The organism is Vibrio plantisponsor (assembly GCF_013041605.1).
Taxonomy (GTDB): domain Bacteria; phylum Pseudomonadota; class Gammaproteobacteria; order Enterobacterales; family Vibrionaceae; genus Vibrio; species Vibrio plantisponsor.
The window spans coordinates 1-57,671 of the sequence record NZ_JABEQC010000008.1; the positions used below are offsets into that span (position 1 = coordinate 1).

Consider the following 57,671-nt stretch of genomic DNA (forward strand, 5'->3'; position numbering starts at 1 on the left):
TGTTAGGCCTGCCGCCAGCGTTCAATCTGAGCCATGATCAAACTCTTCAATTTAAGATTTTGTCGGCTCAATGAATACTGAATACATTCTTTTGCTTAATAAAAAGCTAAGTAATGTTGAATTGACTGTGCTGAATCTTACGATTCAATTGGTCACTCAGTTCATTGAAACCTAAGTTGCTTTGTTACGAGAACAAAGACTTAACTTTGATTTTCATCAACGAGTGCCCACACAGATTGATAGGTTTAAATTGTTAAAGAGCTTGGTTTTGCGAGACATTCCTCTCAAAACGGACGGTCATTTTAGCGAGTAAACATTCAGAGTCAACCACTTTTTTAGTTAATTTTCTTTAACTTAAGAAATTTAACTTTCCGTCATATTTCCCAACATTCTTTTATTAAGAATTGCTGGTCAACGGAGGCGCATTATAGGGAGGAAAAATGAGTTGGCAAGGAGAAATCAGCCTAAAAACCAAGTTTTCAGACTGATTGATTAAGAAAGAAACAAATCGTGTTTTATCTAAGCAAATTTGCCATAAAACAGCTTATAGAGACTCTAACTTTTGCACTCGTTGATTCAAGTTGGCGATAGAGTGACGTACTTCTTCAACTAAAGTGAGGTATTTCGTTTCGTCGCTATGGCGGTATGCAATCTTACCGTTGACGAAACTCGCTTTAATATAAGAAGGCTCTCCGGCCATTATCGGAGACATTGATAAATCATGGCAGCCAGACAAACGCGGCTGGTTAATATCGTATAATACAATATCAGCGGCATACCCAACATCTATGGTTCCCACACCTTCTAAGCCCAGAATATCTGCTCCGCCTTTACTTGCCCAAGTAAGCACTTGTTCTAAGGTTGTGGCTTTAGGGCCATTTTGCGCTCGATGTATCAACCAAGTAAGGTTTAGCTCTTGCAGCATAGAACCGGATTCAGCCGATGCAGAGCCATCAACACCAATCGAAATAGGCATTCCAGCTTTTTCCATTGCTATAACAGGGGCAATCCCACTACCTAATCGACAATTAGATGTAGGGCAATGAGCAATGCCTGTCTTTGTTTCTGCAAGTAGCTTGATATCTTGCTCTGTCGCTTTAACCAAATGTGCAAACCAAACATCTTCGCCTAGCCAATCACAGCTTTGTGCGAACTCTACAATGCCCATACCGTATTTCGCCAATGATTGCTCATTATCGAAATCCACTTCTAACATATGTGAATGCATACGTAGCTTTTGACTTCTTGCATATTCAGACAATAAACGAAGATCACTTGGAGTCGAAGAGTGAGCAATCGTTGTTGGAGCGACCACCAGCTTACGCATGGCAAATTCACCTTCTTGGTGATAGCGACTACGAGTAGATTCCAAGCGGTTTATCATCAACTCAGCGGATTCAGGCTCAACGCCAGCTTTCGCTAATCCTTTATGTGTTCCCTTAACTGTCGCACCACCACGACATAAAACCAGTCGAATTCCCATTTCATCTGCGGCTTGCCAAACCGCCTCTTCTAATTCCATCGATGAATTAGCGTGGTAAAGATAATGGTGATCCGCACAAGTTGTTGCGCCAGACCGCAGCAGCTCATAGAAACCAAGCTTCGCGGCTGAATACATGATCTCTGGCGTAATTTGAGGCCAGTAGCGGTAAGGAACATTTGCAAGCCAGTCTCCCAGCCCATCATTAATACCTGCAGGTATCCCTTTCAAGATTGACTGAGCAATATGATGATGAGTATTCACAAAACCCGGATAGATAACACAATCACTGGCATCAATAATTTCTTCACCCTGCTCTGGCAACAGGTTCTGCCCTAACTCGGCGATGATACCGTTATGAATTCGTATATCTTTACAGTCTTGTTTAGGAGAAAAGACACTGCTGGCATTTTTAATTAAGTAGTTCATCAAAACTTCCTTTTATACAAGCCTAGTGTGTTACATAGGCTTATTCGCTTTTGAGCAATGTCCCAGAGTTCGCTTACTCCTAACCGCATCTACTCATTTAACATATACAAAACATTATCTGTTCTGAACATTCAATCTTACTGTATACAATGCAAATTACAGACCACCGCTCTCTCCTTAGTGGTTACATTTCCAGCTCAGAAAATATGCACCAAGATTGAGCCTTGCGACACTGAAATGCATTACAAAGGTGCAATTGCATACAATATTTGTCCAATATCTTATTTGCATTGTATACAACCCTATCTGACGACATTTCCTCTGCAACGCCCATCCGTTAACGGTTAGTTAACGTACAGTTAATTAACTCCTATTTGTTTTTCAATTTTTGGCACAACGATTGCTCTGTGAACAATGGAAGTGTGAGTAGAAGCGGTTAGATACCAATGACGGTATCGGGACATTGCTCATAGTTAGCTAAAGGATGCAGTCAACACTTGCTGCACTTTAGAGTGAAAAGGAAGACACGGAGTAACTATGAAAACTATTTCTAAATTCAACAAACTAAGCCTTACGCTATCTTTGCTACTTACATCAGCAAGTAGCTTTGCTGCAGACAAAGTCACGTTTCAGCTTGACTGGCTTCCAGGCGGGGATAAGGCACCAGTCTATGTTGGCGTTCAACAAGGATTTTTCGCCGAACAAGACTTAGACGTAACCATTCTGGGAGGTAAAGGCTCTACAGATGCGATTACAAAGATTGCAACAGGCACGGCTGATATCGGTTCCGCAGATATTGTTGCTCTGTTAGTAGCGAAAGCGAATGACAACGTTCCAGTTAAAGCCATCTACTCTCTATTTAGCAAAGCACCTTACGCATTCTACGTACTGGATGATTCAGGTATCAATTCAGTGAAAGATGTCTCAGGCAAAACCATCGCGACTTCGCCATTTACTTCAGCGAACGTTTTCCTTCCTCTGATGCTAAAGAAAAACGGCATAGAAGAAGAGAGTGTCAAAGTGTTAAAAGCGGATCCGGGCGCACTCAACCCCATGCTGATCACTGGTCAATCTGACGTGATGATTTCTTGGATGACAGACCGTGTTAAAAACGAACAGCAAGCCGCGGAAGCAGGAAAAAAGCTGACGGTATTGCCTTGGTATGACGCAGGTCTAGAGTTCTACTCTTCTTCTATTATTGCCAGCGACAAGTTTATGTCTGAAAACCCAGATGTGGTGAAACGCTTTGTAAAAGCTTACGCCAAAGCGGTGGAATACACTTGGGCACATCCTGAAGAAAGTGGCGCTGACGTAACGAAAATGGTTCCAGAAGTGGACTCAAAACAAGCGGCTGACACCATTAAGTCGATTCATGGTCTTGTCATGAATGAAGTATCTCAACGTGACGGCGTTGGTCAGTTCACGCCATCTCGTCTAAGCGAAACATGGAAATGGACAGCAGAAGCTCAAGGTCTAGATCTCAGCAAACTTGACCCAGAAACAGCGGTTGATCGTCAGTTTTACGAGGGAGTGAACTAATGCAACCATTTGTTTCGTTCAAGCGTATAGGTCATACCTATAACTCTGACAAACATTCGGTTACGGTTCTCAACGATGTCGACTTCAATGTTGAAAAACATGAGTTCGTCGCCATCGTTGGTCCTTCAGGTTGCGGCAAGTCTACCTTGCTGCGCCTACTGTCAGGGTTAATCATTCCAACACAGGGTGAAATTTCTGTTTTTGGACACCCAGTAACTGGACCACGTGAAGACATCGGTATTGTGTTCCAAAAACCAACGTTACTGCCATGGAAAAACATCCTAGATAACATTCTGTTTCCGCTTAAGCATAAGTTTAATTATGTCAGCCAGAAAGACCGTCAAAATGCACAAGAGCTATTGAACACGGTTGGGCTAGCAGGTTTTGAAAACAGTATGCCCGACCAACTTTCTGGTGGTATGCAACAGCGTGTGGGTATCGCACGTGCATTACTGCTCAATCCAGACATATTGATCATGGATGAACCTTTCTCTGCTCTGGATGCGTTAACGCGCGAGGAGATGGGCTTTGAACTGCAAAAAATCTGGATGGAGAAACCAAAGACGGTTCTGTTCATCACTCACTCGATTTCAGAAGCAGTATTGCTCGCGGATAAAGTATTGGTTATGGGACCTCGCCCAAGTACGGTGTTGGAAGAGATCAAAATCGATCTACCTCGGCCACGCAATATCCATACGTTGCAAGACGCTAAATTTGGTACTTACACCAACAAAATTCGCGAGTATTTCTATCGTACAGAAAAGTGCAACGTAGCAAGCAGTGAAGGAACGAATAGTCAGGATAAAGACAACGTTGAGCCGATTCGTCGCACAGTGGCTTAATTGGTTTAAACGAATTTGTCTCTTGTTAAAGGATTAACTATGAAACGCTATTTTTCTCAATGGTCACAAAACTGGCTGCCACTAATTGCAATATTAGCGATCATTCCTATTTGGGAAGCCATCTGTAAAATATTCTCAATACCAACGTTTATCTTGCCAGCGCCTAGCGATATCGCTATCGCTTTCACTCAGGTATCAATGGAACGTTGGCTCGATAACTTATGGGCAACTCTGCGCATTGCGTTGCTTGGCTTTGTCATCTCGTTTTTGATTAGCATCCCTCTCGCTATCATGATGGTGAATTCTAAGTTCCTTACCCGTGCGTTGTTTCCAATTCTGGTTGTGATTCAATCCACACCAGTGGTTGCCATCGCGCCACTACTGATTGTGATTTTGGGAACGGGCGATGCGCCTCGTCTGACGATTACTTGCTTAATTACCTTCTTCCCATTAGTGGTTTCAGCCACTACAGGTATGTTGGCTACGCCACCTGAACTGATTGAACTGTCACGTTCACTGAGTGTAAAAAACAGCAAAACCATCTGGCAGATTCGCCTGCCTTACGCCATTCCACATATTTTCAGTGGCGTGAAAGTTGCCATCACTTTAGCGGTCATAGGCTCGGTTATTGCTGAGTTCGTCGCGGCTGAAAAAGGTCTTGGTTACTTGGTTCAGTTCTCAACCTCATATTTCAAAATCCCACAAGCTTTTGCAGCACTGGTGTTCCTGTCTCTAGTCAGTATGTTGCTGTTTAAAGCAGTTAGCTGGGTGCAAAAAGGTTACTTCTCTTGGAGCCTGACTGAAGAAGAAAAGCAGCGATAACACAAGGAAAGATCATGCTTAATCAAGAAACAGATTTTAAATTGTTGCGCTACAGCTTCTCTTTGGCAGAGGAAGCAAAAACGAGGGGCATTCACCCTTTTTCAGCGGTACTGGTCGATGAACACGGTGAAATTTTACTGGAAGAGATCAACGGTTACTTACCCGATTTAGATATGACGGGTCATGCTGAGCGAGTGATCATGACCCGTGCCAGCAAACTGTACCGCCCAGATTTTCTTAACCGCTGCACTCTATACGTGTCGGCAGAGCCATGCGCGATGTGCGCGGGTGCTATTTATTGGGCTGGTGTTGGACGCGTAGTCTACGGTCTGAGCGAAGCCAAACTTAAAGAGTTAACCGGCAATCATCCCGAGAACCCAACCTTGGCACTTCCATGCCGTGTGGTTTTTGAATCAGGTCAGCGCGAAGTAGAAGTCATCGGTCCGCTACTTGAAGAAGAGGCAGAACAAGTCCAGCACGGAGTTTGGTAGACATTTCATTTTATATTTGCTCAATCTATTTAATGCCACAGCTAGGCGACAAGTGAATGAACACAGTCAACAACGCTGCAGCGTTAAAAGGAAGAGTAGAAAGACGGAGTAGAAGCGGTCTGTAATACCAAGAATAAGGTTCTTGGCTTATTGCTGGACATTGCTCCAATAACAAGCGAATGCTTAATTGGAGAAAACAATGACTCAATCATATCTTTTAGACGAACTTAACTTTGAAACAACCATTGGTGGCAAAGGGGTAGAAACCACAGACACCGTGATCCCTCTAATCAACCTGCATGACTTTGATCTGCGTCGTGAAGAGATCACCGAACAGCTTTGGAAAGCTGCAACTGAAGTTGGTTTTTTCCAACTGGTTGATCACGGTATCGCTTTAGCTGATATCGAAAAATCCTTTAAGTTAAGCGAACAGTTCTTTGCACTTCCTATGGAAGCAAAACAGCAGTTTCCTTTAAAAGAAGGGTTAAATGCGGGCTGGGAATTTAAACAGCAAGTTCGCCCGTCAACGGGTACAGCCGATCAAAAAGAGTCTTACCAAATCACTCTTCCTCATATGAGTGACCTATGGCCAAGCAATGAATTAGTGGAAGATTTTGAATCACACCTGCTTTCATTTGAGCATCAAGCTTGGCAACTGGGTATGAAGATCCTCTCTTGCTTTGCCGACAAATTAGGCTTTGAACGTGACTTTTTCACTAAAGCGCATCAAAGAGAGTCTGAAAATTACCTTAGCACTTTGCGTATGCTTCACTACTTGCCAATGAAAGAAGTTCCGCAAACCGGTACTTTCTGGCGTGCGGGTGCACATACCGACTTTGACTGCTTAACCATGGTATTCCAACAAGAAAACCAAGGTGGATTACAAGCAGCTGCAGGTAAAGATGCGAAAGAGAATCTGGTGTGGAGTACTGTTGAACCTAAAGCGGGAGTGATTACGTGCAACATTGGAGACATGTTGATGCGTTGGAGTGATGATTTGCTCAAATCAACTCTGCACCGCGTACGCATGCCAACTGCGGAAGAGAATCAAGATTCACGCTACAGCATGGCGTTTTTCTGCCAAGCAAACCGTAACCAAATCATTCAAGGGCCAAAGAAAGTTTACGAGCCAATTACCGCACAGGAATACTTGAAGATGCGTATCAACGCTAATTTTGCGTCGTAAGCTGTTCAATGAAAAAGAAAAGGCCATGCAAACGCATGGCCTTTTTTTAATGATAACGTCATTACTGGCTGGCGATGATATTGCCATCTCGAACACCAAGTTGGATCGGTTTGCCCGGTAAGAATTTTCCAGACAGAATCGATTTGGCTAACGGGTTCTCAATATTCTGTTGAATCGCGCGTTTCAATGGACGAGCACCGTAAACAGGATCAAAGCCCACTTGAGCAATCAGCTCCAATGCTTCTTCGTTAACAGCTAACTCGTAGTCTTTTTCAGCTAAGCGCTTATGTAAACGTTCCAACTGAATAGAAGCAATAGATTTAATATGTTCTCTGCCAAGCGGATGGAACACTACCGATTCATCAACACGGTTTAAGAACTCAGGACGGAAATGTTTGGTCACAGTTTCCATCACTCGCTCTTTGATACCTTGGTAATCCAGCTTCGCAAAGTTCTCTTGAATGCTTGAAGAACCTAGGTTTGACGTCATGATCACCACAGTATTGCGGAAATCAACCGTACGGCCTTGACCATCGGTTAGACGACCATCATCAAGCACTTGCAACAAGATGTTGAACACATCTGGATGCGCCTTTTCCACTTCGTCCAGCAAAATCACTGAGTAAGGTTTACGACGAACCGCTTCGGTTAAATAACCGCCCTCTTCATACCCCACATAACCCGGAGGCGCACCGACCAATCGAGCCACAGAGTGTTTCTCCATAAACTCAGACATATCGATACGAACCATGGCATCTTCACTATCAAACATGAAGTGAGCCAATGTTTTACAAAGCTCCGTTTTACCGACACCAGTTGGACCTAAGAATAGGAACGAACCAATCGGTTTATTAGGGTCAGACAATCCGGCACGGCTACGACGAATCGCATTCGCGACCACTTCAACCGCTTCAACTTGCCCAATGACACGTTTATGCAAAACATCTTCCATGCGAAGCAGCTTCTCTTTTTCTGCCTCAAGCATTTTAGACACAGGAATGCCCGTTTGTTTGGACAGCACTTCTGCAATCTCAGTGTCTGTGACTTTATTGCGTAACAGAGTCATCTCTTGCATTTCAGCTTGAGCCGCAAGATCGAGCTGTTTTTCCAACTCTGGAATTCGACCATATTGAAGTTCAGACATACGGCTTAAATCGCCGGCACGTCTCGCCACTTCCAAATCCATACGCGCTTGGTCAAGTTCGGTTTTTATGTGCTGCGTGCCTGACAATGCTGCTTTTTCTGTTTTCCAGACTTCTTCCAGCTCGGCGTACTCACGCTCTTTAAGACCCAACTCTTCGTTAAGAATACTTAGGCGTTTTTCACTGGCTTCATCGGTCTCATTGGACAGCGCTTGCTGTTCAATTTTCAACTGAATAATACGACGTTCCAGTTTATCCAAAGCCTCTGGTTTAGAGTCGATCTGGATACGAATGCTGGATGCTGCTTCGTCAATCAGGTCAATCGCTTTGTCAGGCAACTGACGATCTGACACATAGCGATGAGACAGCGTCGCCGCCGAAACAATCGCAGGGTCAGTGATCTCTACATGGTGGTGAAGTTCATAACGCTCTTTCAAACCACGTAAAATTGCGATGGTGTCTTCAACACTTGGCTCATCCACCAGCACTTTTTGGAAACGGCGCTCAAGAGCCGGATCTTTTTCAATGTACTGACGATATTCATCAAGCGTGGTCGCACCGACACAGTGAAGTTCACCACGAGCCAATGCAGGTTTGAGCATGTTACCAGCATCCATTGAGCCTTCACCTTTACCTGCACCCACCATGGTATGCAGCTCATCGATGAACAGAATGATGTTGCCTTCTTCTTTGGCTAGCTCATTCAACACCGATTTCAATCGCTCTTCGAACTCACCACGATATTTAGCACCTGCAACTAGTGCGCCCATATCAAGAGAGAGGACGCGTCGTCCACGTAGACCTTCTGGCACTTCGTTATTGATAATGCGCTGTGCCAAACCTTCAACAATTGCCGTTTTACCAACGCCCGGTTCACCGATGATCACAGGGTTATTTTTGGTACGACGTTGTAACACTTGAATGGTTCGGCGGATCTCATCGTCACGACCAATCACAGGGTCGAGTTTGCCCTGCTCTGCTCGTTCGGTCAGATCAATTGTGAATTTTTCCAGAGCCTGACGTAGCTCTTCCGCATTCGGGTCATTCACTTTCTGCCCACCACGGATCTTTTCAATCGCATCTGAGATTTTTTTCTCGGTTAAACCAAACTCTTTTAGGATCTGACCTAGCGGGCCACGATCTTCAATCGCCGCGAGAAGATAAATCTCAGAAGATATATAAGAGTCTTGGCGTTTTTGAGCGACTTTGTCACACAGATTGAACAAGGTGCCTAAACCGCTAGAAAGCTGTACATCACCACCGATCCCGCTCACTTTTGGCAAACGATCTAACGTTTCACCCAACTTAGAGCGAAGCTGCATGACATCGACGTCAAGCATAGTTAGCAATGGACGAATTGGACTGCCATTTTGATCAAGCAGCGCAACCATGAGATGCACGGGTTCGATGTACTGATGATCTCGCCCTAGTGCGAGAGACTGCGCGTCGGAAATCGCTATTTGGAATTTGCTGGTAAATCTGTCGAGACGCATAACAACCTTCCTAACCTCAACTGAGATGAACTAATAACTTATACCCAAGTGAGCTCAATATACTTAGCGCAGAGCTTCATCAACGAATTCAGTTCAAGAAAAATAACTGAAAAAATGGCTAGCCCTTTCGAAGTTATTTGACGCTGAAATTAATTCGTTGATGAGCTCCCAAAGGGCGAGTTTTATTTGCTCTTATACTGCGTTGCCTCTTCTCTACATAGTTCACTATGTATTCGAATCAGCGCCTTGCCTAAGAGGAAATAAATTCTCGCTGAGCAAGCATATTCAGCTTACTTGGGTATACAGAAAGATGGTTACATACGCACCACTTTTCAAGGTGGGAGTGGAAACTTTTTAGAGAATCCTAATTTTCATTGATCCAGATAAAGGTTGCTTGCCTTCCTGTTACACCATCGCGGCGATAGGAATAAAAACGCTGAGGATCTTGGTAAGTGCATAACCCGCTATCAAAAACCTGATCAATACCGAGTTTAGCCATGCGTAAACGAGTAAGCGTTGCCATGTTTGCCCACCACTTACCGTTTTGTTTACCCGGCACAAATGCTTCTTCTGCTTTTGAGTCGTAGTCTAAAAATGCCTGTAGAACATCTTCGCCCACTTCAAACGCTTGCGGACCAATAGCTGGACCGAGCCATAACATCACATCATTAGAAAAATGCGTTAGTGCGTTTTCAACAATACCACCAGCAAGACCACGCCATCCGGCATGAACAGCAGCCACTTGAGTTCCCTGAGTATTAGTGATCAAAACCGGTAAACAATCCGCGGTCATCGCAGAACAAACCACATTCGGTGATGAGGTAATCACACCATCGGCATCAAGAACATCATTGGTTGGCTGAGCAACCTCCAACACCACGGTTGAATGGGTCTGATTTAACCATACAGGCGCTGTCGGCATCTGGGTTTGCTGCTGCAATAGTTCTCTATTGCGCTGCACAAGAATAGGATCATCCCCGACATGCATACCTAAATTAAGCCCTTCGTAAGGCGATTTCGAACAACCGCCAATACGTGTTGAAGCCAGAGCTTTAACTTGTTTAGGTGCATTCCAGTTAGGCGTGATCCAATTCATCTTATAACCCGCTGATTAATATTCTTCCGTTTTGTTCTGCTGCGCATCTGCACGTAGCGCTTCAGTCATGATAACCATGTCTTCTGGCACTGGTGCGTGAAATTCCATTTCTTCACCTGTCGCTGGGTGTTTAAATCTCAACATAACAGCGTGTAGCGCTTGGCGATCAAAGTTACGAATCATATCCGTTAACTCTTGAGACGCGCCTTTTGGAATACGTGCACGACCACCGTAGGCAGTATCACCTAGTAGAGGGTGCTGCAGGTACGACATGTGAACACGGATCTGGTGTGTACGACCGGTTTCAAGACGCAGACGAATACGCGTATGTTCACGGAAATGTTCCGCTACACGGTAGTGCGTAACCGCTGGTTTACCCATTGGCGACACAGCCATCAAAGTACGTTTAGTTGAATGACGACCAATAGGTTTGTCGATCATGCCACCAGCCGTCATTTTACCGATCGCGATAGCTTCGTATTCACGGGTAATGTTACGTTTTTGCAGTTCACGTACTAATCGTGTTTGTACAGGAACGTTCTTCGCTACCACCATCAAACCTGTCGTGTCTTTATCCAGACGGTGCACAATACCTGCTCGTGGTACTTCTGCAATTGGCGGATAGTGGAACAACAATGCATTCAGCACTGTGCCATCAGGCGTACCTGCACCAGGGTGAACAACAAAGTCACGAGGTTTGTTGATAACGATAATATCGTCATCTTCGTAAACGATATCCAATGGGATGTCTTGTGCTTCCCAACGAACTTCATCTTCGAGTTCAGCTTGAACAGTGATCTCTTCGCCGCCCATCACTTTCGTGCGCGGTTTAGTGACAACTTGTCCATCTACTGTTATTTTGCCGTCAAGTAACCACTCTTTCAGACGTGAACGAGAAAAATCGGCGAACAATTCAGCCACGGCTTGATCTAAACGTTGACCAAGCTGGCTATCTTTTACTGTTTGAGTTAATTCAATCTGCTGAGCCATATCGAACTTTTTTAAAAACCGTGAGACTAATACTCACTAGTATGGATAAAATAATGTCCGTCATTGTATCTGTTACGAAAGAGAAAGTAACCAAACGATTTGAGGAGCCCTGTTGTTCAAGCTAAAACAAGAAACTATTTTTCTGGTTTAAATATTTTTCTGGCTTAAAACAGTTGCTCCAGCTTTAAGATGCTTTATTTTCAAGGAACCCACTCCTGACATGAAATACCAAACTTTATCAGGCTTGCTTGCACTATCACTACTATTCGGTTGTTCAAGCAAAGATAACATCGTACCTGACGTACCACCTTCTGAGCTCTACACTGAAGCTCAATCATCATTACAAAGTGGTAACTGGTTAACTGCCATAGAAAAACTTGAAGCTTTGGATTCACGTTATCCATTTGGTGCTTACTCTGAACAGGTTCAACTTGACCTGATTTATGCTTATTACAAAAATGACGATCTTGCTCTTGGCTTAGCAACCATTGAACGCTTTAGCCGCCTAAACCCAACTCATGAAAAAATGGACTGGGTGCTGTACATGCGTGGCTTAACGCATATGGCTCAAGATCGTAACTTTATGCACGATTTGTTTAATATTGATCGTAGTGATCGAGATCCAGAGCCAGTAAAAGCCGCTTTTGCTGACTTTAAGAAACTGCTGCAACGCTATCCGGATAGTCCATACGCAGAAGATTCACAACGCAGAATGTTTGCGCTTAAGAACCGCCTTGCTGAGTACGACCTAGCGACCGCAGATTTTTACTTACGCAGAGAAGCGTGGATTGCAGCAATTAAGCGTTGTCAGGAGCTGCAAAAAACTTATCCAGATACCGAAGCGGCGAGAAAATCACTCACGATCCAACTTGCTGCCTATAAAGAACTGGGCTTAGAAGATTCTATTGCCCGTACTGAAAAGCTCATTCAGCTAAACCCTGAAAACTAATCAGTCGTTTCTTCAAATAACGCCTTTCAATGAGCCACTGTGTTTACAGTGGCTTTTTTATTTCTATTTGCTGATTTCTCCTTTTGTTCATAAGCTTATCTTTATTCAAGCCGATAGAAATGAATGCAAAGGAGCCGCATTTTGCGTTGGTTACAGCGAGGTTTTATAAGCCTGTTTGTTTTGCTTCTCAGCCTACCCGCAAGCAGCATTGAACTATCACCATTAAGTGATAAGCCTTATCAAGGTGACTGGCCGATTCTTAAAGAGAAAGGTGTCATCCGTGTTGTCGTGTCTGCCGACTTAGGATTTTATTACGTGGAAGCTGGTCGTCCGAAAGGTATCGGTGCAGAACTCTTGTATCACTTTGAAAAGAGCCTCAAAAAACAAGCGCCTTATGTACACATTCAAATCATCCCAGTGCTCAGGGACGATCTTATTCCTTCCGTCCAATCCGGTTTAGCGGATTTAGCCGTCGCAAACCTGACGATCACTCCTGCTCGTCTAAAAGAGATTGATTTCAGCAATCCTCTGACAAAAGAGATCCAAGAGCTGATTGTCACCAACAAGAGTTATCCGGACATCACCAATTTAACCCAACTGACCGGCAAAGAAATTTGGGTCAGAGCTAGTTCCAGTTATATGGAGAGCTTAGAAAAAATAAACAACTCTTTGATTTTGCAAAGCTTGAAGCCAATAAAAATTCATTTCGTTGAAGAAGCCCTGCAAGACTACGAACTATTGGAAATGGTTAATTCCGGACATATCCCTGCGACCGTGCTCGATAGCCACAAAGCAGAAATGTGGCTGCATGTTATGGAAGACATAAAAGCACACACCGAATTGCCGTTAAGAGAAAATGGCCAAATTGCATGGGCAATGCGCAAAAACTCCCCAGAGCTGAAAAAAATCGTAAACGGTTATTTGAGAACAGCGAAATCCGGCACCTTGTTAGGCAACGTAATCTTCAGCAAATACATCGACGATACCCGCTGGCTAACCAAGGCGCTCAATCCAGAAAAACTTAAACGTCTTGATGAACTGGCGAAAATATTTACCGAGTACTCCAATCAATATGAGTTCGAATATCTGATGATGGCAGCACAAGGATTTCAGGAATCCGGTTTTGACCAGAGAAAAGTGTCACACAAAGGGGCCGTCGGCATAATGCAGGTTATGCCAAGCACAGCCAGAGATCCGAACGTCAATATAAAAAACATCGAGAAAGTAGAAAACAACATCCACGCGGGTGTGAAATATATGCGGTTCATAAAAGACCGCTATTTTTCCGATCCTGAGATAAGTGAAGATGACCAAGTTTATTTCGCACTGGCGGCATACAACGCAGGGCCAGCAAACATCAATAGAATGCGCCGACTAGCCAAAAAGCACGGCTTTAATCCCAATGTCTGGTTTAAGAATGTGGAAGTGATTACACGGAGGAATATTAGCTCAGAGCCAGTGACTTATGTGGTAAACATCAGTCGCTATTACGTGGTTTACAAACAGCTACAACAGCTCAAGCAAGCAAAAGAGGAAAGTTTAACCGCAACTCTGAATGCTGTTGAAGGCGTAGATTCACTGGCAAACAACAAACAATGACTGGTGAAGTGACTCCAATCGCAAATTAGTGTTGTTCAGGAAATAATCAGAAGTGTTTAAAAGGCCGAATTAGCTCCCTAAAAATGGATGAATTTTCAGTAAGCTACCTCTCTAAATGTAGTCGCAAACAACAAAATCACAAGCTTTTTTTGCCTCCATCAAGACAACACTTTGCGGAAGATCACGTTTAAAAGCGATCAGAAATACCCCACAAAAAATAGCGATCTAGATCACTATTTTTTATTTAAGAATGGGTAATCTGGAGTTAACCCATGAGGGATGACACAGAGGAAAAAGCATTATGAAAATGAATATCACTGGTAAAAACATCGACATTACCTCTGCAATCCGTGACCACATTGAGAGTAAATTAAAAAAACTAGAGAAATGGCAAGTAGACATCACAGGTTGCCAATGTAGCTTTAGTGAAGAACCAAACAAACAGATGAAGTTTGAAGCAACAGTAACGGTACCAAAAGGACAACTTGTTGCTTCCGCTGTTCACGAAGATTTGTACGCGGCCGTCAACGAGGTTGAACAGAAACTAGAACGCCAATTGAACAAACTTCGTCATAAACCTGAAGCAAGACGATCTGACAAACCAGAATTGGAAGAAGAAACTGAATAATATACAGCTTTAGAATTAGCGCCTTCGGGCGCTATTTTTTTGCTTGACGCTCTATGCCGCCTTGCTTATTGTGGGACTACCTTAACGACTTAATCGAAAATAATGACAAATACTCAACTGTTCTTTTTTGACTTCTTTTTTCTCCAATAAGCTTTGGAGGCTAAGTCGTTTAAGAAAAAAAAGTCAAAAACGAACAGAAAGCCTCCCACTGGGAGGTTTTTTTATAAGGATAATTTTCAATGACAGACAGACAGTACTCTCTCGACGAGATTCGTTTAAGACTCAACGAGCTTGATGACCAATTATTAAGCCTGCTATCGGAACGACGTAAACTCAGTATTGAAGTAGCAAAAAGCAAAGTAGAAACCTCAAAACCCGTTCGTGATGCCGTTCGCGAACAACAGCTACTGGTTAAACTGATCAACTCAGGTAAAGATAAATACCAGCTTGATGCACAATTCATTACCAAGCTTTTTCATACCATCATCGAAGACTCGGTGCTTCTGCAACAAGCTTACTTACAGAATTTAGCCAATCCACAAAGCAGAAAGCCGCTGGCACGAGTAGCTTTCCTCGGTTCAAAAGGCTCATACTCGCATCTTGCCACTCGCGAATATTTCAGCCGCAAAAATACTGAGCTTGTTGAACTCAACTGCGATCAATTCAAAGAAGTGACTAAGACGGTAGAATCAGGGCATGCCGACTACGGTGTACTACCTATTGAAAACACCAGCTCAGGCTCTATCAACGAAGTTTATGACCTGCTGCAACACACCACCTTATACATTGTTGGTGAAATCACTCAGCCTATTGAACACTGTCTGGTTGCAACAAAAGACATCCGCTTAGAAGACCTGAAAGTGCTTTATTCGCACCCTCAGCCTCATCAGCAATGCAGTGAATTCCTAAGTCGCCTTAAAGGTGTGCAACTCAAAACATGCGCAAGTACTGCTGACGCAATGAAAAAAGTGCAGGAGTTAAACCGAGAGGATGTTGCTGCGATTGGCAATGCGTCGAGCGGTAAACTTTATGGGCTTCAAACCATTCAAAGCAATATCGCCAACCAAACAGAAAACCACACTCGCTTTATCGTGGTTGCTCGTAAGCCTGTGGAAGTCTCGACACAGATTCCTGCCAAAACGACCTTGATTATGTCTACTTCACAGGAAGCGGGTTCATTGGTTGCAACGCTGCTCGTTCTTCAACGTTTTGGCATCAACATGACCAAACTAGAGTCTCGTCCAATCATGGGTAACCCTTGGGAAGAGATGTTCTATGTGGATTTGGAAGCTCATCTGGATTCGGAAAATATGCAGCAGGCACTTGCAGAGTTAACTAAATTAACCAAGCATCTGAAAGTTCTTGGCTGTTATCCAAGTGAGAACGTGAAGCCAACTCAAGTACGGTTAAGTTAACCGTACTTAAATCAAACTATTGCGCCTAGTTTGACCGAAGTTGCATATTAGAACTTTATGATACAGAAATAGTTATACAATTTGGTTCAGATGAATTAGTGTTCTGTTGAGTGTTTTAAAAGTGAACACAGGGAAACACAATTCCTTAAAGTCATATAAGGCGCATTATTTTGTGGTGAAGATAGGACGACTCATCTCCCTTATGCTCGGCGCTACTGGCCTCAGTAGCCAAGTCATTGCTTCAGAGCTCAACATCTACCTTTGGGAAGATACTATATCTCCGAGGGTCGTTGATGCATGGAACAAAAGTCACGACACTCAACTCAACTTCTATCATTTTGATAATGACGATGAGCGTAGCCTCTTCATGCTGAGTAGCGAACAAATCCCATTTGATGTGGTGATTTTAGACAACGTTTCAGCCCAGCTCTTCTCGCAGCAAGATAAATTCGAAGATCTCTCTTCATTCAGTGCCAACCAGAATAACGCCCCAATCTGGCAACAAGCTTGTGGTTCACATAGCATGCCTTATTTTTGGGGATACGTTGGTATTGCTTATCGAAAAAGCAAAGTGTCTCAACCACCGACGCAATGGCGTGAACTGGTCGATATTGATGAGAAACTGAAAGGTCATATAGGCTTGTTGGAAGACAGTGTAGAAACATTACTTCCGGCACTTTATAGCCTCAACCTATCACCACTAACTGCATCCGTTGACGACCTAAAGAAAGCGTATGAAAAGCTTGAAGCTGCCACACCAGATATTCTGACTTATGAATATTCGCTCAGCTATGTTCGCAGCCATAGCGATAATAATGACTTATACATGGCGGTCAGTTATAGCGGAGACCAGTTTTCCCTCAATCGTTATTTCGACAGTGATGATTGGGACTTTGTTCTGCCTGAAGGCAAACCGTATATTTGGGTGGATTGTTTAGCGGTGAACAGCTCTTCGACGAACAAACAGCAAGCTAAGTTGTTTATAGAGTTTTTGATGCAACCTGAAATCGCGGCAATGAATGCCCAAGACATAAAAGCAGCAACCCCGAACGTCAAAGCTCTGCAATTAATGCCAGACAGTTACATCAACAATAAAGCCATTTTACTTACTGATGATTTGTTAGCACAAAGCATCATTGACAGTCAGCTTTCTTCATCCAATTTGAGTCAGCGGGCGAAAATCATCAACAGCCTGATCAAACAACATGAAGCTAAACCATAGAATTCTCTTACTGATCGCTCCGGTGATCATCCTCAGCTCGGCCGTGTCAGGTTATCTCATTTACGATAGCCAGAAAGATGCGCTGGTTAAACGTATGGACAGCTATTTGCAGCTTGATATGGAAAAGCTCGCTAGCCATTTTCGACAAACCAAATCTCTTGTTAGCAGTTACACCTTTACGCTCGCCAACAGCGACATCATTCGTCACTATTTTGATCACAGCGATAATCCCTACCGAGAGTTGGAACTGGCAGAGAATATTGAAAAAACATTCAACGTCATGAAGTCCAATGAACGAGATTCCGTCGCGCTTTCCATCTTAGATGGCGACAATAACATCCTATATTTTGCAGATAATAGTGACGATCCGTTCAGTAAAATAGACCAGACAGTGTTCAAGTTTGTAAAAAAGCGCTTCAATCAAACCTTAAAAACCTCAGACATCAGTTATACCGAGAACTCTAGCGGAGACGGAGTGTTAGTCCGTTATGATGTCTTAGACACCCGCACTCTTGGAACACCGTTAAGTTACAATCGAGACCGAATCTTCTTTATCGTCGTTTACGTCATCCTCGATGAGTTCAACGAGCTACGTAATAAATTAGAGTTTGATAACCAGAGCCCTATTTTCTTCAGTAAAAGGCCACAAATTTTTTCTGAAGGCTTAACCCAGACCGTTGAGCTTCAGCCGGGCATGTTCGCGACACTTTCACCAGCGCCTATGCTGATGCGAAATAAGCTCAATGATATTAGACAAAACCTAGTTGCCGCTTTTGGTGGCTCTGCACTGTTTAGTTTGGTTCTGTTATTACTGTTGCTCTACCGGCATGTCATCACACCAATTTCACGCTTGGATAAACAGCTTCAGGAAGTTGAAAGCAAGCAAAGAACGAATATAGAAAAGCTCTGTTCCAAAGATGAAATTGGGCGGCTGTCGTCGCGTTTTTACGATATGTATAAAGAGCTCAACAACTCTTATCAAGAAACAAAGACTCTGGCTGAGTTTGACCATTTAACCAAGTTATGCAACCGCTATCAGTTTCAGATTCAAGCACAGACGACGCTAAGAGAAGCGCCAACGAAAAGTCATGTCCAAGTTCTCTATATCGATTTAGACAACTTCAAATACGTCAACGATAAGTATGGTCACCAAGTCGGCGATTCCCTGCTGATCAGTTTTGCCAGCCATGTACGCGCACTTTCTGAAGAATTTAACCTCAATCAACATGTTTATAGCCTTGCGGCTCGTTTATCCGGAGATGAGTTCGCCATTCTGATTTGTGCACCAAGCCGTTTATCAGATTTTGCCGCTGAGTTTTCTCATCGCCTGTTACAGCCAATCCAAGAGCATCATGACTCACCTCTGGGTCGATTCCCTATTACAGCAAGTATCGGTATTGCGACGTATCCAGAGGATGGTATCGATATAGAAAGCCTGTTGATCAATGCCGATACCGCTATGTATCAAGCAAAGAGTGCAGGCAAAAACCAAATTGCTCATTATTCCAAACAGCTTGACCAACAAGTTCAGCGCAGAAATGCAATTGAACGCGCATTGCGTCTGGAGAATTTTGATAAAGAGTTCTCTCTGGTTTACCAACCTTATTACTCATGCAGCAATATGGAAATCGCAGGATTCGAAGTGCTGCTAAGATGGGACTCAGAACAGCTCGGCGAAGTCTCCCCCACAGAATTTATCCCGATTGCAGAGCAAACAGGCTTATTTGGAAAAATTGACCGATGGGTGATTACTCATGCGTTTAAGGAGTTTTCGTCACTGTCGGCAACGTTTGATTATCCAATCCATATTTCAATCAACCTCTCTTCAGCGGAACTAAACTCGGTTGATTTGGCCGATTACATTCGCGAGCAGGCGAGCAAATACAAAATTCGCCCTCACTGGATAGATTTTGAAATAACCGAAACTTTCGCCGCCGATTCTAAAGCAATACCACTGCTGTATGATTTGGTTGAACAAGGCTATAGCCTGACCATTGATGACTTTGGTTCTGGTTATACTTCAATTGTTCAGCTGGTTCAGTATCCGATTAAGCGCATTAAGTTCGATCAAGGCTTTCTGGAAACCATCATCGATAAAGGTAAGCAGTCGGTGCTTGAGCCTCTAATCCAACTCTGTCATTCTCAGATGATGAAAGTAACGGCAGAGGGTATTGAAAGCCGAGAAATGCAACAGTGGTTAACACGTTATAACTGTGACTACATGCAAGGCTTCTTTTTAGCTCCCCCGATGTCATTACGTGAGATCCAATACTGGAACAATGACAACACAGAAGTAAGTTATGAAGAATGTAATTATCGCTTCTCTTAATCCGGCAAAAATTAACGCCGTAAAGAGTGCATTTGAATCCTCATTTCCCAATCAAGCTTTCAACTTCCAAGGTATTAGTGTGCCTAGCGAAGTGGCGGATCAACCTATGACCAACGAAGAAACCAAAGCGGGCGCATTAAACCGTGTTCGTAACGCCAAACAAGCGTTAACAGACGGTGATTTCTATGTTGGCTTGGAAGCAGGTATTGAAGGCAACGTTACGTTTGCCTGGATGATTATTGAATCTCAAACCCATCGTGGCGAGTCTCGCTCTGCGAGCTTAATGCTTCCGCCACAAGTGCTGACCAAACTGGAACAAGCAAATGAACTGGGTGACGTGATGGATGAAGTGTTCGGCACTGACAATATTAAACAAAAAGGCGGAGCGATCGGCCTGCTCACTCAACATCAGCTCACTCGCAGCTCTGTCTACCATCAAGCGTTAATTTTGGCTCTTATTCCATTTACTAACCCAGAACATTTTCCAGCGAACTTGGTTTAATGATCTCGGCAAATACACCCATGCTTGTACAAATTTAGAAGAAAGAAAGCCAGTCAATAGACTGGCTTTCTACTCTGTAAAGCTCTGTGAAGAACAGTTATTTGAGAATCAACTTACTTAAGGTCTCTTTTTCTTGTTCTGAGCGAGACTTGAGTTCATTCGAACCTCGGGTGATGGTTGCGATACCAACACCGAGCATCTGACTTACTTGACGCTGTGACATCTCACCTTTGAGCAGTTCACAGAATATATTTACTCGGGCAACGAGTGCTTCCCTTTCATCCGGCGTCATTAACATGGTCAAGAGCATCTCATGCTGATCGTTATCTGCAGCTTGTTTAACTAAATCAATCAATTGAGACCAATCGCTGTATTCAGGTTGTTGAGACATAACTGTACTCGTTAAGTGATACACCCTCGTTATTCTAGTGATACCCCGAAGATAATCAATATTTTGTCTTCAACTCATTCTCATTGAGAAAATCACCTTGCTGTCCCATCAAATCGCGGTAATAGGTTTCAAACATCAAAATGTTTTGCACATAGCCACGAGTTTCACTAAATGGGATCGCCTCAATAAAAGCATAGGCATCAAGCTTACCCTGAGTTTGTTCTCGCCATCGGTTCACCCGTTGTGGTCCTGCGTTATAGGCTGCAAATGCAAAGATCCGGTTATTATCATATTGCTCGAGCAATCCGTTGAGATAGTGGCTGCCGATTTCAATATTCTTGCCGACTTCATACAGATCATCTGCGCCACTGTAAGTGAGTTGGTATTTTTTAGCCGTGTATTTTGCGGTCGCAGGCATGATTTGCATAATGCCGCGAGCACCGACCGGTGAACGAGCCTCTGAGTCCATTGCACTTTCTTGTCGCGCTAACGACATCAACATAATCGGGTCTATGCCATGTTTGTTGCCATAAAAATTAAACCACCATTGGTGAGCAACAGGGAAACGAAGCTGCAAGTTATCCCATAAACTGGCCGAAATCGAAGCCGTAACCGTCAAATGGTGCCAATTCTGACGTGAAGCATAAGCGGCCAGCATCTCTTTCTCGCTTTGATTCACTTTATCAAGTAACCAGTTCCACTCGCTTTTTGCCGCGGCAATTTTATCTCGCTCAATCAGCTCTTGAATACGAACTAAACTTTTTTGATAAGGCTTAACCTGATTGAAATCGAACTCCACCGTACTTTTCGGGTAGCGAATCGATTGTTTTACAATCTTCGCTGCTGCAACACTGTAAAAATTACGCTGTCCGACCAATGCAAACAAGCGCTGCATCCCTTGTTCAGTATGACCATTTTCTATTTCGCTTCGGCCTAACCAATACTGCCAACGCTGAGATTTTATCTCTTCTTCAGGTAAGCGGTTTATCCAGAACAATACTTGCGTCCAATCCGCCTTGCGCAGTGCCAAACGGATTCGAGATTCTGTGAGAGTTACGTTATCGCCCATCGCGATCACTTTATCTCTCCAACGAATCAGCTTTTCATCTTCAGCGTCCATCAAACGTAAAGCAATGAACTGCTCAATTTGCGCTTTCTGCTGAGATGTCCACGCAGGTCTTTTGGTCACTTTGTCGACTAAAGCCTGAGCTTTCTCACTGTCAGCACGAGCAAGTTTTTCCAGCGCGAACTGAGCCTGTTCAACCGACATAGGATCACTGTATTTTTGTGCAAAACTGACCACGGTTTCTGGCTTATCATAAAGAGCCAGCATGGCTTTGCCTTTATCCTTGTACTGACTGCTGCTGAGCTTTTTCGATAGGTAAACCAATAACCCTCGATTTCGTCCGTCAAACGCTAACAACATGCGCTTGAAAACCAGCTCATCGGTTAGTTCTCCAGATTTTTCCCAAGCTTTGAATAGCGGATCACAAGCGTCTGAAATACTTGCACCACTCATCCAGAGCTTTTTCGCTCCGCCAAACGCTTTTTCACGCTTACCAACTTGCAAATGTGCGTTGTAATAGTGGCACTGGTAGGTTTCACCATTCGGCTCTGAAGTCTGAAATTGCAGTAACGTACTCCACTTCTTTTGCTCAGCTAAAGCATCAAGATAAGGGGCACTAATACGGCCAGAGAATGGAAAATCTTTATGCCCATCAATAAAAACTCTGACGGTGATGGGTGGCTTATCACCAATATCAATGAGAAACGCTCGATAATCTAAATACGGAGTCAGCGGATAACTCGCGAGTTTTGGTCTCGCCTTTTCGAACTTTGAAACATTCTTATCGTCCAACCACTCCTGAGCTTGATCATATAAATCACGCTGAGCATTAAGGTCGATAGAGTCGGAAAACGCTGTGCCGCTAAACAATGAACTGAATGCAATCATTGACAACAAAATACGAGACGGCTTTGAGGAATGCAGGGGCGCCATGAACTCTAATCCTTTACTGAGTGCTACTTACGTTCCATTACGCTAATTCTAGTGGCAAATGTAAAGGGGCGGGATGTAAAGTTGATGTGAATAATGTGACAAAAATAATAATTCACTAATATATGCATTCGCACACTGAATATTTAGCGCTCTATTCACCTGAATATCGAATAACAAAGGTCAACAGCCCCTAGTAACAAATGCGATAACTTTGGTATAGAATAGCGACTTTATTCTGAACGATAGATTAGGAACAATCGGCAATGGCTGAATACGTATATACCATGTCGCGGGTGAGCAAAATCGTCCCGCCTAAGCGTCAAATTCTAAAAGACATCTCTCTAAGTTTCTTCCCAGGTGCCAAAATTGGTGTTTTAGGTCTAAACGGTGCGGGTAAATCTACCCTACTACGTATCATGGCCGGTATTGATAAAGACATCGATGGCGAAGCACGTCCACAACCAGGTCTTAAAGTAGGTTACCTGCCTCAGGAGCCTGTCCTTGACGAATCTAAAACGGTACGTGAAGTAGTTGAAGAAGCAGTTGCAGATGTGGCTGGTGCTTTAACTCGTCTAGACGAAGTTTACGCAGCTTACGCGGAAGAAGATGCAGATTTCGATGCGCTTGCGAAAGAGCAAGGTGAACTGGAAGCCCTGATTCAAGCTAAAGATGGTCACAATCTGGAGAACGCTTTAGAGCGTGCTGCAAACGCACTTCGTCTACCGGACTGGAATGCAAAAATTGCTGTACTTTCTGGTGGTGAACGTCGTCGTGTTGCTATCTGCCGTCTGCTTCTTGAAAAACCAGACATGCTGCTACTTGACGAACCAACCAACCACTTAGACGCAGAGTCAGTAGCTTGGTTAGAGCGCTTCCTTGTGGATTACACAGGGACAGTAGTGGCTATCACGCACGACCGTTACTTCCTAGATAACGCAGCGGGATGGATTCTGGAACTTGACCGTGGTGAAGGTATTCCATGGCAAGGTAACTACACCTCTTGGCTAGAGCAAAAAGATGAGCGTCTAAAGCAAGAATCTTCTCAAGAGAGTGCTCGTCAGAAAACTATCGAGAAAGAACTGGAATGGGTACGTAAGAACCCTAAAGGTCGTCAGGCGAAATCTAAAGCTCGTATGGCTCGTTTTGAAGAACTTCAAAGCGGCGAACACCAGAAGCGTAACGAAACTAACGAACTGTTCATCCCACCAGGTGAGCGTTTAGGTGATAAAGTTCTTGAAGTTCGCAACCTGACGAAATCTTTTGATGATCGCGTACTGATCGATAACCTGTCTTTCAGCATGCCGAAAGGTGCAATCGTCGGTATCATCGGTGCTAACGGTGCGGGTAAATCTACCCTATTCAAGATGTTAAGCGGTGTTGAGAAGCCAGATTCAGGTGAAATTGAATTGGGTACAACGGTTAAACTGGCGTCTGTTGATCAGTTCCGTGACAGCATGAACGACAAAAACACTGTGTTCCAAGAGATTTCTGAAGGCGCAGATATTATTAAGATCAACAACTTCGAGATCCCTGCTCGTGCTTACTGTTCTCGCTTCAACTTCAAAGGCGTTGATCAACAGAAAGTAATTGGCGAATTGTCTGGTGGTGAGCGTAACCGTGTTCACTTAGCAAAACTGCTAAAAGCTGGCGGTAACGTACTGTTACTCGACGAACCAACCAACGACCTAGACGTTGAAACGCTACGTGCTCTTGAAGAAGCGCTACTAGAGTTCCCAGGTTGTGCGATGGTTATCTCGCACGACCGTTGGTTCCTAGACCGTATTGCAACGCATATTCTGGATTACCGTGATGAAGGCCAAGTGAACTTCTATGAAGGTAACTACACCGAATACATGGATTGGTTGAAGCAAACACTTGGCGCACAAGCTGCAGAACCACACCGTATTAAATACAAACGTATTTCTAAGTAACTGCTAAATGATTCAAGGCCGCTTTTATAGCGGCCTTTTTAATCTATGTATCTGTTTAATAGCCTAACCTTTGCTATGCTTTTGAATATGCTTAACGAGAGATACATTTATGATTGAACGCCGACGTTTTTCACGCATCATCTATCAAGCACCTGCTACGCTCACTCAAGGCGATTACCAGCTGGCCACTTGCATTCAAGATTTATCATTAAAAGGGCTTTTGCTGTGGGCGGTTGATGAACCTGAACTGGATAAAAACAGCATCGTCGACGTGGCTTTCACACTCCCCGATAGCGAGATCACCATCAATCTCTCCGCAACACTTATCATGCAAAATGAACGTATATTGCATCTCAAAATAGACCATATCGATATCGAAAGTATTGGCCACTTACGCCGTCTGGTTGAACTCAATGTCGGCAGTGATGAACTACTGCATCGCGAGCTGGAACACTTAGTGGATTTAGCAGACTACGCTGAGTAACAAGAGTTTAAGTTTCATTAACACCAACAAAAAAGCGCTAACCAACAGGCAGCGCTTTTTAGGTATTAGTGGTTATCACTTTAACTTGAATGAGGGCGATGAATTGAATCGTTCGCTTGTTTCAAAAGATTCTGGCTTTCCGTCATAAACTGCTGAGAGTAATCGCCAAACCACTCACTCACCTGTTCGAAACTTGCTACGAATCCAGCCTTATCACGGCTTTCAATCAGACTAACCGCCTCACCAAAACTACGCTGGAAACGCTGGATCATCTCAATGTTCTCATCAGACGACAGAATGATATCTCCGTACAGATTTGGGTCCTGACCAAACAAGCGTCCAACCATAGCCAGTTCAAGACGATAAATTGGCGAGCTCAGTTTCAGCAGTTGAGCAATATTGGGTTTGACTTTCGATAAGTGGTAACCGTAAGCAAACGACGTAAAGTGACGCAGTGCCTGAATCAGAGTCATACCATGATCATGCTCTTCAGCATCAATATTGCACAGACTCGCGCCCCAAATAGAGAACTGCTTTAACAACCATTCATACTGCTCTTTACCACGTCCATCACAATGAACAATCACCTGTTTCGCCAAGCTCGGTACATCAGGACCAAACATTGGGTGTAAACCAACCACTGGGCCTTTGTGCACAGCCATCATCGCTTTTAGAGGCTTAGACTTGATCGACGTTAAATCACACAGAATGCAGTCTTCAGGCAGATTATTAAGCTTCTCAATTACACCAATGGTTTTGTGAATTGGCACAGTGACCACGACAAGACCTGCATCTTTCAGTATTTCATCTGCGTTGTCCCAATCTTGACTGCCAAGCACTTTCACTTGGTAGCCAGAGAGTTTGAACATGCGGCCAAACAAGCCGCCTAGCTGACCTTTACCACCAATAATAACCACTGAACGTAGTTCCGGATTCAAACACTTAAATCCGGAATCTTTTTCACTAGCATAAGATTCACGCATGGTGCGACGAAGAATATCTTCAATTAATTGCGGTGGTACACCTTTTTTCTCAGCTTCTTCACGACGGGAAGCTAACATTGCCGCTTCGCGATCTGGAGCATAAATAGGAAGGCCGTGTTGGCTTTTCACTTCACCGACCTTTTCCACTAATGCCAGCCGACGAGCAAGCAGCTCTACCATCTGCTTATCAACCGCATCAATTTGATCACGCAATTCATTCAATTCAACAGCCATGGTTTATCCTTTTTATCCTTTCAGGCGGTTCTCGAGAAACGGAGCCAGCTCTTTGTGAGCCTTACGCAATAGTGCCTCAGTTGTATCCCAATTAATACATGCGTCTGTAATAGAAACGCCGTACTTCATCTCACAAATTGGCAGATCCGAAGACTGGTTACCTTCATTAATGTGGCTTTCGATCATCAAGCCAATAATTGAGCGGTTACCTTCACGAATTTGATGGATGGCGTCTTCGGCTACCAGCGGCTGACGGCGGTAATCTTTGCGTGAGTTGGCGTGGCTACAGTCGATCATCAGAGCCGCATCTAGGCCCACTTTAGCTAAATCTTCTTCACACTCAGCCACCGACACTGAATCGTAGTTGGTTTGCTTACCGCCACGCAGAATCACGTGACCATTACCATTACCTTGAGTTGTCAACAGTGCCACTTGTCCTTCACGGTTGATCCCCATGAAGCGGTGGCTTGATGATGCAGCTTGCATCGCGTTAATTGCGGTAGAAAGGCTGCCATCGGTACCATTTTTAAAACCGATCGGCATTGAAAGACCACTCGCCATTTCGCGGTGAGTTTGAGATTCCGTGGTACGCGCACCAATTGCAGCCCAGCTAAAGGTATCCGCTAGGTATTGAGGGCTGATAGGATCAAGCGCTTCTGTCGCCAGAGGGATATTAATTTCCGCCAGATCCACCAGCAGCTCACGCCCCACATGCAAACCATGTTCAATATCGAAAGTGCCATCCAGATGCGGATCGTTAATCAAGCCTTTCCAGCCAACCGTAGTACGAGGTTTTTCAAAGTAAACACGCATCACAATGTAAAGCTGATCTTTCAGCTCTTCTGACAGGGTTTTCAAACGCTTGGCGTACTCTTTTGCTGCTTCAACATCATGGATAGAACAAGGTCCACAAACTACAAGTAAGCGGTGATCGCGTTTATGAATAATATCTGCGATAGTCTGACGAGATTCACGGATGAAACGACGGCTATCATCACTTAAAGGTAATTTCGCTTTTAGCGCGTCTGGTGTGATCAATACCTGTTCATCAATAATATTGATATCACTTAATTCACTTTTCTTCATCTCATCACCTGTATTAAAAAATTTACACTAAACTTATACACTGAAGCTCAAACTCAATAGAACACAACTTATCAGGCTATAAAAAGATTTCAAGTGTAAATTTATAAAAACACACATGTATAAAAATATTTACACAAATATAAATATAAGCTTTAAGTCACTGAATGCGATTAAATCGTGTTTTATTGTCGATAACTTTCATAAAATACCCTCATTCTTCAACATTTGCTTGCTGGCTGAACTATGGATTTGATCCTTTCTTTATTACAACAGATGTGTGTCTACTTAGTTTTAGCTTACATGTTGAGTAAGACACCGCTATTTCTCCCGCTGCTTAATATTTCCAGCCGTCTTGATCATAAATTAAGTGTCTATACCCTGTTTTCACTGTTCTGCATCATGGGAACCTATTTCGGTCTGCAAATTGATGATGCCATAGCCAATACTCGCGCAATCGGCGCAGTAATGGGTGGTCTATTCGGTGGTCCTGTGGTTGGTTTCTTCGTTGGCCTAACAGGCGGCATTCACCGCTACACTCTAGGCGGGTTTACCGATTTAGCCTGTGCTATTTCCACAACGGCGGAAGGTCTCATCGGCGGGTTACTGCACACTTACCTGCTCAGAAACAGTAAAGGGCGACTGGTTTTCAGCCCTAGTATCGTTTTTGCTGTCACTCTGTTTGCCGAAATTGTTCAAATGCTGCTGATTTTACTTGTAGCTAAACCGTTTGATGAAGCGTACGACCTTGTCTCCACCATTGCAGCGCCGATGATCATTGCCAACTCAGTAGGTGCAGCGCTGTTTATGAGTATTCTGCAAGACAGAAAAACCATATTTGAAGAGTATTCGGCGACCTTTTCTCGTCGTGCTTTAAACATCGCTGAACGCTCTGTCGGTATTCTTGCTCAAGGCTTTAACCCTAAAAATGCAGACAAAATTGCCCGCATCGTTTACGAACTCACTAACGTTGGCGCAGTCTCCATTACCGATAGAGAAAAAATTCTCGCTTTCGTTGGCATTGGCGATGATCACCACAAACCCAATACTCCGATATCTTCTCAAAGTACGCTTGATGCGATTTCAGGAAACGCCATTATCTATCTCGATGGCAAAGAGCAGCCTTACCAATGTTCGTTATCACCAACCTGTAAGCTAGGATCTGCGTTAATTATTCCACTGAGAGCAGGTGACAGAGTGATTGGCACCATTAAGCTGTACGAACCGAAGCGCAAGCTGTTTTCGACTATCAATATGTCGATGGCACAAGGTATTGCTCAGTTACTTTCCAGTCAGATTCTGTATGGCGAGTATCAGCAGAAACAAATCCTGCTCTCAAGAGCTGAGATTAAGCTGTTACAAGCTCAGATTAACCCTCACTTTCTGTTTAACGCTCTCAATACCATTAGTGCCGTTATCCGCAGAGATCCGACAAAAGCACGCGAATTAATTCAGCACCTATCGCAGTTTTTCCGCAGTAACTTGAAGCAGAATATCGAAACCGTGACACTCCGCGACGAGATCGCTCATGTCAACGCATACCTGACGATAGAAAAAGCCCGTTTCAGTGACCGCCTCGATGTTGAGATCGATATCGATAACTCATTATTGGAACGTAATGTGCCGACTTTCACCTTACAACCTTTGGTGGAGAACGCGATCAAACATGGTACGTCCAATCTGCTTGAAGATGGCAAAGTTCGTATATACAGCGAACCAGTGGAAAGCGGCTACCGAGTAGTGGTTGAGGACAATGCTGGCAGCTATCAACCACCAAGTGATGATCATGATGGGCTGGGTATGCAGATAGTGGCGAAACGGCTAACCAATAAATTCGGTGACAACTCCGCACTGAAAATCGAAGTTGAACCGGGCCAATACACACGAATGAGCTTCCTCATTCCTAATCTAGAAAATTCTTAATTTAGAAAAGAAGTAAGGGTTTAGAAATGCTTTCAGCACTTGTGATTGACGACGAACTATTCGCGCGTGAAGAACTGATGGAATTGCTTGAAGAAAGTGGCGAAATCAACGTAATTGGCCAAGCGAACAACGCGATTGAAGGTCTTAAAAAAATAAACCAACTCAAACCCGATGTTGTCTTTCTCGATATTCAAATGCCACAGATCACTGGTATTGAAATGTTGAGCATGCTCGATCCAGAAACCATGCCCAAGGTTGTGTTTGTCACCGCCTATGACCAATATGCGTTACAGGCATTTGAAGACAATGCGTTTGACTACTTACTTAAACCGATTGAAATTGCGCGCTTGAATAAGACCATCCAACGCCTACAGCGTAGCACAACACAGAAACAGGACTACTCTTCGATTGCGCCAACTATGCTCGACCAAGTACCTTGTATCGGTTTGAACCGTATTATGATCATTCCTACCACAGAGGTGGAATACGCGTTTACTGATATCAGCGGCGTACATGTTCAAACCCATAACCAAAGAGCCACCAGCCAGCTTACGCTTAAGGTTCTGGAAGAGAAAACTCAGCTTCTGCGCTGTCATCGCCAGTATTTAATTAATCTCAAAGCGATTAAAGAGATAAAGCTGCTTGAAAATGGTTTAGCGGAAATAATTACCCGTTCAGAACATAAAGTACCGGTCAGCCGTCGCTACCTGAAAGAACTGAAAGAAAAACTCGGATTTCATTAAAAAAGGCTCCTTATGGAGCCTTTTTTTGCCGCACTTATCGCATGCAAATTAGCTGTGCTGTTCTATGATTCGTTGCATCGCCGAAACCGCTTGTTTCCACTCCTGCATCGCTTTTAAGTCTTGATAGCTAAAGTTTTGCTTCTTCAGTAACTGATGTGCTTGAGGAACGTCAACAATCGCCAAATTGTCCAGCACTTCAACCGCAGCTTCACGCTTATTGCACATCAGAATCATGTCACACCCTGCATCCAGCGCTTGTTGTGAACGCTCTGCTGGCGATCCCATGATTGCCGCGCCTTCCATGCTTAAATCGTCAGAGAAGACAATGCCTTTAAAGCCCATCTCTTGGCGCAATACCTTTTTCAACCAATAAGGAGAACCACTGGCAGGCTGATCATCAAAATGCGGGTAAATAACGTGAGCAGGCATCATAGCATCAAGAATATCTGCCTCAATCTGCGCTTTAAAAATCGAGATATCATCACTGATGACTTCACGCTCATCGTAAGGGGTTTCTAGATGAGAATCTGCAATCACCGCGCCATGGCCAGGAAAGTGTTTTCCTGTTGTTGCCATCCCTACCGACTTCATTCCCTGCATAAAGGCACTGCTGTATTTCAACACAGTCGAAACATCATCACCGAACGCACGGTTGCCAATTGCGCGACATTCAAAGCCTTTATCTAGTACCGGCGCAAAGCTCAAATCGACATCGTGAGAAATGAGCTCCGCAGCCATCAGCCATCCGCCTTGCTTTGCCAGCTCAACGCCGTTCTCACTCTTTGCATACAACTGAGCGGCAGGAATCTTACTAAAACCTTCGCGAAAACGCTGAACTCGGCCGCCTTCCTGATCAACACCAATCAAGATAGGACGCTTTGCCGCTTGGCGAATCGCTTTGTTTAACGCCAACAACTGTTGGTTATCATGATAATTGCGAGCAAACAATATGACGCCACCAACCGTAGGGTGCTGCAAAATCTCGCGATCTTCTGCGGTTAATTCATAGCCTTCCACATCAAGCCATAACGGTCCCATTATTTCTCCTAATTTCAAAATTTGTCACTGCGGGTGAGGTTATTCAGTTTATTTTTCAATTACAATGAGTTTGTTTAGATCTGACGGTGAGATTACATAATGAGTGAGCGTGAACTGTACATAGGAATTATGTCTGGAACGAGTCTGGATGGCGTGGATACCGCTTTGGTGGCGATACAAGACGATAAAATAGAACTCATCGACCACGATTTCTTTCCTTTTCCCTCTGAGCTCAAATCGCGCGTTTTGAATATTTGTATTGGTCAGGCAACCCATTTACCTGAAATTGGCGAGATCGATCATGAGCTTGGTCACCTGTTTGCTGATGCTGCATTGGCTCTGGTTGAGAAATCGAACATTGATAAACAACAGATTCGCGCCATTGGCAGCCATGGACAAACCGTTTTCCACCAGCCTAATGGAGCCAAGCCATTTACGATGCAACTCGCTGACAGCAACATCATCGCAGCTAAAACGGGCATTACCACCGTTGCCGATTTCAGACGTAAAGATATGGCATTAGGCGGTCAAGGAGCTCCTTTGGTTCCTGCTTTTCACCACACGATTTTCCAAGTCAAAGACTCCAGTGTTGTAGTACTCAACATTGGTGGCATCTCTAATATCTCGGTACTTAAACCTAACGGTGAAGTGGTTGGCTATGACACAGGTCCGGGCAACATGTTGATGGATGCTTGGTGCCAAGTGAACTGGAATGAGGGTTACGACAAAGACGCAACTAGAGCTAAACAAGGCAAAGTTCTACCTGAGTTGCTCTCACGTTTTTGTCACGAGCCCTATTTGTCTGAACCCGCTCCGAAAAGCACAGGGCGTGAGCTGTTTAACATGCCTTGGTTAGAGCAACATCTCCAAAACACCCATTACTCACCGGAAGACGTTCTTCGTACTTTGTGTGAATTTACCGCTGTGACTATCTGCGAAGAAGTGGCCAAGTTCGCGATTGGATCACAACCCGAGTTGTTAGTCTGTGGCGGCGGCGCACAAAACCCTCTGCTGATGGAAAGAATCCAATCTCTTCTGCCAAATTGGGGCGTTGCTCCAACGATTAGCAAAGGAGTAGACAGTGACTATATGGAAGCCATAGCCTTTGCTTGGCTTGCCCAGCGCAGAATGCATAATTTGCCAAGTAATTTGCCTGCAGTTACTGGTGCCTCTCGCCTTGCAAGCTTAGGCGTCGTATACTTTTCGAATTAATATTCGAACTCAAAAATAGCAGTAACCATCACGGCTTAAATTAGAGGTTATTGAGGTGATTCATGGCTAACGACGCACTTTTATCCGCGCTTTCTCATATTGTGTCAAAAGAACAAGAGCTCAATGATTTAGAGCAGCATTTTCAGTCTCCAAAACCTCACCACAAAGCTGAAAATGAACAAGAAAAATTAAAAAAACGTGCCGTGCGAATCGTCATGCAAGCCACAGACTGTGATACCCAAACCGCACAGTCATTGTTACAGGAATGCGGATATAGCGCCAAGGTAGCAATTTTGATGTTGCTGACGGGTGTTGATGCGGATCTGGCAAAAGAGAAGCTTTCTGAATCTGACGGTGTTCTGCACAAAGTAATCAAAGATCAGTAGCAACTTGCTACTCTGAAGAATCGAAAGCGAGCCTAATATTAGGCTCGCCTTTTATAGATGCTGTTCGTCCTAAGACTGGGCTTTAATCAGCGACACCACGGTTTCACCTTCTTTCGGCTCGAACGCATTGAGATCAGAGCAGATCTGCACTCTATTGCGAGCATCAACCAAGAAAAGCGGTAGCACATAACTCTCCTGATGTTTCTTCAAGTAATCATCATAAGTGAAGTTTTCGCTCAGTTTGGTGTGCTTGATCTCTCCACCCTGATTGATCAAACTTGCCAGTTTCTTATAGCTGACATCTGCACCCAGAAATGACAAACCATGGTACTCCTGCGCCACCACGTGTTTATCTTTGGTATTACCGTTGACCTTATCATGCAGGCAAAAAACGCGTTTCTCACCAAAGTCTGATAAGAACTGCATACACGCCATGATATTAAAGTGTTTATCTGGGCTGAGGGCGACCACATGCCCGATACCAATTAAGTTCAGATATTCATCGGCATGGCTTGAAATCGGATTGCCATAATAGTTCTCCAACCCTGCCATTCTCGCTTGGCGGATATAGTCCCAGTTCGAATCGGTGAGCACCACACGACAATCGTACTTCATGATCGCCAAGCCTAACTGACGAGCCACATCGTTCGCGCCAATGATAAGAAAACCTTTAGGCGCTGGTTCTGCCACTTGTAGTGCTAATGCCATTGGTCGTGCCGTAGCGCTTTGCAAAACGACAGTACCGATAATCACCATAAAGGTTAGCGGCACCAGCAGCTCGGCTTCAGTCATACCAATAGAACTCAGCTTAATGGCAAACAATGACGAAATAGACGCAGCTACAATGCCTCGCGGCGCTACCCATGCAAGAAAGAGTTTTTCCTTGAACGCTAAATTGCTGCGTAAAGTGGAAAGCATAATAGACACAGGTCGGGAGATAAGCTGCATAACAACAAACAGCAATAACGCACTCCAACCTAATGTCATAAAGTCACTCAATTGAATGCGCGCCGCCAACAAAATGAATAAACCTGTTATCAGTAAGATAGTCAGGTTCTCTTTAAAGTGCAGTATGTGGCGGATATTGACGTCTTTAGCATTGGCAAGCCACATGCCCATCACAGTCACTGTCAGTAAACCGGACTCGGATTCTATGTGATTTGAGAGCGCAAAAATTCCCAGTACCACGCTCAGAACACCAAAAGGTTGGAGATATTCCGGTAACAGCCCTTTGCGTAACACATAAGCGACTGCGGCTCCCGACAACACGCCAAACGCTAAGCCGACTGCGATGATAAGAGCAAAGACTTGCAGGCTATGAGCTTCACTGCTGGAGACAATAAATTCATACACCATCACGACAAACAATGCGCCTAGAGGGTCAATCAGAATGCCCTCCCAGCGCAGTATGTTCGACAACCTTGTATTTGGTCTTACCGTCCTGAGCAGCGGAACAATAACGGTAGGTCCAGTCACCACAGTCAAACTGCCGAATAGAAACGCGAGCGTCCAATCAAACCCAAGTAACAGATGAGCCGCAACGGAAGTGATAGCCCAAGAAATCACAGCCCCAATGGAAACAATGCTCCATACGGTGTTACTGACTCCGCGTATCTCTTTGAAGTTAAGCGTTAAACTACCTTCAAACAGAATAACGGCAACCGCTAACGAGACGAGTGGGAATAACAGTTCCCCCAACAATTGTTGAGGGATAAGAATGCCCGTGAGAGGACCTGCAATAATGCCAGCAAGTAGTAAAAATAAAATTGCTGGTAAACGTAAGCGCCAAGCTAACCACTGACAAAACAGACCAACAACGCCGACACTGGCAAACACTAATGCGAGTGATTCATCGTGCATAGTAGCACCTCAACATCCTGCAACTGACGAGTAATAAAAGGGGAAAGCAAAACATTTCAGTTAGTTATTGTACTCATTCCAGCCACGTTGCCATTCCATACGAAATCGCTGTGCTTGATCAGTTCCTTCACAAACACCTTCATAATACTGACCATTCACGCCAATCTGATAAGCGACGTTAGGATTGCAATACTCCGTGATGCCTTGCGAGTAGCCGTTTTCATAATCCGATTCTTGAACATCCCCAAGCTCTGACAATATTTTGTATGAACGCTGTGAATGTCCAACCATGCCATCTTGATAGCCGATTTGATACCAGTTGCCCTCTTTTGCCAATTCGCTGTCCGTTGCCGCACACCCCAAAAGCCCTAAAACCATTACCACTGTTATTGTTTTTTTCATTATTTACCTTCAACTTAGCTAATAATCTTTAGCTCTTTAGGTATACCACTGATTGTGCATTCTTTCCTGCTAAATCCTCAAATCCATCAACAGAACCGCTTACTTTCTCTGACTGCCACTGAACAATATCAGAGACCGCTTATTTACTTCAGAAACCACTTAATTCTCTATTCGACCACTCACTAGGAAAGCGAATGTTTCTAGCCTAGCAACCGTTTACTATGCAAATTGAGCTTATTTCATAATCCAATAACAAAGGACAATCGCTATGTTGTGGTTCCTAACTTGTGTAGCAGCACTGCTAGCTGGATATTTCATCTACGGTGCTATCGTAGAGAAAATCTTCGGCATCAACGAAAGCCGTAAAACTCCTGCCCATACAAAAGCTGACGGTGTCGACTACGTTCGCATGTCAACGCCTAAAGTTTACCTAGTTCAACTTCTTAACATCGCTGGTGTTGGCCCAATTTTCGGTCCAATCATGGGGGCTCTATACGGCCCTGCGGCAATGCTATGGATTGTTGTTGGCTGTATCTTTGCTGGTGCAGTTCACGATTACTTCTCAGGCATGCTATCGATTCGTAACGGTGGCGCATCTGTTCCAACAATGACAGGTCGTTACTTAGGCAATGGCGCAAAACACTTTATGAACATTTTTGCCATTGTTCTTCTATTGCTTGTTGGTGTGGTATTCGTATCAGCGCCTGCTGGCATGATTACTAACCTAATCAATGAACAAACTAGCCTGACTGTAAGCATGACAACTATGGTTGTAATCATTTTTGCTTACTACATCATCGCAACTATCGTTCCTGTTGATAAAATCATCGGCCGCTTCTACCCACTGTTTGGCGCACTGTTGATTTTCATGTCTGTTGGTCTGATCACAGCTATCGCATTCTCTAGCGAACACCAAATCCTAGGCGGCTTTGAACCAAGCGACATGTTCAGCAACCTGAACCCTAAAGATATGCCTTTGTGGCCAGCACTATTCATCACCATTGCTTGTGGTGCTATCTCTGGTTTCCACGCGACTCAGTCTCCACTAATGGCTCGTTGTATTGAGAATGAAACTAATGGTCGTTTCGTATTCTACGGAGCAATGATTGGTGAAGGTATCATCGCGCTAATCTGGTGTGCTATCGCTCTATCGTTCTTCGATTCACTTGAAGGTCTTCAAGCTGCAGTGGCTAACGGTGGTCCAGGTAACGTAGTTTACAGCGCTTCATTCGGTCTACTAGGTGTATTCGGTGGCATCATCGCATTCCTAGGTGTGGTTATCCTGCCAATCACTTCTGGTGACACTGCATTCCGTTCAAGCCGTCTGATCCTTGCTGAGTACTTCAACATGGAACAGAAAACAATGCGTAACCGTCTACTAATGGCTGTTCCACTATTCATTATCGGTGGCGTACTGACTCAAGTAGATTTCGGTATCATCTGGCGTTACTTCGGTTTTGCAAACCAAACAACAGCTGTAATGATGTTGTGGACTGCTTCTGCATACCTACTACGTCATAACAAGTTCCACTGGATTACAACGGTTCCAGCGGCATTCATGACTTCAGTTTGTATCACCTTTATCCTAAACAACGGTACGCTAGGCTTCGGTCAGTCAATGCAACTATCAACGATTGTTGGTGTTGTTGCGGCGCTAGCTATTACAGCTTACGTAATCAAAATCTCTAAAGGCAAAGGCGACACTGAGTTTGCTGACGAAGAGAAGCCAACAGGTGTGACTGAAACGGTTTAATCTGTATCAATAAAGTCTTATAGATACTAGAAGGGCTCCAATCGGAGCCCTTTTTCTTATTAACGTTTTGTATCAAGAAGATATGAAATTAATCAACCTGCTTGATTTGCAGTTCTTTTGGAACTTCGAAGAACATGTTCTCTTCGCGGCCTAGCACTTCTTCTACTGAGGCAGCGCCAAGTTCTTTAATGCGGTTAATAATTTGGTTCACTAACTCTTCAGGGGCTGACGCACCCGCCGTTACGCCCACTTTGCTCTTACCGTCGAACCATTCTGGACGTACATCTTCTGGGCAGTCAGTCAGATAGCCTGGTGTACCCAGTTTCTCTGCCAACTCTTTCAATCGCGTTGAGTTAGATGAGTTTTTAGAGCCGACCACAATCATCACGTCTACTTCACTTGCAAGGATACGTACGGCATCCTGACGGTTCTGTGTCGCGTAACAAATATCATCCTTACGCGGGCCTTGAATTTCAGGGAACACTTCGCGCAGTTTATCGATCACATCTGCCGTTTCATCCACAGACAAGGTGGTTTGGCTGACATAATGCAGATGACTTGGATCTTTTACTTTCTCTACCAGAGAAAGAACGTCATCTGGTTTTTCTACCAGATACATTCCGCCTTTATCGCTGGCGTATTGCCCCATAGTGCCTTCAACTTCAGGATGCCCAGCATGACCGATAAGCACCACTTCCATATGCTTGCGGCTTGCACGAGCCACTTCCATATGTACTTTAGTCACTAACGGACAGGTTGCATCGAAGACGGTTAAATCGCGTTCTTTCGCTTCCTGACGCACAGCTTGAGAAACACCATGAGCAGAGAAAATCACAATGTTGTTATCTGGAACTTCATGCAGTTCTTCGACAAAAACCGCTCCACGTTGTTTTAGCCCTTCAACCACAAAACGATTGTGTACGACTTCATGACGAACATAGATAGGTGGCTGATACATTTCTAATGCACGTTCTACAATGCTGATGGCACGATCAACACCAGCGCAGAAGCCGCGAGGGTTAGCTAACAGTATTTTCATGTTGTTGCTCATGGATGTATTAATAAGTAATCAGTTATTCAACAGACAAGATTTCGACATCAAAGATAACATCTTGTCCGGCTAGTGGGTGGTTAAAATCCACCGTCACGGAATCGCCGACAATCTCAGTGATGATCCCCGGAATTTCCATACCGTCAGGGCCACTAAACGCCATTATGGTACCCACTTCCACCTCAGTTTCACCGATAAATTTCGCTCGGTCCATATGGTGGATGTTGTCTGGGTTTGGCTGTCCAAAAGCATCTTCCGCAATCAATTCGATCGCTTGGCTTTGTCCCGCAGTCATTCCGATAAGGCATTTTTCAAAGTTTTCACTCAGGCTACCATCGCCAATCACAAACTTAGCTGGCTTGCCTAAATTGTGTGTACTGTCGGCCACAGAACCATCTTTTAATTTGATAGTAAAATGCAGAGTTACAGCAGAGTTCTGATTAATTGTTGTCACGTTGGGCTTCCTTTAGATTGTTCGAGATCTTTTTCGTCTCGTTTATTTCTTTTCTTAGAATTTAAAATATTGGCTGTTCTTCTAACAAAAAGCGCTCTCCGAATCAACGGACAGCGCTTAGGGTTATTAGGCTTTGATAGAGCTTACGCCGCTTTTTTACTGCTACGGAAACTATCTAAGATAATCATCGCAGCACCAATACAAATTGCGCTATCGGCTAAATTGAAGGCCGGCCAGTGGTAATTACCCCAGTAAAAATCAAGATAATCAACAACAAACCCGTGAACAACGCGGTCAAACACGTTACCCACAGCGCCACCAATAATCAGCGCATAAGCGATGTTATTCCATTTATCACTAACCGGTAGACGTCTCATCCAAAATGCGAGTAAACCTGTTACAACAAATGCAATTGCAGTAAAGAACCAACGCTGCCAGCCCGCTTGATCGCTCAAAAAGCTAAAAGCCGCGCCATAGTTATGAACATATAGCAGGTTGAAGAAGGGAAGAATCTCAATACGATTTTCCCAACCATAGCCCATGCTATTCATTACAACTAATTTAATGCCAATGTCTGCCACAAACACCAAGAGGGCCAGCCATAGCCAGCGCACTCCTGATTGTTTTAGCGTTAATGCTTGCTGTGTCATGTAAACGCCTTTGGTTATGCGAATTTACGAACTTCACCTTCGCCGTCAACGTTCGACACACAACGACCACAGATTTTCTCGTGAACAGCAATCGTGCCAACGTCTGCAGTATGGTGCCAACAACGGTCACACTTCTCTGCTTCAGTTTTACTTACTTGAACGAACAAGCCTTCGATCTCAGTTTCATGTGCAGCTTCTGTCTTCTCAGATACTGGTTTAACCGCCGCTTTAGAAGTCAGTAGTACGAAGCGAAGTTCATCTTCAAGCTTGTTGAGTTTCGCAGCTAGTGCGTCATCAGCAAACAGAGTCACTTCAGCTTGCAGTGAACCACCGATGGTTTTTTCGTTACGTGCATTTTCAAGCAGTTTGTTCACCGCACCACGGATTTCTTGGATTTTAGTCCAGAACTCGTTGTTAAGCTCTTCGCCTTCAGCAAGACCAAACAGACCTTGGTACCATTCGCCAGTGAACACAAACTTGCTGCGCTCTTCACCGTTTTCTTGCTTAGCTGGCATTTCGTTCCAGATTTCATCCGCTGTGAACGACATGATTGGCGCCATCCAACGAACCAAAGCTTCTACGATGTAGTAAAGCGCTGTTTGGCAGCTACGTTGAGCGTGGCCGCCTTTCTTCGCTGTATACTGACGGTCTTTAATCACGTCTAGGTAGAAAGAACCCATTTCCACAGAACAGAAATGCATTAGGCGTTGAACAACCGCGTGAGTGTTGTACTCATCGTATGCTTTCACAATTTCTTGTTGTGCAGCAAAGGCACGAGCCACAGCCCAACGATCCAGAGCAACCATATCTTCCGCTGCAACCATATCCGTTGCTGGATTGAAACCGTTTAGGTTAGCTAGGAAGAAACGAGCCGTGTTACGGATACGACGGTATGAGTCTGCACTACGTTTCAGGATTTCATCAGAAACCGCAACTTCACCAGTGTAGTCAGTTGAAGCAACCCATAGACGAAGAATGTCTGCACCAAGTTTATTGGTCACATCTTTAGGAGCAACCACGTTACCGATAGATTTAGACATCTTACGGCCTTGACCATCAACCACGAAACCGTGAGTTAATACTTCTTTATATGGAGCTTTGCCTTTCATCGCGATAGATGAAATTAGAGAAGACTGGAACCAGCCACGGTGTTGGTCAGAACCTTCTAGGTACATGTCCGCTTCCGCGCCGTTGAACTCTTCACGGTTATCAACTACTGCGTAGTGAGTAACACCAGAGTCAAACCATACGTCTAGCGTGTCTAATACTTTTTCGTATTTCTCAGCGTCCGCACCAAGCAGTTCAGCAGGTTCAACATCCCACCATGCTTGAATGCCTTTCTCTTCAACAAGTTTCGCAACTTTTTCAATCAGTTCAGCACTGTTTGGATGAAGTTCGGACGTTTCTTTATGAACGAACAGAGCAATTGGCACGCCCCAAGTACGTTGACGAGATACACACCATTCAGGACGGCCTTCGATCATACCTTCAATACGGCTTTGACCCCATTCAGGCATCCATTGAACGCTCTTGATTGATTTCAGAGCTTGTGCACGAAGACCCGCTTGATCCATTGAAACGAACCATTGTGGTGTTGCACGGAAGATGATTGGTGTTTTATGACGCCAGCAGTGTGGGTAGCTGTGCTCATAAGCGTGATGATGCAGTAAAGCGCCTTTCTCTTTTAGCAACTCAACAACAGCATCGTTTGCTTTAAATACGTGTTGGCCAGCAAAGAACTCAGTGTCTGGAAGGTAAACACCGTTTGAACCTACTGGGTTCGCTACTTCTAGACCGTATTTCTGACCAACGGCAAAGTCTTCTTGACCGTGTCCAGGTGCTGTGTGAACCACACCAGTACCTGAATCCGTTGTTACGTGATCACCAAGGATCGCAGGAACAGTGAAGTCATAGAATGGGTGTTGGAACTGAGCCAGTTCAAGGTCGCTACCTTTAGCAAAACCTAGATTATGGAAATGCTCGATACCCGCACGATCCATCACTTCTTTTGCTAGCTCAGAAGCAACAATAATACGCTCAGGCTGCTGTTCTTTTTCAGAATCGCCTTCTACTTGAATAAGAACGTACTCTAGATCGTCACGTAGACACACAGCGCGGTTCGCTGGAAGCGTCCATGGTGTTGTTGTCCAGATTACGATTGAAACATCACCTTCGCCAGCATGATCAGATTTCAGATCAAACTTAGACAGAAGTGTCGCTTCATCAGCCGCTTTGAAACGTACATCAATAGAAGGAGAAACTTTGTTTTTGTACTCAACTTCTGCTTCTGCCAGTGCTGAACCACAATCTGTACACCAGTGAACAGGTTTGAAACCTTTTAGTAAGTGGCCGTTGTCAGCAATTTTGCCTAGCGCACGGATGATGTTTGCTTCAGTTGCAAAATCCATAGTGCGGTACGGTTTGTCCCACTCACCAAGAATACCAAGACGTTTGAAGCCTTCTTTTTGGCCTTCAACTTGACCCGCAGCGTATTCGCGACATTTTTCGCGGAACTCAGCAGCAGTCACTTTTTGGCCTGGTTTGCCCACTTTCTTTTCGACCATCAACTCGATTGGTAGACCGTGACAGTCCCAACCCGGAATATATGGAGAGTCAAAACCAGAAAGCGTTTTAGATTTAATAATAATGTCTTTAAGAATCTTATTAAGTGCGTGACCAATGTGAATATCACCGTTGGCATATGGAGGGCCATCATGCAGGATGAAAGATTTTTTGCCTTTTTTAGCTTTACGGATTTCACCGTATAGATCTTCTTGGTACCAACGCTCTAACATTGCTGGCTCACGTTTGGCCAGATCACCGCGCATTGGGAACCCTGTCTCAGGTAAGTTCAGGGTATTTTTATAGTCACTCATCGATTCTTAATTCCGTTGTATTGGGCGAAGTTAGACATTATTTTAACCAGTGGAATCAACTGGCTAATTCTTAAACTGAAGCAACCACACCCTAGCCGCTTCAGCATCCAATTCTATTTGTTGTTTAAGCGCATCAAACGACTCAAACTTCTTTTCATCTCTTAGCTTATGCAAAAGTGCTACTTCTAACTGCTTTCCATACAAATTGCCTTGGAAGTCAAATAAGTGCACTTCTAGCTGCTGACGAACACCATTTACTGTTGGTCGTTGGCCAATATTCGCCACACCACCAATAGGTTGTTCACCGAGCCCATAAGCTTCGACAACATACACACCAGACACAGGTGAAACACAGCGTTTTAGTGGAATATTTGCCGTAGGAAATCCGATAGTACGACCAAGTTTTCGACCATGGGAAACTCGACCGCTAATACTATAGTTTCTTCCCAGCATTTCTGACGTTCCCGTCAGATCGTTTTCGGCCAGCGATTCTCGAATCGCCGTACTACTCACACGAAGCTCTTCTAAGCAGAAACTTTCCGTGCTGACGACTTCAAATCCGTACTTTTGCCCAGCCTCTTTGAGCATAGCAAAATTACCTTTGCGCCCACGGCCGAAACAAAAATCATCGCCAACAACCAGAAACTTAACACCCAAACGTTTTACCAACAAGTCACGGATAAAACTGTCCGCATCTAGACTGGCAAAATGATGGTTAAAATTCACACACAACAGTCGATCAATATCCAGTTTACTCAGTTGAACAAACTTATCTCTCAAACGTGTTAACCGAGCAGGAGCTTTATCTTTTAAGAAAAGCTCCATAGGCTGCGGTTCAAATGTCATTACGACTGAAGGTAAATTCAGCTTTTTGGCTTGTTCAGAGACTTTCTGCAGAACTTGCTGATGTCCTAAGTGAACACCGTCAAAATTACCAATCGTCAACACACAACCATTATGCTGTGCTTTGATATTATGAATACCGCGTATTAATTCCATTGGAATACGTTTAAAACCTATAGTTCTCAGTTATATTGGTGCGAAACTGGCGGATTATACCCTAATTAACATTATTCTGTCGCCGCTTTTAAATCCTTTAGGCGCAAGCCTAGAATCAATGCGGTGAGCAAATAAACAATTGCACCTAAAGCAATCAGCGCTGCCAGCATTAATGCACGGCTGTGGAAGCTCCACCCAAGCCAAACTGACATATCTTCTAACTGCCATAAAATCGCAGCCACCATAGCGCCGCCAGCAACAATCAGTCGAGCAAAAAACAGCACTGTTTTACGTGAAAGCTTGTAAACACCTTGCTGATGCAAACCGTTATAAAGCAAAGCCATATTAATGAAGGCAGATAGTGCCGTTGCCGCTGCCAAACCTACGAAGCCATAGAACCAAGCAAAGATGGCATTAAATACCATGTTACTCACCATAGCGATAATGCCATAGCGAACAGGCGTTCTCGTGTCTTGGCGCGAGTAATACCCCGGAGCAAGAACCTTGATCAGCATAAAGTTCAGCAGACCAGCAGCATAAGCCAGCAGGGACATCGAAGCTTGTTCAACGTCATTGGCCGAGAACTCGCCGCGCATGAAGAGTACCATCAGCATTGGTTTCGCCAACACCATCAAACCCAGCATGGCAGGAACACCTAGCAGAGTCACCATGCGCACGCCCCAATCCATGGTATGAGAAAACCCTTCACTATGGGCATCAACGTGTTTGCGTGAAAGAGCCGGCAGAATAACCGTTGCGATCGCAATACCGAACAAACCTAGCGGGAATTCCAGTAAGCGATCAGAGTAATAAAGCCAACTGATAGAACCCGTTTGCAGGAAACTGGCAACAAAGGAATCAAATAGAAGGTTAATTTGGCTCACTGACACACCAAACAAAGCCGGAATCATCAAAGTGCGAATTTTGACCACTCCAGGATCTTTCCATCCCCATTTAGGCTTAACCAAGGCTCCAGCTTTGATCAAAAATGGCAGTTGGAATAAAAACTGAACTAAACCGCCTAAAAACACACCTATTGCTAAACCAATTTCTGGCTGATCCAAGTTTGGAGAAATATACCAAGCGGATAAGATCATCATGACGTTTAGGAACACGGGCGTAAACGAAGAAACCGCGAACTTACCTAGGGTGTTTAATATAGCGCCCGACAAAGCAACAAAAGTAATGAACCATAAATAAGGAAAGGTGATTTTAAGAAGCAGGCTCGCCAGTTCGAATTTTGGCGCTGCGGGTCCATCATTTAACCAGTCCAGAAACCAACCTGCACCAAACAATGCTGTAACAACACCAGAGAACACAATACCCAGCACAGTTACAATAGAGACTAATACCCCTAAAGTACCCGACGCTTTGGCTATCAGGTCTCGAGTTTTGTTCATATCACCAGAGGCATGATACTCAGTTAACACAGGAACAAAGGCTTGAGAGAAAGCCCCTTCTGCAAACAGACGACGTAAAAAGTTAGGAATACGGTTGGCGAAGAAGAATACGTCTGCGCTGGCACCGGCTCCCATAAGATTTGCAACAACGATATCACGCACTAATCCCAGTACACGGGAGATAAGCGTCATGGCACTGACAATCATGCCAGACTTGAGTAAGCGTTTGCTCACGATAACCTCGAAAAACAAGCTAAAACAACATAGTCGCCCACCGAATGCAAAGAATGTCATTCAGAGAGCAGATAAGTATTAGCATTGAAAAAAAAATACTGTTAGAATCCACGCCATCTTAACCGCGAAGGCCTTCTTATACCAAACTTGTTTGGTTCAGGTGGGTTTTTGCACAAATCATTTGACATTTTAGAGCAAATAGGGGATATTCCTCGCCCTTAAAATGTTACCTAACGAAAAGTTTTTGGGAGTTAGACCCTTGGCAAATAGTAAATCTGCTAAGAAGCGCGCTATCCAAGCTGAGAAACGTCGCCAGCACAATGCTAGCCGTCGTTCTATGATGCGCACTTACATGAAGAAAACTGTTGCTGCTATCCAAGCAGGCGACAAAGAAACTGCAACTGCTGCTTTCGCTGTAGTTACACCAATCCTAGACCGCATGGCGACTAAAGGCCTTATTCACAAGAATAAAGCAGCTCGTCATAAGTCTCGCTTCGCTGCAGCTATCAAAGCTCTATAATTCTGGCTTGAATTATCAGCGATGAAAAAAACCGGCTTCTGCCGGTTTTTTTATTTTCTGATTTAACTCATTTTCTAAATCGGTTACTCACAGTACAGATTGTGAAGCAACTCAATCATCTTTTTCACTTCATCACTACTTAGAGTATAAAATACTGTTTGTGCAGATTTACGCGTGTTGACCAATCCATCTCGTCTCAACCACGCTAAATGCTGCGAAAGTGCGGACTGGCTTAATTCTAGTTTTCCGCATAACTCACCTACCGACAACTCTTGGTTGTGCAGCAAGCAAAGAATTTGTAAGCGTCTTTCATTCGCCATCGCTTTGAGTAAAACAACCGCTTGAGCGGAATTCTTTTCCATTTCTTGTAGATTCATGAATAAGTCCCCTAGGAACAACTTCTAAAACGCTCTTAAGTCGGCATAATAAACTAATTCAAAATACCCTTTCTATTGAAGTAATAGCTTTCCAGACGACGTTTACTTACCCGACAGCATAATCACTATGCTCTTGGGTTCAAGATCTTGTCGCCTGCCTTTACTTCAATTAGCTTGGCTATCGTTATGCGGCATATTAGCGGGGTAAAGTGTTTTGGTAATATCAGTTAATTTTATTTCTGCGACGCATCTGAATTCTTATTGATTCATAACTTGCGTCTTTATTACTGCTCGAATTAATTAGCCCTGTGTAATAATTGTTCTTTTTATCAAATTGTGTGAAGTTAATCCAACTGTAAATAATGACAAAAGTCTCATTCAAACAATTTAGTAAAATCTGCGTCACAAATATTTTTTACGGCTGGGTGCTGAATCATTCGTTCAGCAAAGATAACGTAATACTCTTCCTTCACTTCTTCGACAGGCGCAATCAGCTGCAGCGAAGAATCATCCGCCACTTCAGTAACATAAAGCAGCGGTGCCAAGAAAATAGCTTCAGGGTGATATCGGGCAAATGCCTTCATTAGCGCGGAATCATCAAACTCACCAAGAATATTAGGCTGAATACCTTGGTGATCGAACCATTGACGGACTTTTCTCCCCATAGATGTTCGGCTTCCCGGCATCAGCAATTTACGTTCTTCTAAAACCGCAGGGAATGAAACTTTGCCAAGATGATTGCGAGCAAAAAATCCCATATGACTTTCCCCCAGCTTTTTACTAAACAAACCTGGACTTTGACTTGAATCAACAGGGCAATCAGAAAGAATCATATCCAGCTTATGTTGGGACAACTGCTCAAGCAGAAGCTCGTGGGTAGATTCAAAACAACGTAAATGGATGCTGTTGTCTTCTGGAATCGTCGTCATCAAGATTTTACTGACCAACCTTTTAGACAACGCATCCGCAACGCCAACATCAAAAAGAACGTTGGAACGTTGGCTGTAGTTCACGATATCCAACATCTCATAGCTTAAGCCAAACATTCGGTCTGCATACTTAAAGACCAGTTGACCAAGCTCTGTCGGTTCAATACTTCTGCCATTACGTTTGGTCAGTTTTCCGTCCATACGTTCTTCAAACGCTTTGATTTGCCCAGTTACCGTTTGAGGCGTAAGGAATAAGGCATCTGCCGCTTTGGTAACAGAACCTTGCTTGCAGACCATCCAGAAATAGTAGAGATGGTTATAGTTAAGATGTGACATAGTGCTGGAGACTCAGTAACCAAATAATCTGTAAGGTTAAACCAAACCTCGTCTACTAATCAATAAACTCGAAAAAACCGAATAAAAAATAGATTAACTGTACTTTTTTCTACATTGGTTATGCGCTTTATGACTCTTACGTCATGTTTAATACATAGATACCCCAAATAACTCTCAAAACACCTGTTGTTAAGGTAACCCAGAAACAAACAAAATAACCTTAATATTCAATAAGATAAAACCAAAACCCAAAAGACCAATTCTCCACATTGAATCTAATTAATAAAAATATCGATTTATTACAGAACTGTCATATTACTGAAATATTCAGGTTCTACTATCGCGACAGATTCAACAACAGACCGAATGTAGTTAACAAGGTCAATGGAGAAAACAATGATAAACCAAGCAGCTTCAACAGCGGCTCCGATTTCGTCAACGACTCGCGCGCTTCGCTGGACAAACTTGGCTTTCATGATTTATTTGCTATTACTTGCTGTAACCATGGTAGGCGATGGCTTCAAATGGGCGGCAGCGGAACAAGCAAAAGTACTTTTTGAGTTCGCTTCACACCCTGTCGCAGGACTAATGATTGGTTTAGTTGCAACAGCACTGATCCAATCTTCAAGCACAGTAACTTCTATCATCGTAGGTCTGGTTGCCGGTGGTTTACCTATCGAAACCGCGATTCCTATGGTAATGGGCGCAAACATTGGTACAACAGTGACCAATACTATTGTTAGCCTTGGTCATATCCGTAATAAAGAAGAGTTCAAACGCGCATTCGCAAGTGCAACTATTCATGACTTTTTCAACTTGCTCGCAGTTTGTATCTTCCTTCCTTTAGAGATCATGTTCGGTCTACTAGAGAAAATTTCTCACTGGTTAGTATCACCATTCCTTGCTGGCGGTGATATGAGCATGAAAGGTCTGAACTTCATCAAACCAATCACTAGCCCTGTTGTAGGCGCACTAAAACATCAACTAGCGGTTCTAGGTGATATGTTTGGCGGTATTGCATTAGTGGTTCTTGGTATTGCGACGATCTTTGTTGCGATTACCGTGATTGGCAAACTGATGAAGAGCCTAATGGTTGGCCGTGCTCGTGAAATTCTGCAACACGCTATTGGTCGCGGTCCGCTACACGGTATCGCATCTGGTACTGTTGTGACTGTATTGGTTCAGTCTTCTTCAACAACGACCAGCTTGATGGTTCCTCTTGTAGGTTCTGGTGTACTAAAAGTTCGCGAAGTGTATCCATTTACCCTTGGTGCTAACATCGGTACCTGTATTACAGCTCTGCTGGCTGCAACAGCGGTTTCTGGTGAGTTTGCGGTATTTGCACTACAGATTGCTCTGGTACACCTATCATTCAACGTGCTGGCGACAATCTTGATTTACGGTGTTCCGTTCTTACGTGAAATTCCGTTAAAAGGTGCAGATTACATTTCAGACATGGCGGTAAAAAGTAAAGCGGTGGTAGCTGGATACTTACTATCAGTATTCATCGTTATCCCAAGCGTGATTCTTGCTTTGTCTTAAATCGAATAACGTCAAAAGAGCTCTCCTTCAAGGGGAGCTTTTTTATATCTGGTTTTTATAACAGAAGTAAAACCAACACCTTGGCTTATTGTTAAAAGTGGCAATTACAAATAATTGCGTTATCATTTGTTTAAAGTTTCTTATTTTCAAATCTAACAGTAAAACTGACTAACTGTAGATTTGAAAATTGTAAAAGTTGCTTCGTATAACCCTACTGATACGGTGTGGGGGTCTCTACCAGAATCCGTAAAATTCTGATTACGAAGAGTTAAGCGAATAGGTTATCGCTTTCTCTTTGTATGGGCTCCGTTTACCTCACATACCTATAAGGTAATAAAGGTAAAACACCACTCAAGATGAAAAGCGATTAATCACATGAGGATTAAGAGCATATATGAAACGATTTATCCAACAACTGCCAAAAGTTGAACTTCATTTACACATTGAAGGTTCTCTCGAACCTGAATTGATGTTTGAACTAGCAAAACGCAACAACATCGACATCCCCTTCTCTTCTCCAGAAGAAGTACGTGCTGCTTATCAGTTTTCAAACCTACAGTCTTTTCTCGACATATATTATCAGGGCGCTAACGTTCTGATTCACGAACAGGATTTCTTCGATCTTACTTGGGCTTATATGCTTCGTTGCAAGCAAGACAACGTTATCCATACTGAGATTTTCTTTGACCCACAAACTCATACCGATCGTGGAATCGCGTTTGAAACCGTGATCAATGGTATTAGCAAAGCACTTGATAAAGCACAGCAAGAGTTAGGTATTTCTAGTCAGATCATTATGTGTTTCTTACGCCACCTGAGCGAACCCGCTGCGATGGAAACCTTGCTTCAGGCATTGCCATTTAAAGATAAAATCATCGGCGTTGGTTTGGACTCTTCTGAACAAGGTCATCCACCGGAGAAGTTTGAGAATGTGTTCCGTGAAGCGAGAAACGCGGGGTTTATTACCGTCGCTCATGCAGGTGAAGAAGGTCCGGCAATGAATATCCGTAACGCTATCGACCTTTTGGGTGTACAACGTGTCGACCACGGTGTGCGTTGCGTTGAAGATGCGGCGTTAGTGGAAGAACTTAAACAAACTCGTATGCCATTGACGGTATGCCCTCTTTCAAACTTGAAACTGAAAGTTTTTCAGCAGATGGAACAGCACAATATTGTACAACTGCTGCGTCAGGGGCTCTGCGTCACCATCAATTCTGACGACCCTGCGTATTTTGGCGGTTACATGACAGATAACTTCAACGCAGTTGCGGATGCTCACCCTATGTCTTACCAAGAGTTAGCGCAATTCACCTTGAATGCGATTGAAGCGAGCTTTATTTCTGACCAGGAAAAAGCGCGTATGACCGAACAAACTAAAGCTTACTTAGCTCAATACGTATAGTTACCAAAACAATCTGCCTCTCTGATCCCAAAAGCATCAAGAGAGGCAGAATACTAAATGAATTAAGACGCTTTAGGGGTAATGACTACGCACGCGGTATGTTTCTGCTTACCAAAACCTAAAATCTGGCACAGCGCCTTTTTGCCCAGTGGTACAAACGCTGAGGCAATAGCATGTTCCTCGCCTTCAGCATGCGGATCATGGAAGAAGAAAAACTTCTCACTCATACCACTTAATACAATCCAGTGAGGTTCTTTCTTGCCATCAAAACGATATGTACTGATAAGCAGCAGTACACATGCACCTTGTCTTACCCACTCTTCCAACTGCTCTTGGCTTGGCGGTGCATCAATGGTCGTCACATCTTGCGTTTCTAATTGCTGGCAAAAATCCTGATGAACCAGCTCGATCACCGCTTTCTTGTTCGCATCACGCACACTATCAATGAACGGGGTGCTCTTAGACTGACTCCATAGCTCGACATGGAAACCGCGACGTGTCGCAGCCAGTGCTAAACCTTGTCCGCTACAACCACCATGCCCAGCCGCCATGAAAATGGTTGTCGCTTCACGCCACAATTGCATCTCCTGAACTCGTGTCGGTTCAAAGGTTTTATCCAGATAAGAAAAACTCATTAGCAAACAGGCTGCACCGCAAGTAAACGGCGTAGTTTGAACATACAACGGCATAGGTAACTGCACTTTCGGACCGTGCGGTGTAAGACGTTTCTGTAAGCGGCGACCATTGCACAAATCATCATAATAATGAATCAGGACTTTCAGTGTTTTATAGCCCATTTTTTCATATAAATTTATTGCTGCCGTATTGTCTTCGCGAACTTCTAGCCTTAATGTAGTGGAGCCTTGATCAAGAGCTGCACGCTCACATTGCTCAACCAAATTCTGAGCAATTCTCCGTCCTCTGAAATCAGGTTTAACGGCAATTGAATACAACCTTGATAGCTGTGTACCTTGATGAAATAGTAGCAATGCATATCCAGCCAATTCCTCACCAGAATCTGCCACAAAAATGACAGCTTGGTTGGAGTGTAAAAAACGCTTCATTTGACGAGGAGAAATTTTATCTCCTTCAAATAGCTGTTGTTCTAACGCATTAAGCGCAGAGAGATCAGCACTTTTCGCAAGACGAAAGTCCATACGATGTCCTTATGGTTGGCACGATTGCAACTCAATAATACACCCAAAGCAACTAAGCATGCAGCTAGGTAATGAACAATAAAATTCGAACGATTGTCTACACTTAATCGTATCGAACCGTTGGGAGTGATGAGCAGTAAAGCTGTTTACTGTGATGCGGGAATCTAATTTTAGCGTATATAGACTCTAGCAATAGGAATCAAAATAATATGGCAAACCTTTTAATCGTGACAGACCAAGCAAGCGACTGGCAACAATACTTCCCTTCAGAACAAGTTGTCAGCGTCGCCCAATACCTTGATGCAGATTGGAAAAACAACTTCCGTAGCGTTCAAGTGGTCAATTTGTGTCGTGATTATGATTATATGAGCAACGGCTACTACTGCTCATTGATGGCAGAAGCTCGTGGGCACCGCGTTATTCCGCGCGTCATGGCAATTAACGACATCAACCAGCCATTTCTGCTCTCGTCCGGTTTATTGAAACTCAATAAACTGTGCAAAAACACCGATTCTATTCACTGTAAAATCTACTTCGGACGCACGCCAGAGCCGGGGTTGGATAAGCTTGCTCGTCGCCTGTTCGAGCAGTTCATGGTGCCTGTTATTGAACTGAAAATGCACAAGTACCAAGGTCAATGGCAGATTAACCGAATTGCACCATACCCATTCCAAGATTTGGAAGATCAAGAGCAAGACTTCTTCATCGAGTCTCTGGAAATGTTCTCAACAAAAGTATGGCGTAAACCGAAGCAAGAGAAAAAATACCGCTACGACGTGGCAATGCTGGTTGATTCTGAAGAGAAAATGCCTCCTTCAGATGCTTCAGCACTGAAACGCTTTGCTCGTGCAGCAAACCGCCTAGGTATGAACTTAGAAACCATTTCGCCTGACGACTTATCTCGCTTAGGTGAGTTTGATGGCCTGTTCATCCGTGCGACGACCAACATCAGCAACTACACCTATCGTTTTGCCAAAACCGCAGAAAAGATGGGCTTAGTAGTCATGGACGATTCCGAGTCGATCATGAAATGTACCAACAAGGTATTTCTAACCGAGCTATTGCAACGCAACAACGTGCCAGCACCTAAAGGCGTGATTGTGAAAAGCTTTGATGAGGACTGGAAAGATAAGCTGCTTTCTCAGCTCGAATTACCAATGGTATTGAAGATTCCAGATGGCGCTTTCTCTCGTGGCGTTGTAAAAGTGCGCACGGAAGAAGAGTTAGAAAAAGAAGCTTCCGCTCTGTTTGAAAAGAGCGCCCTGATTTTGGCTCAAGCCTTTATGCCAACTGATTTTGACTGGCGTATTGGTGTGATGAATCGCCAACCAATCTTCGCCTGTAAATATATGATGAGTCGCGGCCACTGGCAGATTTATCAACACCACAATAGCGGCCGAGTTTCGTCTGGTGGCTTTGAAACACTCGATTTAAAACAAGTACCGAAAAATGTCGTGGATGTAGCGGTTAAAGCTGCCAACCTTATCGGTAGTGGCTTGTATGGTGTTGACTTAAAAGAGATTGACGGTCAAGTCTATGTGATCGAAGTTAACGACAACCCAAGTATTGACCATCACGTAGAAGATGCTTTCTTGGGCGACTTACTTTACGACCGAGTGATGACTGAGTTCCTGCGTCGCATTCAAATGCGTGGTTTCTAATCGCACTCACCCGTAGCCCAAGATCATCTTGGGCTACTTTTTATAAAAAACATAAGCTTTACCAAAGCCATTTTCAGCTCTAGTTTCAAAACAGAGGCTTTCAAAAAGCATGATTTGTAAGAGACAAATGCTTCAAAAGGATCACTATGGATTTTTTAATCGATCACTGGCAGTTTTCAGGACAGCAAGCAACTCAACCCACAGATAAATCAACCTCGCTAGAGGCTCATCATTGGTATCATTGCCAACGAGATGTTCCTGGAGTTCGTGAGTGGCTTCTAGAGAACGCTATCCCCGCATCGATTGTCGACAGCTTGTTAGCTGAAGATACGCGCCCTTTGTTTGAGCAATATGATGAACAAAATTTCTTGCTGATTCTAAGAGGCGTCAATCTCAACGACAATGCCGATCCAGCAGATATGCTCAGTGTGCGCATTCTGTACTATCAAGGTGTGCTGATTTCCACGCGTAAGATCCCATCTAAAACCATCAATGCGATCCGTGAATCTCTAAAGCAAGGACTAGGACCAAAAACCCTTGCGGATCTTGTGCTGAACATTATTGATGGTCTCAACAAAAACATCGATAACTACCTTAATTCTGTTGAAGACAGAATTGAAGCGTTTGACAGTGAGTTAGAGCTGAGTGAAGACATGATGGACACTCATAAAGCGCTGCTCAAAATCAAACGCTTCATCAAGCCTCAGCAGTACGCGATTGATGACTATTTGTCTTCAGATGTACCGTTGGCTAACTTTAAAAATATGCGCTTACGCCACAGCGTGAACACCATTACCCGTATTAACGAAACGCTCGACTTCTTCCTTAGTGAGTTAGAAATCATTAAAGGTGAGTTGCGCCAGTACCACGCAGAAAAGATGAACCAGAACACATATCTGTTCTCTGTGATTGCCGCCATCTTCTTACCGACCAGCTTTTTAACCGGTCTATTAGGTGTTAACGTAGGAGGCATTCCGGGAACCGAATCCCCTATTGCCTTTGCACTATTCTGCTTCGGATTAGTAGGAATATTCGCTGTAGAGTTTTGGATACTAAAACGCCTACAGTTTTTCTCGAAAAATTAATACCAGTCACAAGCAATAAATGAACTCTGCCCTAGGAACATAGGACACTATGTGATTAGGGTGAATGAATGCAGTCTACGCAGTTACAGATTCAAATAGGACGAGTACATGTATATTTTTGGCTACGGAAGCCTGATGAATTCACACTCCCGACAGCTCACAGGACAAACCGGAAGCGCCATTCCAGTTATTGTGCACGGTTTAGTCCGCTCTTGGGGGAAAATTGATGACACTTACACTATCTCCCCACTAGTCGTGAACACTGGTGAAGGCCGGGTTAACGGTGTGCTGTTGGAAATTGATGACACAGCTCTGGTTGAGTTTGATCGCCGAGAAAGTGGCTATCAACGTATTTCTCTTCAGCCAAATCAGATTGAAACCGAACATAAGTTCGACCCAAGCAAGCCGATTTGGGTGTATGTCACCGAGCAACATCTTCAGCCTTGCGAGAAAAGCCCGATTGTTCAAAGCTATGTGGATACTGTGATTTGTGGTTGTTTAGAAGTCTCTGAAGCGTTTGCTAAACACTTCGTTCAACATACTGTTGGATGGCATCATCCACTGCTCAATGACCGCCATAATCCTAAATATGTGAGGCTTGCCGGCGTTTGCCAATCTAAACATGCTTTGATTGATAACCTTGTTGCCAGCGTCCGTTAAATCTCTTTTCTCCTTCTATTTTCGGATAGGAGGAGAGAACGTTTACTAAAAACGTTTACACACTCTATTATCCCTTCTCAAATCTAAGCTTAATCTCTCATATCTGTACATTACTTAACGGATTCGTTGCCATATTTTCACTCACATTGTTAAATAACGTTTCTTATGTAGCGAGGTCTCTCATGGCAACCATAAAAGACGTAGCACGTGAAGCTGGCGTTTCAGTGGCAACGGTTTCACGCGTGATCAATAAATCTCCCAAAGCGAGTAAAGCTTCGATCGAATCTGTAACGAAAGCGATGAAAGATCTTGGCTACCGCCCGAATGCTGCAGCTCGCGCTTTAGTAAGCCAAAGTACAAACACCATTGGTGTGTTAGTGAGTGATGTGTCTGATCCTTTCTTTGGTACGTTAGTCAAAGCGGTTGATAATGTTGCTCATCAAGCGGGCAAACACTTACTAATCGGTAATGGTTACCATGAAGCAGAAGAAGAGCGCCAAGCTATCGATCTGCTGATAAACAGTCGCTGTGATGCTTTGGTCATTCACTCAAAAGCGCTTTCTGATGAAGAACTGATTGCTTATGCTCACGAGATCAAAGCATTGGTACTGATCAACCGCCATATTCCAGAACTCGCGGATCGTTGTATCTCTCTAGATAACTACAAAGGCGCTTACTTAGCGACAGAATTTCTGATCCGCCATGGACATGAAAAGATCGCTTGTATCAGTTCTTCTCATCACATTGAAGATGCTGATCAGCGCATTGAAGGTTATAAAGACGCTCTCGCTGCACACAACATATCATTGCCAGCTAGCTACCTAGAGCTTGCCTCTCCGGACAGTGAAGGCGGTGAAGAAGCCATGACCAACTTACTGACTAAGTCTTTGGATATTACCGGTGTTGTTGCTTATAACGACAATATGGCAGCAGGCGCACTTTCGGTACTGGAAGAAAATGGGGTGAAGACACCACAAGACGTTTCGGTTATAGGATTCGATGACGGTTTAATTGCACGCTATGTGCGCCCTCGCCTCACAACGATTCGTTACCCAATTCAAATGATGGCAGAAAAGGCGGCAAAACTTGCGCTGCAACTGGCTAGAGATGAAGAGTTGGAACAAGAGCCAATGTGTTTCTCGCCAACGCTGGTACGCCGAGACTCTGTAGACAAAGCACCGTCTAGCAGCACGGTTCAGTAAGAAAAAAGCCCTCACTTCATAAGAAGTGAGGGCAAAATCGCTTTCCCCCAAGAACTGTAAACCTTATCCCCCCAGTCCTTGGGTTCACTATGTCCCCTACGGGTTAGCTCGCCAAAACGTTGAACTTATACACAGTGGTAAAAGCGTATTCTTCGCCGGGAAGAGTCATACAACTCTCCTGAGGCCAATCTGCATGATTCGGTGAATCAGGCAAATACTGAGTTTCTAAAGCAAGACCTTGATACTGTTTGTATGTGGAACCTTTTCGGTTAGGCGTTCCTTCTAAGAAGTTGCCACCATAAAACTGAATCGCTGGTTTATCGGTCAACACCTGCATAGACAGAGAACCGTCAGGCGCTTCAACGGTTGCGACTGGTTGTCCCGTTTTACAGCTGTCATCAAGTAAGAAGCTGTGGTCATAACCTTTGCAGTTTTTCTGCTGTTCATCTGTTAATAGATCTTGCTTGACCGCTTTCGCTGTACGGAAGTCAAAACTGGTGTTTTCAACACTTGCCAGTTCACCCAAAGGAATACCTTCAGATGTGGTTGGCAGATAGTAATCAGCATTAACTTGCAGTTTGTGGTCAAGAATATCTGAGCCTGATTCTGCGCCGAGCAAATTGAAATAAGCATGGTTAGTCAGATTCAGCGGTGTCGCTTTATCGGTTGATGCTTTGTAGCTAATCACAATATGATTATCGTCAGTAAGCTCATAAGTCACCGATGCGCTCGCATTACCCGGAAATCCTTGGTCACCATCAGCAGAGAAAATTGAGAATTCAACTTTCTGTTTGCTTTGATTGACGATATCCCAGCGACGATGACTCCAACCGTCTTTACCACCATGCAAACAATGCGCACCTTGATTCGCCGCTAACGTATAAGTTTCGCCTTGCCAAGAGTATTGTGAGTTTGCGATACGGTTTGCATAGCGACCAACTGTCACACCTAAGAAGCTGCCATGCTGCTTGAAGTCTTCCATGGTGCTTAAGCCAAGCAAGACTTCGCGCATTTCGCCTGCGACAGGTATTTGGCAACTTAACCACGTTGCACCAATATCCATAAACACAACTTGCACACCTCTCGCATTCGTTAGCTCTACCAGCATTGCTGGCTTGCCATCGTAAGCGGGTGATTGAGTCATTGTTTCAAATAAAGAATGGGTCATCATTAACGCCCTCTATTGAATCAAACCAGCGCCAACTTTTGCCTGACACACATAAAAGGTTGCAGTAAGACCACTTTGTTGTGGGTAAAGGGTTTCAACCGCTTTTTCCACATCATTAACCAATGATGGCGGAACCAGCGCGACAATACAGCCACCAAAGCCACCGCCTGTCATACGTACGCCGCCTTGATCGCCAATCACATCTTTCACGATGTCTACTAAGGCATCGATTTCTTTTACTGTGATTTCAAAGTCATCACGCATCGACGCATGCGACTGTTCCATTAGTTCGCCCATGCGTTTTAAGTCACCAGCGCTTAAAGCATCGGCCGCTTGCAGAGTACGTTCATTTTCTGTGATTACGTGGCGAGCGCGTTTAGCAACAACAGGATCGAGCTGCTCTATTTTGTCGTTAAACATTTCGATAGAAACATCGCGCAGCGCTTTCACACCAAAGATTTGTGCTGCCTCTTCACATTGCTGGCGGCGAGTGTTGTATTCACTGTCGACTAAGCCACGTCGCTTGTTTGAGTTGATGATGACGACCGCCATATCTTCAGGCATTGAAACCGCTTTGGTTTCTAGACTGCGACAGTCGATAAGAAGCGCAGAGTTCGCTTGGCCTTCAGCAGAGATCAGTTGATCCATGATGCCGCAGTTACAACCGACAAACTGGTTTTCAGCTTGCTGACCATTTAAGGCAATTTCAGCTTGGCTAATAGGTAAGCTGTAAAGTTCTTTAAATGTCTGGCCAATAACCACTTCTAATGCAGCAGAAGAACTTAAACCCGCGCCTTGAGGTACATTACCGCTCACAGCGATATCGGCACCGTTAAATGAGTAACCGCGTTCCATCAAGTATTTCACTACACCGCGAATGTAGTTCGCCCACATTTTGTTTTCGACAAAAGTAATTGGTTGAGTTAAATCGAACTCGTCAATCGCATTGCCATAATCCACAGCAACCACTTTGACCTTCGAATCAGAACGAGGAGAGGCCGCAACCACAGTTTGGTAGTTAATCGCACAAGGCAAAACGAAACCATCATTGTAATCGGTATGTTCACCAATCAGATTTACACGGCCAGGAGCCTGAATAAGATGGCTTGCCTTATAACCCAGTACTGCTTCAAATGCAGCTTCAACACTATTAATTAAGCTCATAATTGTTCCACTTATTGTTCTTTGTAATGTACGTCTGATAACGAGCGTAGTCGCTCTGCGGCTTGTTCTGCAGTTAAATCTCGCTGAGTTTCCGCTAACATTTCATAACCAACCATAAATTTACGAATGCTTGCGCTACGCAGTAGTGGCGGATAGAACAAGGCATGTAATTGCCAATGTTCAACGCTCTGACCATCTGTAAAAAACGGTGCGTAATGCCAACCCATT

Annotated in this window: 49 protein-coding genes, 1 riboswitch and 1 other annotated feature (1 of these 51 running past the window's edge); of the genes, 26 read left to right on the forward strand and 23 right to left on the reverse strand. The window is 44.0% G+C overall.

The genetic code is table 11. The annotated features are described in order from the left end of the window. Positions 1-544: 544 nt before the first annotated feature. On the reverse strand, positions 545-1,909 hold the full coding sequence (locus HKI82_RS12205; RefSeq protein WP_171138184.1) for an amidohydrolase family protein: 1,365 nt from the start codon (positions 1,907-1,909) through the stop codon (positions 545-547). A 537-nt stretch (positions 1,910-2,446) separates the two neighbouring features. On the opposite strand from HKI82_RS12205, the gene HKI82_RS12210 reads away from it, so the two are divergent. From HKI82_RS12210 to HKI82_RS12230, 5 genes are all read left to right on the forward strand, one after another. Next, positions 2,447-3,448, forward strand: coding sequence for an ABC transporter substrate-binding protein (locus tag HKI82_RS12210; RefSeq protein ID WP_171138185.1), 1,002 nt, complete (start codon positions 2,447-2,449; stop codon positions 3,446-3,448). Beyond that, complete coding sequence (locus tag HKI82_RS12215) at positions 3,448-4,290, forward strand: ABC transporter ATP-binding protein (RefSeq protein ID WP_171138186.1); 843 nt, start codon at positions 3,448-3,450, stop codon at positions 4,288-4,290. Before HKI82_RS12210 ends, HKI82_RS12215 begins: the two co-directional genes overlap by 1 nt. A gap of 39 nt (positions 4,291-4,329) precedes the next feature. Next, the gene (locus HKI82_RS12220; protein WP_042484204.1) at positions 4,330-5,112 is read left to right on the forward strand and encodes an ABC transporter permease; all 783 of its coding nucleotides are present in this window, start codon (positions 4,330-4,332) and stop codon (positions 5,110-5,112) included. 14 nt (positions 5,113-5,126) lie between these two features. Continuing rightward, complete coding sequence (locus tag HKI82_RS12225) at positions 5,127-5,603, forward strand: nucleoside deaminase (RefSeq protein ID WP_102941085.1); 477 nt, start codon at positions 5,127-5,129, stop codon at positions 5,601-5,603. A 199-nt stretch (positions 5,604-5,802) separates the two neighbouring features. Further along, entirely contained in the window at positions 5,803-6,789 is a 987-nt protein-coding gene (locus tag HKI82_RS12230; RefSeq protein ID WP_171138187.1) for an isopenicillin N synthase family dioxygenase, read from the forward strand. 61 nt (positions 6,790-6,850) lie between these two features. Here HKI82_RS12230 and clpB read toward each other — a convergent pair whose 3' ends face one another. The 3 genes from clpB to rluD form a co-directional block, all read right to left on the reverse strand. Beyond that, positions 6,851-9,424 (reverse strand): ATP-dependent chaperone ClpB, encoded by a 2,574-nt coding sequence (gene clpB / locus HKI82_RS12235; RefSeq protein WP_171138188.1) that lies wholly within the window; start codon positions 9,422-9,424, stop codon positions 6,851-6,853. 364 nt (positions 9,425-9,788) lie between these two features. Then, entirely contained in the window at positions 9,789-10,520 is a 732-nt protein-coding gene (pgeF, locus tag HKI82_RS12240) for a peptidoglycan editing factor PgeF (protein WP_171138189.1), read from the reverse strand. A 15-nt stretch (positions 10,521-10,535) separates the two neighbouring features. After that, positions 10,536-11,510 carry a 23S rRNA pseudouridine(1911/1915/1917) synthase RluD gene (rluD, locus tag HKI82_RS12245; protein ID WP_102941081.1) on the reverse strand — a complete coding sequence of 325 codons (975 nt, stop codon included), beginning with the start codon at positions 11,508-11,510 and terminating at the stop codon, positions 10,536-10,538. Positions 11,511-11,730: 220 nt separating this feature from the next. Between rluD and HKI82_RS12250 the strand changes: the two genes are divergently transcribed. From HKI82_RS12250 to yjjX, 7 genes are all read left to right on the forward strand, one after another. After that, positions 11,731-12,459: an outer membrane protein assembly factor BamD gene (locus HKI82_RS12250; protein WP_102941080.1), complete on the forward strand. Its 729-nt coding sequence runs from the start codon at positions 11,731-11,733 to the stop codon at positions 12,457-12,459. Positions 12,460-12,600: 141 nt separating this feature from the next. Next, the gene (locus HKI82_RS12255) at positions 12,601-14,058 is read left to right on the forward strand and encodes an MltF family protein (RefSeq protein WP_390632005.1); all 1,458 of its coding nucleotides are present in this window, start codon (positions 12,601-12,603) and stop codon (positions 14,056-14,058) included. Positions 14,059-14,359: 301 nt separating this feature from the next. Then, positions 14,360-14,686, forward strand: coding sequence for a ribosome hibernation-promoting factor, HPF/YfiA family (hpf, locus tag HKI82_RS12260; protein WP_042484225.1), 327 nt, complete (start codon positions 14,360-14,362; stop codon positions 14,684-14,686). A 104-nt stretch (positions 14,687-14,790) separates the two neighbouring features. After that, positions 14,791-14,911, forward strand: a sequence feature (Phe leader region). 14 nt (positions 14,912-14,925) lie between these two features. After that, positions 14,926-16,101, forward strand: coding sequence for a prephenate dehydratase (gene pheA / locus HKI82_RS12265; RefSeq protein ID WP_102969204.1), 1,176 nt, complete (start codon positions 14,926-14,928; stop codon positions 16,099-16,101). Between the two features lie 202 nt (positions 16,102-16,303). Continuing rightward, positions 16,304-17,323, forward strand: coding sequence for a polyamine ABC transporter substrate-binding protein (locus HKI82_RS12270; RefSeq protein ID WP_102941077.1), 1,020 nt, complete (start codon positions 16,304-16,306; stop codon positions 17,321-17,323). Continuing rightward, on the forward strand, positions 17,307-19,652 hold the full coding sequence (locus tag HKI82_RS12275; protein WP_171138191.1) for a putative bifunctional diguanylate cyclase/phosphodiesterase: 2,346 nt from the start codon (positions 17,307-17,309) through the stop codon (positions 19,650-19,652). Before HKI82_RS12270 ends, HKI82_RS12275 begins: the two co-directional genes overlap by 17 nt. Beyond that, the gene (gene yjjX / locus HKI82_RS12280) at positions 19,624-20,154 is read left to right on the forward strand and encodes an inosine/xanthosine triphosphatase (RefSeq protein WP_171138192.1); all 531 of its coding nucleotides are present in this window, start codon (positions 19,624-19,626) and stop codon (positions 20,152-20,154) included. The genes HKI82_RS12275 and yjjX overlap by 29 nt, the downstream gene beginning before the upstream one ends. Positions 20,155-20,251: 97 nt before the next feature. Here yjjX and trpR read toward each other — a convergent pair whose 3' ends face one another. Beyond that, complete coding sequence (trpR, locus tag HKI82_RS12285; protein WP_042484238.1) at positions 20,252-20,545, reverse strand: trp operon repressor; 294 nt, start codon at positions 20,543-20,545, stop codon at positions 20,252-20,254. Positions 20,546-20,600: 55 nt separating this feature from the next. Next, on the reverse strand, positions 20,601-22,544 hold the full coding sequence (sltY, locus tag HKI82_RS12290; RefSeq protein ID WP_102941074.1) for a murein transglycosylase: 1,944 nt from the start codon (positions 22,542-22,544) through the stop codon (positions 20,601-20,603). A gap of 263 nt (positions 22,545-22,807) precedes the next feature. On the opposite strand from sltY, the gene ettA reads away from it, so the two are divergent. Further along, on the forward strand, positions 22,808-24,475 hold the full coding sequence (gene ettA / locus HKI82_RS12295) for an energy-dependent translational throttle protein EttA (protein WP_102941073.1): 1,668 nt from the start codon (positions 22,808-22,810) through the stop codon (positions 24,473-24,475). A gap of 109 nt (positions 24,476-24,584) precedes the next feature. After that, the gene (locus HKI82_RS12300; RefSeq protein ID WP_102941072.1) at positions 24,585-24,959 is read left to right on the forward strand and encodes a PilZ domain-containing protein; all 375 of its coding nucleotides are present in this window, start codon (positions 24,585-24,587) and stop codon (positions 24,957-24,959) included. A gap of 80 nt (positions 24,960-25,039) precedes the next feature. Here HKI82_RS12300 and tyrA read toward each other — a convergent pair whose 3' ends face one another. Beyond that, positions 25,040-26,176, reverse strand: a complete 1,137-nt coding sequence (gene tyrA, locus HKI82_RS12305) for a bifunctional chorismate mutase/prephenate dehydrogenase (protein ID WP_102941071.1) — start codon at positions 26,174-26,176, stop codon at positions 25,040-25,042. A gap of 12 nt (positions 26,177-26,188) precedes the next feature. Then, complete coding sequence (locus tag HKI82_RS12310; RefSeq protein ID WP_171138193.1) at positions 26,189-27,262, reverse strand: 3-deoxy-7-phosphoheptulonate synthase; 1,074 nt, start codon at positions 27,260-27,262, stop codon at positions 26,189-26,191. Between the two features lie 243 nt (positions 27,263-27,505). On the opposite strand from HKI82_RS12310, the gene HKI82_RS12315 reads away from it, so the two are divergent. Next, positions 27,506-29,182, forward strand: coding sequence for a sensor histidine kinase (locus HKI82_RS12315; RefSeq protein ID WP_102954164.1), 1,677 nt, complete (start codon positions 27,506-27,508; stop codon positions 29,180-29,182). A 26-nt stretch (positions 29,183-29,208) separates the two neighbouring features. Next, complete coding sequence (btsR, locus tag HKI82_RS12320) at positions 29,209-29,925, forward strand: two-component system response regulator BtsR (RefSeq protein ID WP_171138194.1); 717 nt, start codon at positions 29,209-29,211, stop codon at positions 29,923-29,925. Positions 29,926-29,973: 48 nt separating this feature from the next. Here btsR and nagZ read toward each other — a convergent pair whose 3' ends face one another. Then, positions 29,974-30,963, reverse strand: a complete 990-nt coding sequence (gene nagZ / locus HKI82_RS12325) for a beta-N-acetylhexosaminidase (RefSeq protein ID WP_171138195.1) — start codon at positions 30,961-30,963, stop codon at positions 29,974-29,976. 99 nt (positions 30,964-31,062) lie between these two features. Here nagZ and HKI82_RS12330 point away from each other — a divergent pair, with 99 nt between their 5' ends. Beyond that, positions 31,063-32,175: an anhydro-N-acetylmuramic acid kinase gene (locus HKI82_RS12330; RefSeq protein ID WP_171138196.1), complete on the forward strand. Its 1,113-nt coding sequence runs from the start codon at positions 31,063-31,065 to the stop codon at positions 32,173-32,175. Between the two features lie 62 nt (positions 32,176-32,237). After that, the gene (locus HKI82_RS12335) at positions 32,238-32,561 is read left to right on the forward strand and encodes an N-acetylmuramic acid 6-phosphate etherase family protein (protein WP_102941065.1); all 324 of its coding nucleotides are present in this window, start codon (positions 32,238-32,240) and stop codon (positions 32,559-32,561) included. A gap of 69 nt (positions 32,562-32,630) precedes the next feature. On the opposite strand, the gene HKI82_RS12340 is transcribed toward HKI82_RS12335, so the two are convergent. Next, positions 32,631-34,421: a cation:proton antiporter gene (locus HKI82_RS12340; protein WP_171138197.1), complete on the reverse strand. Its 1,791-nt coding sequence runs from the start codon at positions 34,419-34,421 to the stop codon at positions 32,631-32,633. A 60-nt stretch (positions 34,422-34,481) separates the two neighbouring features. Continuing rightward, positions 34,482-34,823 (reverse strand): DUF2799 domain-containing protein, encoded by a 342-nt coding sequence (locus tag HKI82_RS12345; RefSeq protein ID WP_102954160.1) that lies wholly within the window; start codon positions 34,821-34,823, stop codon positions 34,482-34,484. A 268-nt stretch (positions 34,824-35,091) separates the two neighbouring features. On the opposite strand from HKI82_RS12345, the gene HKI82_RS12350 reads away from it, so the two are divergent. Next, on the forward strand, positions 35,092-36,576 hold the full coding sequence (locus tag HKI82_RS12350) for a carbon starvation CstA family protein (protein WP_102954159.1): 1,485 nt from the start codon (positions 35,092-35,094) through the stop codon (positions 36,574-36,576). A gap of 88 nt (positions 36,577-36,664) precedes the next feature. Here HKI82_RS12350 and ispH read toward each other — a convergent pair whose 3' ends face one another. The 6 genes from ispH to murJ all read right to left on the reverse strand — a co-directional run bounded on the left by ispH (position 36,665) and on the right by murJ (position 44,240). Further along, positions 36,665-37,627 carry a 4-hydroxy-3-methylbut-2-enyl diphosphate reductase gene (ispH, locus tag HKI82_RS12355; protein ID WP_171138198.1) on the reverse strand — a complete coding sequence of 321 codons (963 nt, stop codon included), beginning with the start codon at positions 37,625-37,627 and terminating at the stop codon, positions 36,665-36,667. Between the two features lie 22 nt (positions 37,628-37,649). Continuing rightward, positions 37,650-38,081 carry an FKBP-type peptidyl-prolyl cis-trans isomerase gene (gene fkpB, locus HKI82_RS12360; protein ID WP_042484279.1) on the reverse strand — a complete coding sequence of 144 codons (432 nt, stop codon included), beginning with the start codon at positions 38,079-38,081 and terminating at the stop codon, positions 37,650-37,652. Positions 38,082-38,224: 143 nt separating this feature from the next. Continuing rightward, a complete protein-coding gene (lspA, locus tag HKI82_RS12365) occupies positions 38,225-38,731 on the reverse strand; it encodes a signal peptidase II (RefSeq protein ID WP_102941060.1) in 507 nt (168 codons plus the stop codon). Positions 38,732-38,745: 14 nt separating this feature from the next. Beyond that, positions 38,746-41,607 (reverse strand): isoleucine--tRNA ligase, encoded by a 2,862-nt coding sequence (ileS, locus tag HKI82_RS12370; RefSeq protein WP_171138199.1) that lies wholly within the window; start codon positions 41,605-41,607, stop codon positions 38,746-38,748. Between the two features lie 63 nt (positions 41,608-41,670). Continuing rightward, entirely contained in the window at positions 41,671-42,606 is a 936-nt protein-coding gene (gene ribF, locus HKI82_RS12375; protein WP_102963282.1) for a bifunctional riboflavin kinase/FAD synthetase, read from the reverse strand. Positions 42,607-42,677: 71 nt separating this feature from the next. Continuing rightward, positions 42,678-44,240, reverse strand: coding sequence for a murein biosynthesis integral membrane protein MurJ (gene murJ, locus HKI82_RS12380; protein WP_171138200.1), 1,563 nt, complete (start codon positions 44,238-44,240; stop codon positions 42,678-42,680). A gap of 259 nt (positions 44,241-44,499) precedes the next feature. Here murJ and rpsT point away from each other — a divergent pair, with 259 nt between their 5' ends. Continuing rightward, entirely contained in the window at positions 44,500-44,760 is a 261-nt protein-coding gene (rpsT, locus tag HKI82_RS12385) for a 30S ribosomal protein S20 (protein ID WP_042484294.1), read from the forward strand. Positions 44,761-44,843: 83 nt separating this feature from the next. Here the strand turns inward: rpsT and HKI82_RS12390 are convergent, their stop codons facing one another. Continuing rightward, on the reverse strand, positions 44,844-45,137 hold the full coding sequence (locus HKI82_RS12390) for an ArsR/SmtB family transcription factor (protein ID WP_042484297.1): 294 nt from the start codon (positions 45,135-45,137) through the stop codon (positions 44,844-44,846). A gap of 374 nt (positions 45,138-45,511) precedes the next feature. Further along, positions 45,512-46,402 carry a transcriptional activator NhaR gene (gene nhaR / locus HKI82_RS12395; RefSeq protein ID WP_102941056.1) on the reverse strand — a complete coding sequence of 297 codons (891 nt, stop codon included), beginning with the start codon at positions 46,400-46,402 and terminating at the stop codon, positions 45,512-45,514. A 396-nt stretch (positions 46,403-46,798) separates the two neighbouring features. On the opposite strand from nhaR, the gene HKI82_RS12400 reads away from it, so the two are divergent. Both HKI82_RS12400 and HKI82_RS12405 read left to right on the forward strand, forming a co-directional pair. Further along, a complete protein-coding gene (locus HKI82_RS12400) occupies positions 46,799-47,944 on the forward strand; it encodes a Na/Pi symporter (protein WP_102941055.1) in 1,146 nt (381 codons plus the stop codon). Positions 47,945-48,125: 181 nt separating this feature from the next. Continuing rightward, a riboswitch (purine riboswitch) is annotated at positions 48,126-48,225 on the forward strand. Positions 48,226-48,338: 113 nt separating this feature from the next. Beyond that, on the forward strand, positions 48,339-49,346 hold the full coding sequence (locus HKI82_RS12405; protein ID WP_171138201.1) for an adenosine deaminase: 1,008 nt from the start codon (positions 48,339-48,341) through the stop codon (positions 49,344-49,346). A gap of 62 nt (positions 49,347-49,408) precedes the next feature. Here the strand turns inward: HKI82_RS12405 and HKI82_RS12410 are convergent, their stop codons facing one another. Then, positions 49,409-50,503, reverse strand: a complete 1,095-nt coding sequence (locus tag HKI82_RS12410; RefSeq protein ID WP_171138202.1) for a GNAT family N-acetyltransferase/peptidase C39 family protein — start codon at positions 50,501-50,503, stop codon at positions 49,409-49,411. Between the two features lie 209 nt (positions 50,504-50,712). On the opposite strand from HKI82_RS12410, the gene HKI82_RS12415 reads away from it, so the two are divergent. From HKI82_RS12415 to HKI82_RS12430, 4 genes are all read left to right on the forward strand, one after another. Continuing rightward, positions 50,713-52,164 (forward strand): RimK family protein, encoded by a 1,452-nt coding sequence (locus HKI82_RS12415; protein ID WP_171138203.1) that lies wholly within the window; start codon positions 50,713-50,715, stop codon positions 52,162-52,164. A gap of 146 nt (positions 52,165-52,310) precedes the next feature. Further along, on the forward strand, positions 52,311-53,249 hold the full coding sequence (locus HKI82_RS12420) for a zinc transporter ZntB (protein WP_171138204.1): 939 nt from the start codon (positions 52,311-52,313) through the stop codon (positions 53,247-53,249). A gap of 108 nt (positions 53,250-53,357) precedes the next feature. Next, positions 53,358-53,909: a gamma-glutamylcyclotransferase family protein gene (locus HKI82_RS12425; RefSeq protein ID WP_171138205.1), complete on the forward strand. Its 552-nt coding sequence runs from the start codon at positions 53,358-53,360 to the stop codon at positions 53,907-53,909. Positions 53,910-54,091: 182 nt separating this feature from the next. Further along, positions 54,092-55,111, forward strand: coding sequence for a substrate-binding domain-containing protein (locus tag HKI82_RS12430; protein ID WP_102941050.1), 1,020 nt, complete (start codon positions 54,092-54,094; stop codon positions 55,109-55,111). Positions 55,112-55,214: 103 nt separating this feature from the next. Here the strand turns inward: HKI82_RS12430 and galM are convergent, their stop codons facing one another. The 3 genes in view from galM to HKI82_RS12445 are tightly spaced (at most 12 nt apart) and all read right to left on the reverse strand, a layout consistent with a single transcriptional unit that may run on beyond the window. Then, positions 55,215-56,279, reverse strand: a complete 1,065-nt coding sequence (galM, locus tag HKI82_RS12435; protein ID WP_171138292.1) for a galactose-1-epimerase — start codon at positions 56,277-56,279, stop codon at positions 55,215-55,217. A gap of 12 nt (positions 56,280-56,291) precedes the next feature. Then, a complete protein-coding gene (galK, locus tag HKI82_RS12440; RefSeq protein WP_206361898.1) occupies positions 56,292-57,443 on the reverse strand; it encodes a galactokinase in 1,152 nt (383 codons plus the stop codon). 11 nt (positions 57,444-57,454) lie between these two features. After that, on the reverse strand, positions 57,455-57,671 hold the 3' end of the coding sequence (locus tag HKI82_RS12445; RefSeq protein WP_171138206.1) for a UDP-glucose--hexose-1-phosphate uridylyltransferase. The gene runs 836 nt beyond the window's last position; 217 of the gene's 1,053 nt are visible here — the last part of the coding sequence; the start codon falls outside the window, past its right edge — the gene reads right to left on this strand; the stop codon is at positions 57,455-57,457.

Coding starts and splice junctions, on each gene's coding strand:
- HKI82_RS12205 (WP_171138184.1), bottom strand. CDS start 1,909: ATGAACTACTTAATTAAAAATGCCAGCAGTGTCTTTTCTCCTAAACAA.
- HKI82_RS12210 (WP_171138185.1), top strand. CDS start 2,447: ATGAAAACTATTTCTAAATTCAACAAACTAAGCCTTACGCTATCTTTG.
- HKI82_RS12215 (WP_171138186.1), top strand. CDS start 3,448: ATGCAACCATTTGTTTCGTTCAAGCGTATAGGTCATACCTATAACTCT.
- HKI82_RS12220 (WP_042484204.1), top strand. CDS start 4,330: ATGAAACGCTATTTTTCTCAATGGTCACAAAACTGGCTGCCACTAATT.
- HKI82_RS12225 (WP_102941085.1), top strand. CDS start 5,127: ATGCTTAATCAAGAAACAGATTTTAAATTGTTGCGCTACAGCTTCTCT.
- HKI82_RS12230 (WP_171138187.1), top strand. CDS start 5,803: ATGACTCAATCATATCTTTTAGACGAACTTAACTTTGAAACAACCATT.
- clpB (WP_171138188.1), bottom strand. CDS start 9,424: ATGCGTCTCGACAGATTTACCAGCAAATTCCAAATAGCGATTTCCGAC.
- pgeF (WP_171138189.1), bottom strand. CDS start 10,520: ATGAATTGGATCACGCCTAACTGGAATGCACCTAAACAAGTTAAAGCT.
- rluD (WP_102941081.1), bottom strand. CDS start 11,510: ATGGCTCAGCAGATTGAATTAACTCAAACAGTAAAAGATAGCCAGCTT.
- HKI82_RS12250 (WP_102941080.1), top strand. CDS start 11,731: ATGAAATACCAAACTTTATCAGGCTTGCTTGCACTATCACTACTATTC.
- hpf (WP_042484225.1), top strand. CDS start 14,360: ATGAAAATGAATATCACTGGTAAAAACATCGACATTACCTCTGCAATC.
- pheA (WP_102969204.1), top strand. CDS start 14,926: ATGACAGACAGACAGTACTCTCTCGACGAGATTCGTTTAAGACTCAAC.
- HKI82_RS12270 (WP_102941077.1), top strand. CDS start 16,304: ATGCTCGGCGCTACTGGCCTCAGTAGCCAAGTCATTGCTTCAGAGCTC.
- HKI82_RS12275 (WP_171138191.1), top strand. CDS start 17,307: ATGAAGCTAAACCATAGAATTCTCTTACTGATCGCTCCGGTGATCATC.
- yjjX (WP_171138192.1), top strand. CDS start 19,624: ATGAAGAATGTAATTATCGCTTCTCTTAATCCGGCAAAAATTAACGCC.
- trpR (WP_042484238.1), bottom strand. CDS start 20,545: ATGTCTCAACAACCTGAATACAGCGATTGGTCTCAATTGATTGATTTA.
- sltY (WP_102941074.1), bottom strand. CDS start 22,544: ATGGCGCCCCTGCATTCCTCAAAGCCGTCTCGTATTTTGTTGTCAATG.
- ettA (WP_102941073.1), top strand. CDS start 22,808: ATGGCTGAATACGTATATACCATGTCGCGGGTGAGCAAAATCGTCCCG.
- HKI82_RS12300 (WP_102941072.1), top strand. CDS start 24,585: ATGATTGAACGCCGACGTTTTTCACGCATCATCTATCAAGCACCTGCT.
- tyrA (WP_102941071.1), bottom strand. CDS start 26,176: ATGGCTGTTGAATTGAATGAATTGCGTGATCAAATTGATGCGGTTGAT.
- HKI82_RS12310 (WP_171138193.1), bottom strand. CDS start 27,262: ATGAAGAAAAGTGAATTAAGTGATATCAATATTATTGATGAACAGGTA.
- HKI82_RS12315 (WP_102954164.1), top strand. CDS start 27,506: ATGGATTTGATCCTTTCTTTATTACAACAGATGTGTGTCTACTTAGTT.
- btsR (WP_171138194.1), top strand. CDS start 29,209: ATGCTTTCAGCACTTGTGATTGACGACGAACTATTCGCGCGTGAAGAA.
- nagZ (WP_171138195.1), bottom strand. CDS start 30,963: ATGGGACCGTTATGGCTTGATGTGGAAGGCTATGAATTAACCGCAGAA.
- HKI82_RS12330 (WP_171138196.1), top strand. CDS start 31,063: ATGAGTGAGCGTGAACTGTACATAGGAATTATGTCTGGAACGAGTCTG.
- HKI82_RS12335 (WP_102941065.1), top strand. CDS start 32,238: ATGGCTAACGACGCACTTTTATCCGCGCTTTCTCATATTGTGTCAAAA.
- HKI82_RS12340 (WP_171138197.1), bottom strand. CDS start 34,421: ATGCACGATGAATCACTCGCATTAGTGTTTGCCAGTGTCGGCGTTGTT.
- HKI82_RS12345 (WP_102954160.1), bottom strand. CDS start 34,823: ATGAAAAAAACAATAACAGTGGTAATGGTTTTAGGGCTTTTGGGGTGT.
- HKI82_RS12350 (WP_102954159.1), top strand. CDS start 35,092: ATGTTGTGGTTCCTAACTTGTGTAGCAGCACTGCTAGCTGGATATTTC.
- ispH (WP_171138198.1), bottom strand. CDS start 37,627: ATGAGCAACAACATGAAAATACTGTTAGCTAACCCTCGCGGCTTCTGC.
- lspA (WP_102941060.1), bottom strand. CDS start 38,731: ATGACACAGCAAGCATTAACGCTAAAACAATCAGGAGTGCGCTGGCTA.
- ileS (WP_171138199.1), bottom strand. CDS start 41,607: ATGAGTGACTATAAAAATACCCTGAACTTACCTGAGACAGGGTTCCCA.
- ribF (WP_102963282.1), bottom strand. CDS start 42,606: ATGGAATTAATACGCGGTATTCATAATATCAAAGCACAGCATAATGGT.
- HKI82_RS12390 (WP_042484297.1), bottom strand. CDS start 45,137: ATGAATCTACAAGAAATGGAAAAGAATTCCGCTCAAGCGGTTGTTTTA.
- nhaR (WP_102941056.1), bottom strand. CDS start 46,402: ATGTCACATCTTAACTATAACCATCTCTACTATTTCTGGATGGTCTGC.
- HKI82_RS12400 (WP_102941055.1), top strand. CDS start 46,799: ATGATAAACCAAGCAGCTTCAACAGCGGCTCCGATTTCGTCAACGACT.
- HKI82_RS12405 (WP_171138201.1), top strand. CDS start 48,339: ATGAAACGATTTATCCAACAACTGCCAAAAGTTGAACTTCATTTACAC.
- HKI82_RS12410 (WP_171138202.1), bottom strand. CDS start 50,503: ATGGACTTTCGTCTTGCGAAAAGTGCTGATCTCTCTGCGCTTAATGCG.
- HKI82_RS12415 (WP_171138203.1), top strand. CDS start 50,713: ATGGCAAACCTTTTAATCGTGACAGACCAAGCAAGCGACTGGCAACAA.
- HKI82_RS12420 (WP_171138204.1), top strand. CDS start 52,311: ATGGATTTTTTAATCGATCACTGGCAGTTTTCAGGACAGCAAGCAACT.
- HKI82_RS12425 (WP_171138205.1), top strand. CDS start 53,358: ATGTATATTTTTGGCTACGGAAGCCTGATGAATTCACACTCCCGACAG.
- HKI82_RS12430 (WP_102941050.1), top strand. CDS start 54,092: ATGGCAACCATAAAAGACGTAGCACGTGAAGCTGGCGTTTCAGTGGCA.
- galM (WP_171138292.1), bottom strand. CDS start 56,279: ATGACCCATTCTTTATTTGAAACAATGACTCAATCACCCGCTTACGAT.
- galK (WP_206361898.1), bottom strand. CDS start 57,443: ATGAGCTTAATTAATAGTGTTGAAGCTGCATTTGAAGCAGTACTGGGT.